Source organism: Vibrio sp. 10N.222.49.C12 (assembly GCF_041475025.1).
GTDB lineage: Bacteria > Pseudomonadota > Gammaproteobacteria > Enterobacterales > Vibrionaceae > Vibrio > Vibrio crassostreae_C.
Genome location: NZ_JBFRVF010000001.1, coordinates 12,974 through 70,644, shown reverse-complemented (window position 1 = coordinate 70,644; position 57,671 = coordinate 12,974). Strand labels below are relative to the sequence as shown.

Sequence of the window (57,671 nt, the reverse complement as noted above, 5' to 3'; positions counted from 1 at the left end):
TTTGTAAAAGTGCTGCTGAAAATGAGTCGGGGTAAGTGTGAACATCACTCGGCTGCGCAGCATCAAATAGTAGCCAGTTCCCAGAAGCGCAATACTGCAAAAAGCACCCACGATCAGTAACTTTGGATTGTCACTGTAGAGCGAAACGATCAAGCAAATGAAGCCTAAAATAATGGCGAGGATACGGTACGAGCGAGTGAATGAAGGCAAAGAGAAATTACTAAGGTGACGAGTGTCCATAGGTAACACCAAGTTTTCATATTTTTGTCTGGATGGATAACCAGTGTATATGACCCTGAATTGATAAGTCGATGTTTAAATAATAGACGCTAGTAGACAATATCGGTATTTTTCGTCGACTTTCGACGCTTCACTCTACAAATAGCTCCTGTTTTTTGGTATAAATCGCGCTTCAAATTTTCACCACTGCGAAAAGAGCAGTGAACTGGAGAAATATTCAATGAGACTTGCTCATAAGCGTAAGGTGCAGGCTAAACTGCAGAAACGCACTAAAGCGGCTGTAGTTAAAGCAGTGGCAACGCCGAAAAAAGCGAAGCCTGTCGCAGAGAAAGTTGTAGCAGAAAAAACTGTAGCAGCAAAACCAGCGGTAGAGAAAGCAGTAGCAGCAACTAAAGAAGTTGCAGTAGCACTGACTCCTAAGCAACAACAAGTTCTAGACATCGTTGTTAGCAATGCTGAAGGCATTAACCCTAAAGGTATCGGCCTAGAAGCTGGTCAAGAAGACGCGAAAGCAGCTTCATGGGCAACAGGCGCATTGAAAAAACTTCTTGAAGAAAACCTAGTAGCGAAAGAGCAGCTAGCAGGTAACAAGGTTATCTACAAAGCTATCTAATCCTGTGGGATTACATTCGCTTCGTTAAGTTTTTAAGCCTCGATTTTCGAGGCTTTTTTGTATCTGGCACATTATGCCAAGTCCGAGCCCAAATCCAAGCCTAAACCTAGGCTCTATAATCTCAATTCCAATTCGATATACGGCTTAACTGATTAGTGTTGTCTCGTGTCAGAGCTTCGAATCAGCAAGCACTAAATTAGGGCGTTAGCTAGGTAGATCAAGAGAGCAAAGCCTTGATTTTTTTCCCTAAAATACAGCAATGAATAGAGCTTCATCACGAAATGGCAATCAATTGTTAAGAGTATTTAATTATTAATACTTAGGTATTTATCAATACGCATTGCCTTGGTGAATATCCAAACTCCTTTGAAATCGACACTATTCAATCATCTCCTACGTAGTTCTACTTAATCCTTTGGTCTAATACGTAACTTTGTTAACGCCATGCGTGCGTGCTCTCCCTGATATCTTGTTGCCTCATCACGGTGCACTCTTATGTTGAATCATAAAAAATGCTCATAGAAAGAGTGTTAACCCAACAAAGGACGTGAACATGAGTCTCATTTCTAACTCCCTCACACGAGTTTTTAAAAACGTTGCAGTAACTGCTGCGGCTTGTTTAGCTTTGGTCGCTACTGGTGCTACAGCCGCTGATAAGGTTTACCGTTTAAAACTTGCGGAAACTTGGGGACCAAACTTCCCAGTTTTCGGTGATGCAACCAAAAACATGGCGGCGATGGCTGAGAAGATGTCGAATGGTCGACTGCAAATCAGAATCGATTCAGCAAACAAACACAAAGCACCTCTTGGCGTTTTTGACATGGTTAAGTCTGGTCAATACGACATGGGTCACTCAGGCTCTTACTACTGGAAAGGTAAAGTTCCAAACACTCTTTACTTCACTTCTATGCCTTTCGGTATGACGCCAGCAGAACAATACGCGTGGTTCTATCACGGTGGTGGTATGGAGTTAATGGAGCAGGTTTACTCTCCACATAACTTGATGTCTTTCCCTGGTGGTAACACGGATATCCAGATGGGGGGTTGGTTTCAAAAAGAGATCAACAGCGTTGAAGATCTACAAGGTCTGAAAATGCGAATCCCGGGCTTTGCAGGCGAGATTCTTGCTGAGCTAGGTGCTAAACCGACGAACATTGCCCCAGGTGAACTTTACACGTCTCTAGAGCGTCGCACGATTGATGCACTAGAGTGGGTAGGTCCATCGCTGGATTTACGAATGGGCTTCCACAAAATCGCGCCTTACTACTACACAGGTTGGCACGAGCCGGGTTCAGAGCTTCAATTCCTAGTGAACAAGCGTACATGGAACAAGCTGCCTGAAGACCTACAAGAAATCTTACGTGTTGCAATGCGTACTGCGGCTTACGACATGTACACACAAGCAACGCACGAAAGTGGTAAGAACTGGGTTTCAATGAAGACAGAATACCCAGATGTACAAGTGAAAGATTTCCCACCAGAGGTTATGTCTGCTCTGAAAGAAGCGAACGATCGCCTACTGGCTGCACATGCTGAGAAAGATGAGCTAGCAAAAGAGATTCAAGCTTCACAAGCAAGCTACCTAGAGCAAGTACGTTCATGGACGGATATTTCACATAGAGCTTATCTAAATAGCCAAGCGAAATAATCGACAGTTGTTGAACTGAATCTAAATGAACCCGAAGCTTTTCTTATTGAGTATTTAAGAGTGAATAAGCCGAGGGTTCATTTAAAACATAATAACTAAGCAGGATAAGTCCTGTATTACGCTCAAGAACCTTTTCTACGTCCTACAGCTCGTTACCTCAGCTGCGCGATGTCTTTTCAAATTCCATGGAGTCGGGAATGCGAAGTCTAATTTATATTGAACGCCTGTTTAATCGTATCGGTGACGCACTGGGATGGCTTTCCAGTATGTTGTTTATTCTACTTATCGCCAACGTTGTGTATGACGTTGTCATGAGATATGCCTTCAACGATGTCTCTATCGCTTTCCAAGAGATGGAGTGGCACCTCTTCTCAGCCGTTTTCCTATTAGGTGTTCCTTATGCCATCAAGGCTGGTGGTCATGTGCGAGTGGATGTGTTCTACGAGCAACTGAGCTTCAAGGCACAAGCGATTATTGACCTGCTCGGCACACTGATCTTTCTGATGCCTTTTTGTTTGCTGGTTGCTTGGTTTGGTATTGATGTGGCCAAAGAGAGCTATAACCTCGGTGAAACCTCAGGTGACCCGGGTGGCTTGCCATATCGCTGGATCATCAAAGCTATGATCCCGCTGTCATTCTTCTTAATGGCACTCAGTGGCGTAGGTTTAATCCTGCATTCGCTAAACAAGATTTTTAATCCGCACCTTATCCATGCAAACAATACTCATACAAAGAATAAGTAGAGGCTGAACATGATTGGAATAGTAATGTTTTTCGTAGCCTTGTTTGCACTTTTACTTGGCTTCCCAGTGGCGTTCACCTTTGGTGGTATCGCGTTAATCTTTGGTGTTTGGGCTGAGGGCATCGAAATGTTTGCCTTCATGCCATATCGAATTCAATCCATTATGGAAAACACGGTTCTGATGGCCGTTCCATTGTTTGTTTTTATGGGGCTCGTTCTACAAAAGACCAAGCTTGCTGAGCAGTTGCTTGAGTCTATGGGGCGACTGTTTGGCGGCGTTCGTGGTGGTATCGCGATTTCAACCGTATTAGTAGGTTCACTACTTGCGGCTTCTACTGGCGTGGTTGGTGCTTCTGTTGTTGCTATGGGACTTATCTCCCTACCTGTAATGCTCAAGTACAATTACGACAAAGGCTTAGCCTGCGGCACTATTTGTGCGTCTGGTACGCTAGGGCAGATCATTCCACCCTCCATCGTATTGATTCTATTGGGTGATGTTCTAGGTGTTCCTGTAGGCGACTTGTTCCAAGCGGCGATTTGGCCGGGCGTGATGCTGGTCGGCGCGTACATCGTTTATATCTTGATATACGCAAAGCTACACCCTGAAGCGGCTCAACCTATTGAACGTGATGACTCCATCAGCCGTAAGCAGGAAGTGTTTAATGCACTGAAAGCGATTCTTCCGCCTCTAGCGTTAATCATTGTTGTACTGGGCTCTATCTTCGCAGGTGTTGCTACGCCAACAGAGTCAGCCGCATTAGGTGGCGCGGGTGCGATGATACTTGCACTGCTTTACGGTCAATTTAGTTGGTCGATGGTGTACGAGGCGTCGAAAGAGACGGTGAAAGTAACGGCGATGGTATTTGCTATCTTGTTGGGTGCAACGGCATTCTCAATGGCGTTTACCTACACTGGTGGCGACTATCTGGTTGAAGAGTGGATGCTACAACTGCCAGGTGAAAAATGGGGCTTCCTGATCATTACCATGCTGGTGATTCTGATTCTGGGTTTCTTCATCGACTTCGTAGAGATCTGTTTCATCATCGTGCCGATCATTGCGCCAGTTGCTGAACTGATGGGCATCAACATGACATGGTTCGCTATCCTTATTGCGATGAACCTACAAACTTCCTTCTTAACGCCGCCATTTGGTTTTAGTTTGTTCTATTTAAAAGGCGTAGCACCTAAAGGCGTGACGACTAAGGACATCTACCGAGGTGTGATGCCGTTCATTCTGATTCAAATCCTCGTACTTGGATCACTTCTCGCTTTCCCATCTTTCTATGGAATGTGAGTGAAGCCAAGAATGTGAATGATATGTTTCAACGGCTATCTATAAATTGCTAAAGTAAAACGGCTTATTGATGTTCAGTAAGCCGTTTTTTGTGAGGGAAAGGAATGCCTCTAAAAGCCAAGCTGATTTTGCTGACGTTGCTCCCGTTGCTGCTGGTAACGGCGAGTATTAGTTGGATCTCGCTGCACCAGACTAAGACGTTAGGCGCTAAAGAAGTCGAGATCTTTAGAGACAGCCTAATCAAGTCGCGTGAAAACGCCCTCAAAGACACGGTTGATCTCGCGTTCGACGCCATAGAACACGTCTATAACGATCCAAATATCCAAGAAGCCCAAGCCAAAAAAAAAGTTCGAACCATATTGTCTAAACTTAGATATGGCTCTGACGGGTACTTCTTCGCATACGATCGCCTCGGGACCAACTTGGTTCATCCAATTCAGCCAGAATTGATAGGCCAAAACCTACTCCAACTGCAAGATGAAGATGGCGATTTTCTGATAGAGGCTCTGTTAAGAGAAGCGCAAACCGGAGGCGGGTTTCACCAGTATTTGTGGCAAAAGCCTTCGACGGGTGAGGTGGTGTCTAAGCTGAGCTACGCCGCTTGGTTAGAGCGTTGGGACTGGATGATTGGCACCGGCTTGTATATTGAAGACGTACACCAAGAAGTGGCTTCGATGCAGGCTGCGATTAACAACAATATTGAAACCACGTTCTTTTCGATTGTGGTGATTTTGAGCGTAACGGTCGCGGTCATCATCGTGCTGACCTTGGCTATTAACATGCATGAACATCGGATTGCTGATAACAACCTAAAGGAACTGGCGCATAAGACGGTGATGTTCCAAGAAGACGAGAAGAAGCATCTAGCGCGTGAGTTGCATGATGGTATTAACCAATTATTAGTGTCGAGTCGTTGCCATTTGGAACTGCTCGGTAATAAGCTACAAAATGAAGACCTTAAAGCACATTTGAATAAGTCGCAGCATTCACTGATGCGAGCGATCGAAGAAGTGAGGCACATCTCGCATCAACTTCGTCCAAGTTCATTGGATGACATAGGCTTAGAAGCGGCATTGTCTTCATTACTGTTAGATTTTCAGGCGCATTCGGGTATTGAAGTAGAAACCTTGTTTAGCACTCAACAGGGTAAGTTGAAATCTGAGGCTGCGACAACCTTGTATCGAGTGGTGCAAGAGTCGCTGAATAATATCGAGAAACACGCGCAAGCGACCAAAGTAACGGTTATCGCTCAGCAAATTGGTAATGTGTTGCAACTACTGATTCAAGATAACGGTGTCGGTTTCAACACCTATAAAGCGATGGAAAAACGAGGGATCGGGCTGCGTAACATGAGAGAGCGAGTGGAGTTCATCGGTGGTGACTTTGAATTGATGAGTGAGATTGGCCTCGGAACGGAAATTACAGTGTTACTGACACTAGAGGGATTAATGAATGAGTGAAGTTATTCGAGTTGTGATTGCTGATGATCACCAAGTGGTACTGGATGGCTTTATGGCGAGATTGGAACTCGAGCCAGATATTAGCGTGATAGGTACGGCCAGCAATGGACTAGAAGCGGTAGAGGTCGTTAAGTCTCTGCGCCCTGATGTGGTGTTGATGGATATCAGCATGCCTATCATGAATGGCATTGATGCCACCCATCTGATTAAAGAAGAAGACCCAGAAGCCAAGGTCCTGATGCTGACCATGCATAACAACCGTGAATACATCATGAAGGTGATGCAGTCGGGTGCTGTCGGTTACATGTTAAAAGAGATTTCGGCTGAAAAAATGGTACAGGCAATCAAAACGGTCAATCAAGGATCGACCTATTTCTGTGAAAAAGTCACGCAGAATTTGTTTACTCAGCCGATTACTCCCACGCCATCTGTCAAGAATCCATTGAGCAGACGTGAAGAGGCTGTGCTGAAATTAGTCGCAAAAGGGGAGAGCAGTAAAGAGGTCGCAAAGGCGCTGAATATCAGCTATCGAACGGTAGAAACCCATAGGCAAAATATTAAGCATAAGCTCGATATTCACTCTACGGCAGAGCTTGCTAAATATGCGGTCAGCTCCGGGCTTGTGGACTGATCTTACGCTAAATAACGTTAAATGTGTAATTTAATTACTAAATGTGTAATTTACGCCTCCTTTATGGAGGTTTTTTTAGTATTTTTGCGACAGGTTGATATTCTTCTTTTCGAAATTTAAGCGCCGAATGTAATGTTGCAAACTGTGCGCTGCAAATTAGAGAGGAAGCATGGAGCCTGTAAAAGATAGGTATAGTATTGAAAATACCGATTATACAGTAGGACAAGATAACGTTCAGAAATGGGGTTTTGATGTTCATAACCCAGTATTTGGAATCAGTGCAGGGGCGATCATTATCTTCCTGTTGGCACTTCTAGTCGCAGACCCTGAAACCGCAAAAGCGGCGCTTGATGGAATCAAATGGAAAGTCATTGGTAACTTCGATGGTTTCTTCATGTGGGCAGCAAACATCTTCGTAATTTTCTGTTTTGCCCTCATTGTCTCCCCGTATGGCAAGATACGTATTGGTGGCAATGATGCCAAAGCAGAGCACTCAAACCTATCTTGGATGTCGATGTTATTCGCCGCAGGAATGGGTATTGGCTTAATGTTCTGGGGTGTTGCTGAGCCAGTAGCTTATTTCACTGGCTGGTATGAAACACCACTAGGTGTTGAAGCTTACTCTCCTGAAGCGGCGAAGTTGGCTCTTGGTGCAACCATCTACAACTGGGGTCTGCACGGTTGGGCGATTTACGCGGTTGTTGCTCTAGCGCTTGCCTTCTTCACCTTCAATAAAGGTTTACCTCTATCAATCCGCTCTATTTTCTACCCTATCTTGGGTGATAGAACTTGGGGTTGGTTTGGTCATATTGTTGATATCGTCGCTGTGCTTGCAACGCTATTTGGCCTTGCAACTTCATTGGGCTTAGGTGCTCAACAAGCGACCAGTGGTATTAACCATGTATTTGGTACCGATGGCGGTATTGGCATGCAGCTGATTGTTATCGCAGTGGTTACTTTCTTAGCGACAATGTCCGTGGTTCGTGGCATCAACGGTGGTGTAAAGCTTCTGAGTAATGTGAACATGCTGGTTGCTTTGGGCTTACTTATCTTCGTTACCATCGCTGGTGGCATGGCGGGTATTAAAGCAATCCCAACCGCGCTAATGGGCTACATTGAAAACTTCATTCCCTTAAGCAATCCTCACGGTCGTGATGACGAAACGTGGATGCAAGGTTGGACGGTATTCTACTGGGCGTGGTGGATGTCTTGGTCACCATTCGTAGGCATGTTCATCGCTCGTATCTCTAAAGGTCGAACGATTCGTGAATTCATCGTTGCTGTATTGTTCATCCCAACGACAGTAATCATCATCTGGATGGCTATTTTCGGTGGCATCGCGATTGATCAAGTGGCGAACAAGGTGGGCGAGATTGGCATGAATGGTCTACAAGATATTACACTTTCGCTGTTCCACACTTATGATGCGCTGCCAATGAGCTCTGTTTTATCTGTGGTGTCGATTGGCTTGATTATGGTGTTCTTTATCACCTCTTCAGACTCGGGTTCACTAGTGATTGATAGTATTACTTCTGGCGGTAAAGTGGATTCACCTGTTCCTCAACGTGTTTTTTGGGCGTTGATGGGCGGTGCGATTGCTGCGGTTCTATTGTGGGTTGGTGGCACAGAATCTATCCAAGCATTGCAAGCCGGTACCGTTTCTATGGCACTTCCATTTGCGTTCATATTATTGCTTATGTGCCTAAGCTTATTGCTAGGTTTACGAACTGAAAATCAATTGGTTAAGCACCAAAATGCTTTGAGTTAAAAGTATTTTTGATAAAAAGGTCGACAGGGTCGACCTTTTTTTCGTCATAAACTTGAGTAATTACGTGAATATTGTTTGAAATTCCATCGAACCGATTCTAGTTTACTGAAAACAACAAGTTAACCTGCTAAACTTCAGACATCCAAGTATTTGAATTAATGTGACAACAGCTTGTGCTACTTGGATTGTAGGTTCGAGTTTGTGATTAGGTCACAGGTAAGTAAGGGATATTAGTAGTATTCCGTAGAGAGGGATAATGACTAAAGGTATAGATAAATACAGTATCGACAGTACCGATTACACTGTTGGTCAGGATAACGTCCAAAAATGGGGTTTCGACGTACATAACCCAGTATTTGGTATTAGTGCGGGACTTATCGCTTTGTTCCTGATCGGTGTTCTTATTACAGATACCGCTTCAGCAAAGGCTGCGCTAGATGGCGTTAAAGGCCAGATTATCAATTCGTTTGATTGGCTTTTCATCTGGTCGGGTAATATTTTCGTAATTTTCTGCTTAGGTTTGATTGTTTCTCCGTACGGCAAAATCCGCCTTGGTGGTGTTGATGCGACGGCAGATTACTCATTCTTCTCTTGGCTATCGATGCTGTTTGCCGCAGGTATGGGTATCGGCTTGATGTTCTGGAGTGTGGCAGAGCCAGCGGCTTACTTCACGGGTTGGTTTGAAACTCCGTTAGGTGTTGAACCAAACACACCAGAAGCTGCAAAACTGGCATTGGGCGCAACCATGTATCACTGGGGTCTACACCCTTGGGCGATTTATGGCGTAGTAGCACTGTCACTTGCGTTTTTCTCTTACAACAAGGGATTGCCTCTTTCTATCCGTTCTATCTTTTACCCAATTTTAGGTGATAGAGCTTGGGGCTGGGCAGGTCACATTGTTGATATTCTTGCTGTACTTGCAACGCTATTTGGTCTGGCGACATCGTTAGGTCTTGGTGCACAACAAGCGGCAAGTGGTATTCAGCATGTATTCGGCATTGAAGCGGGCTTAGGTCTGCAAGTTATTGTGATTACAGCGGTGACTTTATTGGCGGTAGTATCAGTACTTCGTGGTATTGATGGTGGCGTTAAAGTTATCAGTAACATCAACATGTTGGTGGCTTTCCTACTGCTTATCTTAGTGGCTCTAATCGGCTACGCGGTGACTTTAGGTTCTATCCCAACGACATTGATGGCATACATTGAAAACATCATTCCGTTGAGTAACCCTCACGGTCGTGAAGATGAAACGTGGATGCACGGTTGGACTGTATTCTACTGGGCTTGGTGGATCTCATGGTCTCCATTCGTAGGTATGTTTATCGCACGTGTTTCTAAAGGTCGTACCGTTCGTGAGTTCATCACAGCAGTACTGATTGTACCGACTACAGTGACTATCATTTGGATGTCAGTATTCGGTGGCATGGCGATTGACCAAATCGTGAATAACGTTGGTATTCTTGGTCAAGACGGCCTAACGGATGTATCACTAGCAATGTTCCAAATGTTTGATGCACTGCCGTTCGGTACTCTGCTTTCAATCATTGCGGTTGTATTGGTTCTAGTCTTCTTCATTACATCGTCTGACTCAGGCTCTCTAGTAATCGACAGCATCACCGCGGGTGGTAAAGTTGATACGCCTGTGCCTCAACGTGTGTTCTGGGCGTTCCTAGAAGGTGCGATTGCTGTTGCTCTATTGTGGGTTGGTGGTACTGAAGCAGTACAAGCTCTACAAGCGGGTGCAATCTCTACAGCATTGCCATTCACCATCATTCTATTACTGATGTGTGTGAGCTTGCTAATGGGTATGCGTACAGAAAAACGCTAGGCTTTTTAAGCTGAAATCTACTGCAATTTAAACGCAGTAGAACGGTAAATAATATGAAGGCAGAAGAGGAAACTCTTCTGCCTTTTTTGTTTCCTCTTTACCGTGTTTTCTTGTCTCTTTTAAGCATGTGAAGTGCGATAAAAATGTTAATAACCGTAGAGACAATACCGCCTTAAATTTGGCGATAAGCCAAGGATTTGACATTACTTAAGCTTATGGTTTGCTTAAAATTATATTCCAATATTAAATTGTGAAATCGCTCGAATTTAATACTAATATTGGGTAGTATGCGCGAGATTTCCCACCACTCGTGAAACTTTGACATGAAACTAACACTAAAGCAGAAGTTGATAGGCGCTAGCCTATCTGCTGTTGTCGTTATGGCTACAGCGTTGACTTGGTTGTCAGCAAACCAATTATTTGAACAGACTCGTAATGGCGTATACCTACGAGCTGAAAGCGTATCTGAAGCAGCATCTGAAGGTATTAAAAACTGGATTGATATCCGTACTGATATCGCATCAGCATTTAATGACTTTTCACGAGAGGATGATGTTGTTCCTTTCCTTAGACAAGCTCGTGTAGCGGGTGGCTTTGACGATATCTTTTTAGGTACTCCAGAAGGTGGAATGTACCGTTCACATCCTGAACGTAATCGTGCAGATTACGATCCTCGTCAACGTCCTTGGTACCAAGAAGCAAACGCTGCAGGTAAGCAAATCATTACTACGGCTTACCAAGATGCAATCACCAAAGCACTTCTAGTAACGATTGCAGAGCCAGTTCGCCACAACGGCCAACTTGTTGGTGTTGTTGGTGCAGACGTACTGATCGACCAGTTGGTTAACGATGTAATCAGCCTTGATGTTGGTGACAACGCTTACGCAATGCTAATTGATGCCTCTGACGGCACATTCCTAGCACACCCAGATTCAGCACTAAGCTTGAAGCCGGTAAGCCAGCTTTCAAACGATATCTCTATGCCTATCATCGAAAACGCAGTGCGTACGGGTAGCATCGAGATCATCAAAGAGCGCGGCGCAGACAAGCTGCTTTACTTCACGAAGGTGCCTAACACTAACTGGATCTTCGCGGTTCAGATGGACAAAGCAACAGAAGAAGCGAACCACTCAACGCTACTTACTCAGCTGATCATCACTGCTGTCGTTATTACGCTCATCGTAATCGTACTCGTGTCTTGGTTAGTAAGCTTCCTATTCCGCGACCTAAACCGCGTTTCAGCAGCACTTGAAGAAATTGCTTCAGGTGAGGGCGATCTTACTCAACGCCTTGAGCCTAAGAGCGACGACGAAATTGGTCAGCTTGCAGCAAACTTCAACCGCTTTGTGGGTAACATGCACACCATGGTGATCAAGCTAAGCGAAGTATCTGCTGCGCTAGGCAACCAAGCACGTCAAACGGCTTCTCAAGCTGAAGAACGTAGTGCTCGTATCCAAATGCAACAAGACGAGATCAACATGGTAGCAACAGCCGTTAACGAAATGGCTGCAGCAACACAAGAGATCGCAGGTAACGCAGACCACACTGCACAGAACTCATCTGAAGCGGTTGGCGCGTGTGAGCACGGTACTGGTCAAGTGACACAGACTCAAAGCTCTATCCAAAACCTTGCTCAAGAAGTTCAAATCGCAACTAACGTGATTCTCGAGCTTGAAGAGCACGGCAACAGCATCAACGCTATCTTGTCTAACATTCAAGGTATTGCAGAACAAACGAACCTACTTGCACTTAACGCCGCTATTGAAGCAGCACGTGCCGGTGAGCAAGGTCGTGGTTTCGCAGTAGTAGCGGATGAAGTTCGAGTTCTGAGCCAACGTACACACGGTTCAACGCAAGAAATTCAACAAACGATTGAGTTGCTGCAAGGTACAACAGGCAAAGCGGTTAACATCATGAACGATAGCCGTACACTTGCTGAAACCAGTGTTGATGACGCGAACTCAGCGGCTGCAAGCCTAACGCAAATCCATGCTGCTGTTGAACGCATCAGTGACATGGCAACACAGATTGCTTCTGCTGCAGAAGAGCAAGCGTCAGTAACGTCTGAGATTACTCGTAACACTGAAGGAATCCGTGACGTATCTAACGAGCTAGCAGACGAAGCACACCAAGCTGCAGAGCAAGCTGCGCAGCTTTCTGAACTGTCTCACGAGCTAGAAAGCGAAATCAGCCGCTTCAAGCTGTAATCGAAGCCAATATAACAAAGCCCCGACTTAGGTTGGGGCTTTGATGTATCTGTACAATCTAGACTAACGAGTTATTTAAACTCAAACTTGCCCTTCATGATTGCCCAGTGGCCCGGGAATGAACATAGGAAAGAGTAGTCGCCACCGGCTGTCATTTTCTCTGTGCTGAAAGTGATTGAGGTTGACTCGCCACCACCGATAACACGAGTGAAGGCGTAAACGCGGCTGTCGTCAGGTTTTACGTAGTTATTGTCGATACCTGCCGACATACCATCGATGCCTACTGCTTGTAGCGACGCAGTGTCTGTTATAACGACGTTGTGACCCATTGATTGGGCTGGCATAGAACCAGTATGGTTTAGCGTCAGCTTCACTTCTTTACAGCTCGCTGGAACGCTTAATGTGTCAGTTGAAAATTTCATTTGATCACTAGCATCAATCGATACTTCACATTCCGAGCTCGCTTGAGCGGTAAAGCTAGCACCTACAAGCGCTATCGTTGTTGCGATTAATCGTAAAGACATACACTGTTCTCCATTATTTTAGGGGGAGGTTATTCCATGAGGTTGATCGATACGTATTATCCTAGAAAGATGATCATAGTAATGTGCTACGACTTGAATTATGCGCAACTCGTTGCTTTATAAATGGTAATTTTTTGTAGGAAAGGGCAAAACTAATCAGCGCATGAACAACCGTTTAAGGGGGAATGGTTGCTCGATACTAGAATTACAGACAACAAAAAGCCCGAGTATGAACTCGGGCCTTGAATAGTTTTCTTTATAGCTTAAGGGGAAGCTAGATTGCCTGACGAAGTTGGAAATAACGTCCTTCTTCGTTTAACAGCTTCTCGTGAGAGCCGTTTTCAACAATCTCGCCTTGTTCAATCAGAACGATAGAATCCATCGATTCCAGACCAATCAAACGGTGTGTAATGAAGATAACCGTCTTGCCTTCGAAGTGCTTCTCGAACAGCGTCATGATGCTGTGTTCTGTTTGCTTATCTAAGCCTTCTGTTGGCTCATCGAGAAGCAGGATAGGGGCATCATGAAGAATCGCGCGTGCGATACCAATACGGCGCTTCTCACCACCAGACAGTTGACGACCACCGTCACCCAACCAGCTATCAAGCGCGTTATTCTCCAGCAGCTTTTCTAGACCAACATCTTTTAGGATATTCGCTAAGTGATCATCGGTCGCTTCTGGTCTTGCAATCAACAAGTTGTCACGCAAAGTACCATTTAGAATGTCGACACGTTGGCTTACCACACTGATTGATTCACGAAGCTGTGACTCGTTCCATTGTGTCAGCTCAATCCCCGCGATAGAGATATAACCCTTTTTCGGGTCCCAGTAGCGAGTTAGAAGCTGAATCAGTGTCGATTTACCAGAACCCGTTTGACCCACAATCGCAACCTTGTTGGTAGCAGGGATGGTTAGGTCGACAGCGTTCAGAACACTGCGCTCAGAGTCAGGGTAGTTGAACGTCACGTTTGAGAACGTAATATCCAGTGGCTTGTTGATGTCGAGCTTCTCTTCAGCAAACTGAACTTCAGGCTCAGACAGAATAACTTCGTTCAAGCGACGAGCTGAAGACAAAGTTTGACCTAAATGCTGGAATGCACCTGCAATTGGCATTAATAGCTCGAAGCTTGCCATGGTTGCGAATGCCATTAGCGCGATGAACGGGTCTGGTGCATTACCACCCACGCCGTCAGCCGCAAGCCAAAGCATAAGAACCAGCGTCAAACCGTTGAACAGCATTAGCGCTGCTGAAGCCATACCGGTTAGGTTAGCGTTCACAAACTGATTCGCCATCAGCTTGCGTTGCGTTTCTAGAATTGCATTGCGGTAACGCTCTTCAGCACCAAACAGAGTCAGTTCGCTGTAGCCTTCAATCCAATCTAGCGTGGTGACACGAAGATCCGCTTTGTTTTGTGTCAGCTCACCACCGTTACGTTTACCCAGCTTGTAGAACAAGATTGGCCAAACCAACAGCATGATAAGAAGGATAGAACCTAAGATTAAACCTAGTGAGCTATCGAACCACATTAAGAACAGAGTTAGGAAGAAGATCCCGAACACACCCACCGTCACAGGGCTTACTAAGCGCAAGTACACGTGGTCCATGGCGTCGACATCAGCAACCAAACGGTTGAGAAGGTCAGCGTCACGAAGGTTTGAAATACGACCTGGGATCAGCGGAGCCAGCTTCTTGAAGAAGAAGATACGTAAATCAGTTAACAGTTTGAATGTCGCATTGTGGCTCACAACACGTTCACCCCAACGACCCGCAGTACGGCTCATTGCCAAACCACGTACGCCACCACCCGGTAGCATGTAGTTGAAGGTTTCACGTGCAATCGTCAGGCCAGCAACCGCGGAAGCTGAAATAAACCAACCTGATAGCGTTAACAAGCCGATAGAAGCCGACAGAGTAGCAAAAGCCAATAGCATGCCTAGCGATAGGCCAAACCAATGCTTTTTATAGAGTTTCAGGTAAGGCAGTAAATCACGCATCTAAATTACCCTTATTATCTTGTTGAGCTAAGTTCGCGTTAAGCATCTCTTCGAATAAACCACCCGCAGTCGAAAGCTGAGAGTAATGACCTTGTTCAACCAGACCACCATCGCGCATAACCAGAATGTTATCGACCGATTGAAGTGGAGCGAGTTGGTGCGTCACAAGCAGGGCAGTGCGGCTTTCGATGTTGCTATTGATGCCTTTCATTACCAACTGTTCGCTACGAGTATCTAGGCTGGCAGTGGGTTCATCGAGCAACCAGAACTGACCGTCTTGGATCATTGCGCGAGCCAGAGCCAAACGCTGAGATTGACCCACAGACAGACCGCCAGAGCGATCAGAAATCATGTAATTCAAGCCGTGCTCATTTACGAATTCGTTAGCAAAAGACTGCTCAAGTGCGTTCTCGACAACTTGGTCAGTGATATCGTGCTTACCTAGAGTGACGTTGTCACGAATTGTGCCGTGCAGTAGCAACGGGTTTTGACCAACCCAGCTAATGGTTTTACGCCAAGAGGCTAAGTCTAGGTCACGCAGTTCAATGCCATTGATTTTCAAGCTTCCTTCATAAGGCATGAAACCAAGAATAGCGTTGATCAAACTTGTTTTACCTGCACCACTTGGGCCAACTAACGCAGTCGATTGGCGAGTGTTAAGCGCGAACGAGATAGGACCAACCAGTTGAACACCTTCAGGGCTCAATACTTTCAGATCTTGAGCTTCAATATTGATGCCTTGAGCTGAATCGAGTTGAGTGTTGCCTGATTTAACCTTAGTGATGTCTGTTTCTAGGAACTCGACAATACTTTCGGCTGCGCCAACCGCTTGTTGTTTTGCATGGTAGAAAGTACCTAAGTCACGCAGAGGTTGGTAAAACTCTGGCGCTAAGATAAGGATAAACAAACCTGCAAATAGCGTAATGCCTGCACCGTAGTGGCCGAAGTTCAGCTCACCGATGTAGGTGAAACCAAAGTAAACCGCCGTCATCGCGATAGAAATCGACGTGAAGAACTCAAGTACCGCAGAAGACAAGAAAGCGATTTTTAACACATCCATGGTGCGCGTTCTGAACACTTCAGATGCACCTTTCAATACTTCTGTTTCAGCGTTGGTGCGGTCAAATAGACGAATAGTCGTCATTGACTGCAAACGGTCGTAAAAGTGACCTGAAAGACGCTGCAGCGCTTTGAAGTTTTTACGGTTCGCATCGGCGGCTTTCATACCCACAAGTGCCATGAACATCGGTACCAGTGGAGCCGTAATCAAGAAGATCAGTCCTGCTGCCCAGTTGACTGGGAACACCACAACCAAAATAATGAATGGAATCATTACCGATAAAGACATCTGAGGTAAGTAACGAGAGAAGAAGTCTTGCATGTCTTCTACTTGTTCTAGCAACAGCGTTGCCCACGTACCGGCAGGTTTACCTTTAATGTAAGCAGGGCCTAACTCACGTAATTTATCTAGGATGAGTTGCCTTATGTAGACCCGGATCTGTTCACCACAGCGATAACCTGCGATTTCACGTCCCCATGTACAGCCAGCACGGCCAACGACCGATAATGCCAAGCCTGCGAAATGACCAACCAGTTCAGATTTATCGACATTCTCGATGATCAGCTGGTGAAGAATAGAGGCGAGAAGAGCTGCTTGAGCAATTAAGAACACGCTTGAAAGTACGCCAAGGCTAATCGCAATCATAAGCCAGCGTTTCGCTAACTTACTCTGTTGCTTAAGCCACTTGTTCAAGCTGCGTTGTGTTTTCTTATCCATTATGAAGGCTTAATGATAATTATTATTTGTTGAGGGCGGCTAGTATACAAAAGAAAGCCCAGTGGATATACCACTGGGCTCTAGGGATTTACAACAAAATGTGATGACGCCCTGCATCTACTGAGGTGAGGGCTTCGATATTTAAATCTGCAATCTCAGATTTACTTATCGTTAAGGCCATCTAGGAAGCGTTCAGCATCCAGTGCAGCCATACAACCTGTACCAGCAGAAGTGATTGCTTGGCGGTAGTTGTGGTCCATTACGTCACCCGCAGCGAATACGCCAGGGATGCTTGTCTGTGTCGCGTTACCTTCAAGACCAGACTGAACGATGATGTAGTCATCTTTCATATCAACTTGGCCTTTGAAGATTTCAGTGTTTGGTTGGTGACCGATAGCAATGAATGCGCCCATTACTTCGATGTCTTCCGTTTTATCAGACTGAGTATCTTTAATGCGAACGCCCGTTACGCCCATGTCGTCGCCTAGAACTTCGTCTAGCGTGCGATCAGTGTGAAGAACAATGTTGCCGTTCTCTACTTTGTCCATTAAACGTTTCACTAGGATCTTTTCAGCGCGGAAAGTGTCACGGCGGTGAACTAGGTGAACTTCAGACGCGATGTTAGACAGGTAAAGTGCTTCTTCAACAGCCGTGTTACCACCACCAACAACCGCCACTTTCTGGTTGCGATAGAAGAAACCATCACATGTAGCACAAGCAGAAACGCCACGGCCTTTGAATGCTTCTTCAGACTCTAAACCTAGGTACTTAGCCGATGCGCCCGTTGAGATGATCAACGCATCACAAGTGTACTCGCCAGAATCGCCTTTAAGACGGAAAGGGCGGTTTGAAAGGTCGACTTCGTTAATGTGGTCGAACAGGATCTCTGTTTCAAAGCGCTCTGCGTGCTCTTTCATGCGATCCATTAAAGCTGGACCCGTTAAACCTTCAGCATCACCTGGCCAGTTTTCCACTTCTGTTGTGGTTGTAAGCTGACCACCTTGCTGCATACCGGTAACAAGTACTGGGTTTAGGTTTGCACGAGCAGCGTAAACTGCAGCTGTATAGCCAGCAGGGCCAGAACCAAGAATCAATAAATTACAGTGCTTTACGTCGCTCATGAGGACTCCGAAATTGAATTTGTTTTAATTTATAATCGCTTAGGATTGTATGGAAAATATGGAGGCAATAAAAGGTTAAACAAGGGCAGAAGTGTAATTAATCGTTATACGTTAGAACATAACCGAACTAAATGATGGTCTTGTAATCCTGTGTCTTAGATCAATAGCGATAAGTCAAGGAAAGTGCTCTTGCAAACAGCTATGCATATTGCTCACTTTTAGGGCCTTCTTGATCATGGTGTTTCTATAGCAGTATTTACTTTTTTGCGTATACATTGCTGAGTAGAAAAACAAGAGAACCTGAATCCTATGTTTTATTTTAAAAAGTTTGCGTTAAAAGACGCTGCAAGAATTCATCAAAATTAGCGTGCAGATAAGCGACCACAAGACGCACTTTTAGTATGAACGGCATGGTTACAAACAGGTGTAATGTTGGTTAATACTTGAACTGTTGAGTGTTTCTCGGTTGTTATTTTTTTGTATGTGTTATTATTGATATTTATATATTGCGCGGAATCATTTGAACTCTATGCAGATTCTAATCCTTTTTATCAATGTGTTTATTGTGTGCCTGAATTCGGTTTTTGCTTCTCCGCTGCAGGTCAGCGGGGAACAATCTGTGTTAGCTAATGAAGCTGTAAGATGGTATGAAATGCCTTTGTTATCTGATCCAGTCGATTTTCCCATATTAAAAAAACACATTGAATCCTCTCCAAGGATTGAAACGATATTTGGTGGTGAAGGGGCGTTTGGGTTGAGAGTTGATTTGGCCAACTCCGATATCAAGTCGTCACAACAAATAGTTACACTCCGTGCAAACTATTTGGATCAAGGTTGGGGGTACTGGCAATCAACAAATGGTCAAGTAAGGCGAATACTTGATTTTGGCCAATTAAGTAACAAGAGTATCTTGCATCTGCATAGGCAAAGCTTCCCGTTAATATTGAATGCGGAGGAATCTGGAACACTTTGGCTCTACTTGGAAGCAAAGAAATTTCCAAAGGCAGTTAACTTCACTCTTCAACCTGAATATCCATTTTATATTCACGTTTTCCGCAACAATACGCTCACATTAGCTTCTATTACTGTCATGCTAACGTTGGGAGTTTTCGCTCTTTTTTGTTACTTTCAAACTAAACATCCAGTCACACTGGCTTGTGCTGGTTATGTTGGGCTACATGGCCTGGGATGGTTCGCCGCTTCAGGCGCTTGGGGGTACTTATTATCAAGCCAAAGCTGGAACCCAGTTTATTTTGGAATGGTATTGTTTCCGTTTGCGGTTGCTTTTTCTTGCTATTACACAAGATTATTGTTTGGATTTCCGCAGCATTTTATTCGTATTAATCTTACCTTTCAGGCCTTTAGTTGGCTGTGTGTCATTATCGGGTTTATTAATGTCTTTGCCCCGTTTTCGTTGACTTTTGTTATGTCCCATTTAATTGCGGCAATCTGGGTGCCGACAATGATAGTGACTGGCGTATTGATGGTTTATCAACGAAACTTTGTCGCTAAATATTATTTGATCGGTGGTCTTTGTTATGGCACGGCTTTGGTATATTACATTTTTGCGCATTTTGCACCATTGCCGACTCAGAGATCGACAGAAGTCATCGTTGTTATTGCATTAGCAATAGATTGTACCTGCATTTTATTGTCACTGACTGAATGGTTGCGGATTCAACAACATCAACATCAGAAAACCTATATCCAGTCGAGGGTGGATAGTTTAACGGGGCTTGGAAACCGGCTGGATTTTAATGATGCGAGTAAACAATTAGTACATCATTCCTATTGTATCGTCTTCATCGATTGTGATGGCCTTAAATCGATTAATGATACTTATGGTCATGATGAAGGGGATCGCTTTTTAGAATACACCAGCCGCATGATGCGAGAAAAATTTACAGACCTTGGAATGGTTTATCGAGCTGGTGGCGACGAATTTATCTGGTTGTTGAAAGTGGATAAAGAGAAACAAGTTGAGGTTCTCTATTCTCAGATTGAGCTTAGAGTGACTCAGGTGGAAGAGCAAATTCGCAGTGCTGATTGGCCTCAGTCTGGCCTCAGTTTTGGAAGCGCATCTAGTTTTGAATGTGTCAATTTTTCTGAGTGTTTGAGCTTAGCTGACCAGCGAATGTACCAGCAGAAGCGCTCGAAGAACGGTTTTAAAAATCAGTCCAGTGAAATTGAGTGTTAGCTAAATTCCCTATTTTCTAAGTGAATCGTTTTAAGTCTAGTTAACTTATTTTCGTTTTGTCTTTTGGTGTAAATGTCACCAAAGGTGGCTCTTTTAGCAACCAACCTTTCAAGCTTGCTTACCCTCTCATCTGTTTTGTGTAGAACATTCCCAATCTTTATAGTCGCCTATTTTTAACGAATTCTAAGTTAGGACATAAAGGCAGACCATCATATTCCAAATAAACGCATCATTTATAATTGTAGGTTTTATTAGAAAGCACTCTATTTGGGGCGGCCGAGTTCCCCCCGAACTCGACCTGTTCCAGACGCGCAAGCAAAGGCGTTTGGTTTCTGGCGTACTCATAAATTAACCAATTTCAGTTTGTTGTGTAAATAATCAATAGCTTGGCAATTGATAGGTAGGTCGTATTTTGCTGTGCAAAAGCATAGAAATGAATGATGGTGAGCGTGGTGCTTGAGTTCATGCAAGGAGGCTGGCGTATTGAAGCGAAAGGGCTGACACAATATGAAACCTGGCTTGCTAGTTAATAATATCGTTAAATTTAAATTTGCAGGGATTTATAACTAGCTAGTGGAGTGTGCTAGTTTTAAGAGTTGGTCATCTTTTATTCTGGTGTTATACACTGCTTTTGATTTTCAAGTTGGATTTAGTGTCTGAATTATTAAATCTGACGGGATAAATGATTGTTTAATGTTGATTTGGCAAGATCTTCAAGTATCCTCTATGTAAACAAAACGTTAAATGTCGAAAGTAAATTAACAATCATTAAGGAGTCGATGATGTTACATGCTCACGAAAATACCCTACATATTACCCACCTCAGTAACCACGCAGTTAAGGAGTTGTCACCTTCATTCTCTAAGCTACCAAGCACAGAGCATGCGGATGGCCAGTTTCGATTGAGAAGATACTCGGTGGTTCAATTCAGTAATGGACAAGTCGTTGAGCAAGACAAACATAACTTTGTTCAGTCTGAAAACATTAATCACTTTCAAGGTGACGTCGTTCGTCAGTTCGAGCCGATTGAAGCAAATATTCTAAGCAGTGAAGGCATGCAAGAGATGTGTGAGCTGTTTATTGAAACCAACGGGCTTGAAGACGGGCAAGAAATCGAAATCCATCAGATCCGCATTGCCGCTATTTTTGAAGAAACTCAGGTAGCTCCTGAAGGTGTTCACCAAGATGGTTTTGACCACATCGCTTTAATCGGCGTTAACCGACATAACATTGTGGGTGGTGAAATCATGCTGTATCAAGACTCACATGAAGCGCCATTCTTTAGAAAAGTGTTAGGCGATGGCGAGGTTGCGATGCTGGCAGACAGCAAGCTTTGGCACAACGCACAACCGATTCGTACCATAGACCACGATGAGATGGGCTACATGGATGTGTTTGTTCTAACGGCTAAGGATGCGCGCAATGTCCTTCACTCTTAATGATGTGCGCCAGCAGTTTAGCGCGCTAGGCCAATACCATAACGGTAAGCCGGTGACCTTTTTTGATGGGCCAGGTGGCTCTCAGGTTCCTGAAAATGTTTTAGCATCCATGACGGAATATCTTGGCCACTTTAATTCAAACCTAGGCGGTCATTACTTTTCTAGCCAGAAGACCACAGGTTTAATGCAGCAAGCGAGAGAAGCGGCACAAGCGCTACTCAATGCGGAATCTTCTGGCAACGTTGTGTTCGGTGCGAACATGACCTCGCTGACCTTCCAACTTAGCCGCGCGATCAGCCGAGATTGGAAAGAGGACGATGAAGTTATCGTTACTGCGTTAGACCATTACTCGAATGTATCGAGCTGGCAGCAAGCGGCAGACGACAAAGGCGCGATAGTTCGCCAGGTTCGTGTCGACGAGTCAGATTGCAGTTTGGATATGGCGCATTTTGAGTCACTGTTGAACGAGAAAACCAAGCTTGTTGCTGTGACGTTTGCTTCGAACACCACGGGCTCGATTGTCGACATGGCGAAAGTTATCGAGCTTGCACATCAGCACGGTGCTCAGGTTTATGTTGATGCGGTTCATTACGCGCCACATCACTTGATCGATGTTCAGCAGCTGAATTGTGATTTCTTAGCGTGTTCAGCGTATAAATTCTTCGGCCCGCATGTGGGCATTGCGTATGTTGCACCTCAATGGCTACACACGTTAAAGCCTTACAAGGTTGAGCCTGCAACCAATATTGGCCCAGGCCGTTTTGAAACAGGTACGCAAAGCTTTGAAGGCCTTGCAGGTGTGATTTCGGCGGTAGATTACTTGGCGCAATTCGGTGAGCCAACCGACTCATTGCGTTCTCGTTTAGAGCAAAGCTACGCGCTTTATAATAAGCATGAAAGCCAGCTCAGTGAGTACTTCCTTAAACGCTTGTCTGATCTTGAAGGGGCAAAGCTTTACGGGAAAACAGAGTTTGATTCGAACCTAAGAACGCCAACCTTTGCGGTTACCTTTGAAAACCATTCTCCAGAGTTCATCGCCAAGAAGCTGGGTGAACATAATATCTGTGTTTGGAACGGACACTTCTACGCATTAGGGTTGGTGAAGCAGTTGGGTATTGAAGAGCAGGGCGTGGTGCGTATTGGCTGTATGCATTACAACTCGATTGAAGAGATCGACTTGTTGTTCAATGTGCTTGAAGGGATCTTGCGAAGCCATTAGCAAGAAGTAATTAATAAGAAGTCACTTGCCTTTGCTGTTTGTGCCTTTAGATCGAAAAAAGAGCATGCTTCTCTCAAGAGTATTGAGTAGGAAGCATGCTCTTTTTATTTGATTGAGCTTATTTGATCAACGCCAGTTATTAGAATAAGAACTTGATTTAACTAAGAAAGGTGCTTAACCAGAGTTGCACCCACTGCGTGTGCGCTGGTTGGGTTCTGACCTGTAATGACTCGCTCATCAACAATCACAAGTTCTTGCCACGGTTGAACCTTGTTGAAACGCGCTGCGCCACGAGCAAGCGACTCTTCCAGTAGGAATGGAATGTCGTTGATCGTACCAAAGTCGATCTCTTCTTCACGTGTAAAGCCAGTCACCGATTTAGAGCTTAGTAGCTTCTCGCCGTTGCTCAGAACAATCGGAAGCAGCGCCGCAGGGCCGTGACATACTGCCGCGACAATACCACCATCTTCATAATGCTTTGCTGCGATGCTAGCGAACTGTTCATTGGTTGCTAAATCTGAAAGCAAACCGAATCCACCTGGGTAGAAGATAGCATCGTAGCTTTCAGTATTGATTTGGCTTACTGGAATCGTATTGTTGATGCGGTTCTGGAAGTCATCATCCGCCAAGATATCAGCGTTAACCACATCTCCTTCAATATCCGTTCCGTAGAGTGGGGCTTTGCCACCATTGATAGAAGCGATGTCGTACTCAAAACCCGCAGCAATGATCTCTTTGAGAGCATGAGTCAGTTCAGGCGCATAAGTACCATTCGCTTGATCTGTATCGCCTAGTGTTGCGTGGTTAGTTACAGGTATTAGTATTTTTTTCATGATTCGTCCCTTTGAGCTGCTGTTTTTTTTATTTAGGTGCTGACGCTTTTCGTTAAGCACTGAAGCTTTTCGTTAGGCGCTAGGTATCGCGTTGTTACTTAGCTATCGCCGCCTTGTTGTATCTAATACTAGTTCCAAACTGATTAGGTGATAATATACGAAACAGGCAAAACATTGTTGCTATATAGCAATAGTGGATGTGAATTAGTCAGATGTGAATTCGTTAGACGTTAACAGGTGAAGTATGGACAGCTTTGAAGGTATTAATGAGTTTGTTGCGGTAGCCGAGTGTCACGGCTTTTCAGCGGCCGCCAAGCAGTTAGGTTGCAGTACCAGCCATGTGAGTCGGCAGGTTTCAAGGTTGGAAGAGAGAGTAGGAGTGGCTCTGCTTGCCCGTTCAACACGTATGGTTAGCTTGACTGAGTCTGGCCACACTTACTACCAACAGTGCAAAGACTTAGTGATTGGTCTGCAACAGGCGAATGAACAAGTCACGTCTCAACAAACTCAACTTAGCGGTACTTTGCGTGTCAGTGCGGCGGGTGCATTTGCAGAGAACCATGTTGCCGCAGCACTGATGGAATTTGCCAAAGATCACCCTGATCTGACTATCGAAATGAACTTCAACACCAAGATGGTTAACTTCATCGAAGATGGTATCGACTTCGCCATTCGCTATGGTCGATTAGACGATTCAGGGCTGGTGGCAAGAAAGTTGGTTGATCGCCCAATGGCCGCGGCAGCAAGTAAAGATTACATTGCTGAGTTTGGTGCGCCGGCGAACCCAGAACAACTCAAGCTGCACAGCTGTATTATCGCCAACAGTGACCAGTGGTTATTCGAGAAAGATGGACAGCCGCTAACTGCGGTAAGAGTTCATGGCCGTTGGAGAAGCAACAATTCAAGCGCGGTACTGAAAGCGTGTGAAGAGGGGCTCGGCGTTGTGTACCTTCCTAGAAGCAGTTTTAATGGTGCCTTAAGTAATGGCAAACTGCTTCCGGTGCTAGAAGAGTATTGGGGCTCGGGTACAAGCAGTTGGATTGTGTATCAGAACCGTCGTTTTCTTCCACAGAGAGCACGGTTAGCTATCGACTTCTTAGTCTCATATTTCTCTGATTGGAACGAGTAGTACACGGGTTATTTCATCAGATTTAACCCAAAAATAGAAAAAGATAATGGTTGCATTGGTATAGATTATCTATTTCTGTTTTTTGACGCGAATAATGGGATTGAGATGCTTGTCTACTTTTACTAACTCGTGTTAGCGATTGAGTTGTAGAGAAGGCCGCAACAGTACGATATACTAGATGGCATATTAATGTCCCTAGCGCGTGATAGATTGTGTGGAAGCGTTGGCAGGATGTGTTGTTATGCTCCAGTTTATGAAGTGTAGCTAGAGTGCGGAGTTGGCAATGTCTTCAATAAATTTCGAATCCACGTACGGTGTAATAACTATTCAAGATATGAATGTAGTGAGTGTTGACTCTAACTATGCTCGCATCTATGGATACCAATCGCCCGAAGAACTACTTTCTAATATCGATAGCTTTCTAGATTTAATCTCAGAAGATTATCATGTTCTCGCCTATCAAAATTACCTTGAAACGGTCAGTGGTCAACGCGACCCGCAGGTTCACACCTATACCAATGTTGATCGTAATGGCAGAGAGTTCACCGTGTTTTCTATCGACCATGTGACGGAGTGGCAGGGAAGACCTGCACTGCAAGTCACGGTGATCGATCTTTCCCCTGCGATTCAGCTGCAAAATGCGGTGCGTGAGCAAGATAAGATGTATCACGACATGATCATGCAATCTGGGCAGGGCATCTTGGTTCACCGAGATTTCAAGCCGCTGATGGTTAATCAATCTTGGGTCAACATGCAAGGCGCGGCTTCCATCGAGCAAGTTCTAGAGCTGGACTCGATTCTTGAATTGGTGCCAAAACAGAATGCCGATGGCATCAGCAAGCACTATCAGGCGATCGTGTCGGGTGAGTTGTCTGGCACGAGTACCGTGGTTGAAAATATCGGCTTTGACGGCGTTCATCGGTTCTTCAATATTTACGACAATGCGATTACTTGGAAAGGTCAGCCAGCCGTTCAGGTTGTACTTGAAGATGTGACGCAAAAGGTGATGCTGGAAAAGCAGTTGGTTCACCAAGCGAACTTCGATGAAATGACCGACTTACTTAACCGCAGAGCGATTTATGAGTGGTTGAGAGAGCACATGTCCTCTAAAAACTACCTTGTTTGTATGCTGCTAGATATCGATGATTTTAAGTCGATTAATGACACTTACGGTCATATGGTCGGTGATGAGGTCATTTGTGCTTTGGCTAATATTACCAAGCGCAGTGCCGAGAAAGCCGGCGGAGTCGCAGGCCGTTGGGGTGGCGAAGAGTTCATTATATTTATCCCAAACACGTCTCTTGAAACAGCACACGAAGTGTCAGAAGAGATTCGCCAACAGTTCAATCAAGTTGAATTCAGAATCGATGAACAGTTACGATTTAATTCGAGTGTCAGTATCGGAATCAGTGATAGCCAAGCCTGTGAAGACGGTGTCACGATTGATGCACTCGTGAATTTAACCGATCAATCTCTCTATCGCGCGAAAGCCAACGGCAAGAATTGTGTAGACGGAGATGTGGTTGCGCTCTAACGCCTAAAATCGTCATCGAAAGCGAATAGGATCGACAACGAAAAATGCCCTCAAGTCATCACTTGAGGGCATTTTATTTTTTGGCTATTCACTAAGCGCTTCTAACTATAAGAAACGTTTAAGTTCTACAAGTTATGCCGACACTTCCACTTCGTAAGAACCAAATTTACGGATGTTAATCACACCAGTATCTAGGATTAGGTATTGGCCTTTAATACCTTGCAGCACACCAGATACTTCAGGGTTCTTATCAAAGTTATGCGACACAATCTTCACTGGGTGCTGCTCAACTGGGTAGCTCAGTGAAGTGATGTTTTCGCTCAGAATCTCGATAGCATCGTCGCCAAACTTCGCTCTGATCTCTTGGATTTTATCTTCAACCAATGGCAAGAGTTCTTTGGCTTTTTCTACCAACTCCATATCGTCACCGTCGCCTTTTAGCAACGTGCGCCAGTTGGTTTTGTCGGCAATGTGTTTTGCTAACTCAACTTCAATCAGGCCAGAAATCTGACGTGTTTTTACCTTCAAGATCGGTAGGCCTTGAGTGGCACCTTGGTCAATCCAGCGAGTAGGGATTTGAGTGTGACGAGTGATACCCACTTTTAGGCTTGATGTGTTCGATAGGTAAACGAAGTGATCAACCATACAGTTCGCTTCGCCCCATTCAGGCTCACGACAAGTACCTTCATCGTAGTGGCAAGTTTCTGGCTTCATGATGCACATGTCGCAGCTTGCTAGCTTTCTCATGCACACAAAGCAGTGGCCTTGAGAGTAGCTTTTCTTGGTTTTCTTGCCACACGAGCAGCAAAAAATATTACCGGTGTGAGTGAGGTTGATGGTTTTACCAATCAGAGGGTTTAGCTCTACAAACTCTTCACCGACAGGTAAACGGTAGGTAACCGCACCATCAAGCGAAGCACTCATTTTCTTGAGTGTTCCTTTTGCTAATAAAGACATGACATTACTCGTTGTATTTTGATTATTATTTCGTCGACTCGGACGCTCTGTAAGCAGGCGCTACGGTTAACGATGATTATGCGATGAGTATAACAAATAGAGTCCGTTTTAATACGCAATATTACTTGATTATTGCGATGGATAATTGATGAGTAAACGCTCGCTCAAAATTATGGTATGACATTTTGTTCAGGCGTGATATAACGTTTTTTAGTAAATTATTGGAATTAAGATCACTAATTTACCTAACTTATTTTTTATCGTGAAATCCCAACTATAGGGACCTTAAGCCGGAAGCTTAGACGTGAAGTGGATCCATAAAATAGTCATCTTTTTAGTTATCACGACACTGGCGATTGTCCAGTATTACCGTGTGAGCGGAAATCGTGTGATAACGGCAATTACGCCGGATAAATATGAGTTTATCGCGACCAGCGATCAAGTTGATAGGGGCGTCAGTACATCCCAATTATCCTACGAAAATGGGCAATATATTCTCGACTGTGAACTTAAAGAGTCGGAATACCCTTGGCCTTATTGCGGCCTATCGATTCGTATCAACCCAGATATTACCGAAGGTCTTGATCTCTCTCAGTATCACACCTTTAGAGTGAACATTGATTACCATGCGGAGGCTGACTCTAGTGGCCGTTTGAGAACCTATCTACGTAACTACAACCCTGCTTATTCAGTTCCTGATGACGAGTACACGCACAAGTACAATGGGATGGAGTTTTCTCCAGGAATCGATGGTGGTGTGATTGAAATCCCGATCAAAAATCTGCAAGTGATGACATGGTGGCTGGCTGACAACGACATTGCGTTAGAGCATTCGGCACCTGAATTTTCGAATGTGAATATGGTTGAGTTTGCTACTGCGTCTGGAGCGAAACTCGGTCACCACAGAATCGTCATCCGCAGTATTGAGTTCGAAGGTTCGTATATCACCGCAGAAAGCTTGTTCATGATCCTACTGTTTGTGTGGGTGGGGACGGGCACCGTATTCTTGCTGTCAGAGTTAAACCGTTCAAGAAAACGCATGGTGATCGCAGAGAAAAGACATCACCACTTAAAGAACGTCAATCGCGCACTGAGAGAACAGAATTTTGAATTTTCAGAGATGGCCCATCGTGATGAGTTAACCGGAATACTAAACCGCCACGCGATTCGTGATTGGTTGAAAATGCAGTCACAACATGTGAAGCAAGGACATGGCAAGCTGGGTATGTTGTATCTCGATATCGACTACTTCAAGAGTGTAAATGACAAGTACGGACATCAAATGGGTGACCATATTTTACGCGAGTTCAGCATGGTGGTGGGCAGTTCGATCAGCGCTACCGATAAGTTGGTGAGATGGGGTGGTGAAGAGTTCATTGTTTTTTGCCCTGAGACCGAAGCCGGAGAGGCGCAGATAAAAGCTGAACGCATTCGATTATTGGTTAGCCAGCACCTTTGGGTTCATGGCGATCCGCTGACATGCAGTATCGGTGTTGCCGAGATGAAGCAAGAGCGAGTGACAGAGACCATTGCTCGCGCTGATGAAGCTTTATATCAAGCAAAGCATTCAGGTCGAAACCAGGTGATCTTGAGTCACTAATCTGAAAATTGTTTTGATGAGTTTATAAGCCACACGTGCATATGTGACGTGTGGCGTTTTTATGGTTCTTCTCCCAAAAGCCAAAACAAAAAAGGTGGCGCGGGGCCACCAAAAGGGAAAGCGTTTCTTGTTTTTATATGCCCGTTCAATGCTTGCTTACGCTGAACGGGCATTTTTGTCTTGGTTGAACCGGGGGAAGTTCAACCAGTTTAGGGGAGCATTCCTGTAAGCATGCGCTTATAGAACGTTAGTGTTTACCAGAAGATCCAAGCGAACAGAGTCAGAACTAGGATACAAACTAGGTTCAACACCATACCGATTCGCATCATCTCTTTCTGCTTGATGTGACCCGAGCCAAACACGATTGCGTTTGGTGGTGTTGCAACAGGAAGCATGAAAGCACAAGACGCAGCAACAGCGATCAGTGCAGACAAAATAACTGGCGACATACCAAGTGCTTCAGCGATGGTTGCGAATACTGGCACCAGAAGTGCTGCACTCGCTGTGTTACTCGCAAATTCCGTTAGGAATACCACGAACGCTACCACGGCTAGAATCGTAAGCAGTACGCCAGCTGTTTCTAAAAATCCGCTTAGTGAGTGTGCTAAGAATACGCTGGTTCCTGTCGCTTTTAGAATGTTACTTAAGCAGATACCACCACCGAACAGGATAAGAACACCCCAGTCCGTTGTCTTCTCGACGTCTTTCCATTCCACCGCTCTAGAAGCGCCAAGCAGTACAATTGCGCCAATCGCTACCAAGCTATCAAATTTAGAGAATCCGCCAATCATTGCGTTGATTGGTTTACCGAATATCCAAAGCGTTACGGTTAGAAGGAAGATAGACAGTGTGATTTTCTTGCTGTTTGTCCACTCAACTGGGGCATGGTCTAGCTCGAATTTGTGGTCAAGCTTAGGTTTTGTCATCACGTAAAGAATGATCATCGCGATTGGCAGTAAGATCATTGAGATAGGTAGGCCAAGTGCCATCCATTCTGTGAAGCTCAAGCCAACTTCTGCCGCCGCAATTGCGTTTGGAGGGCTACCAACCAAGGTTGCGATACCACCAATTGAAGCACAGTAAGCGATACCCAGTAGCACGAACACGTAGGTGTTGCGGTCTTCACTTTGGTCAACCTTGTTCATGATGCCAAGAACAAGAGGAAGCATCATTGCTGTAGTGGCTGTGTTTGAGATCCACATAGATAGACCCGCACTCACACCGAACAACATGAACACAGCGACCGACATTCTGCCTTTTGCTATCAGCAGTACTTTGTCAGCTATCGCTTTATCTAGCTCTTGCTTGTTCAGTGCGGCTGCCAATGCGAAGCCACCCATGAATAAGAAGATGATTGGGTTTGAAAAGTTAGCCAGCGCTGCGGGCGTGTTGAATACACCAAACAAGACAGCCAATAGGGGAACGAGCAAAGCGGTGATGCTGACGTGAATAGCTTCTGTTAACCATAGAATGGCAACGAACACGAGAATACTCAAACCAGTATTGACTTGTGATTCGAAAGGAAGGGTGTTGAGCAAGAGTGCGAATAGCGTGAAATTACCAATTAATATCATGCTGTTGCGGGTGAACAACCAGTGTTTCAGTGTAGTAACAAGTGCCGTCATAAGACGCTCCTTTTGTTATCCTCGTTTTATTGGTGCACGACTTCATTGAGTCGTGCTTATTATTTTCGAGGTATATAGCTTGATGTAGGGTCAGACTTTGTTGGGAGAATGTTACTTAAGTTAATAAAGGCGTGTTGGTGTGTTTTTGTGTAACAGTGGGGAAATGTGAGGCAACAAATTCAAAATGTGTAGTTTTCTACACATCTGTCTCTGCTGGGTCTGCAATAGGGTTTGTTGTAGGATCTACAACAGGGTTTACAGAGGGGTCAGTCATAGGGTTTGGAATCGGAAATGATTCCGGTTTTGGACTCGATTGAATGGGCTCTTTAGGTCCAAGGAACTTTGGCGTTGTCCCCATAATATACAAATCTAAGAAGGCTTTGGTACGCGCAAAAACTTCACGCAAACGGATAGAGGTGCCTGAATGATGAGTAGGGCCTGAAACCGCTAAACATTGTGCATGAATATCGTAAGAATTAGCGATAAATAGTGCTCTTTCACAGTGGAATTTCTGAGTAATGATCAGGAAGTTGTCGGTGTCGAAGATCTTTTTAGCGCGAACAATCGAGTCTAAGGTTCTAAAGCCTGCGTAATCGAGGTTAATGCGTTCATCGGGTACACCCGCTTTCAGCAAGTCGCGTTTCATCGTCCACGGCTCATTGTAAGAGCGATGAGCGTTATCACCACTTAACAGAAACTGGTCGACTTTTTCACGGTCGAACAGCTCAATCGCGGCTTCGATTCGGTGCTTATAATAGTCGTTGAGTGTTCGACCCAAATATTTGCTCGTGCCAAGCACAACGGCGACCTCAAGCTCGGGCACTTCATCTATATCGTAGATGATGCGATCTTCCGCTTGCCATGAAACCCAATAATCGATCGCAATAACCGCAGCGCTGCCTACTAAGAACACGAGGAAAGCGCCAAACAGAAAACCTTGCAGTTTTTTGTAAGCTTTTTTTATGTAGCTACGGATAATGTGAGAATCAAATTTCACTCTCGGTATGGTCCTTTCACTGAGCATTAATTTTTGAGTGCTCGATAATACCAAATAAAAATGAGAAAAATCAGTTAAAAAGACAAGACAGTTTAAAGAAAAAAGCCCCTGCAATTGCAGAGGCTCATATAAGAGTCGTTAACGCTCTTTATTCCAAGCGCAGTACGCTTTATTAGAATGCCGTGCGCTTGTAGCGACGGTAAACTGGCTGCCAGAAGTGCTGGTCAATCGCTTGTTGCAGTGCTTCTTCAGTGATCTCTAGAGCAACGCCCTGTTCAATCGCCTTTTTACCTACCGCAAGAGCAATTTTCTTAGATACCGTGTGGATCTCTTCCAATGGTGGAAGTAGAGCACCTGTGCCATTGATTGCTAGTGGAGAACACGTAGCAAGTGCACGGCTTGATTCCATTAGCATTTCGTCAGTGATGCGTGAAGCATTCACAGCCAATACACCAAGGCCAATACCTGGGAAGATGTAGCTGTTGTTACACTGAGCGATTGGGTAAGTTGTGCCGTTGTGAACGACTGGCTCAAATGGGCTACCTGTCGCAACAAGTGCTTGGCCATCAGTCCAACGAATAATGTCGTTTGGCGTCGCTTCAACACGGCTTGTTGGGTTCGACAGTGGGAACACGATAGGGCGTTCACTGTGTAGGTTCATCTCTTTGATGACTTCTTTGCTGAATAGACCTGGAGCACCAGACACACCAACCAATACGGTTGGTTTCGCGTGGCGAACTACGTCTAGTAGAGAGAAACCAGTGCCATCGCTTTCCCAGTCTTTGGTGTTTTCGTTGGTTTGAACCAGACGCTGTTGGAAATCAAGCAGGTTTTGCATGCCTTCTTGTAGCAGACCCCAACGGTCAACCATGTAAACTTGAGAGCGAGCTTGTGCATCGCTGATACCTTCAGACACCATTTGGGCAATGATAGCTTCAGCAATACCACAACCTGCAGAACCCGCACCTAAGAAGGTGATGCGTTGATCTGAAAGTTTGCTGTTTGCTGCTTTACATGCTGCAAGTAGAGAACCAACCGTTACGGCTGCTGTGCCTTGGATATCATCGTTGAAACAACAGATGCGATCTTTGTAGCGCTCAAGCAGTGGCATTGCGTTCTTTTGTGCGAAATCTTCGAACTGAACTAATGCATCAGGCCAACGGCGTTGAACCGCTTGGATGAACTCTTCAACGAATGCATCGTAGTCAGCACCCGTAATACGAGGATGACGCCAGCCCATGTACATTGGGTCAGCAAGACGTTGAGGGTTGTTAGTACCCACATCGAGCACGATTGGTAGCATGTAAGCTGGGCTGATACCGCCACAAGCTGTATAAAGTGCTAGCTTACCAATTGGAATACCCATACCACCGATGCCTTGGTCTCCCAAACCAAGAATACGCTCACCATCCGTAACCACGATAACTTTAACGTTGTGGTTTGTCGCATTATTCAGTAGGTCATCGATACGATCGCGGTTCGGGTATGAGATAAACAGACCACGGCCACGACGGTAAATATTTGAGAAGTTCTCACATGCTGCGCCAACTGTTGGCGTATAAATGATAGGCATCATTTCAGAGATGTGGTTTTGAACTAAACGATAAAAAAGCGTTTCATTAGTGTCTTGGATGTTACGAAGGTAGATATGCTTATCCATATCACTTTCGAAGTTACAATATTGTTTGTATGCACGTCCTACTTGCTCTTGGATTGTTTCGGTTGTTTCCGGTAACAAACCTTCAAGGTTGAAAGAACTGCGCTCTTCAGCAGAGAATGCGCTGCCTTTGTTTAGAAGAGGTGTACTTAGTAGAGCAGGACCAGCATAAGGGATATATAGAGGGCGTTTATCGTTGTTCATTGGATGCCTAATATGGGAGAAAGGGTAACTAAAAAATGATAACGGTTTAGTTATTCAATTGTAAATAGTTTCTCCGCGATCTGAGCAAACAAAATGATATTCTTACCTCTGTCCCACACTTATCGAATTTCAACACGATAATTCGTTATACTTTGCTCACACTTTTTCGCTACTCGCCATTTTATGTCATTACTTCCCATCGATGCTTATCAAAACGTATTCCACGAACAAATCGCTAATTCTCACCTTGTCGTAGAGGCGGAAACCGGATCAGGTAAATCAACGCGCCTGCCACTTTGGGCCTCTCAACATGGACGAGTGTTAGTGGTGGAGCCAAGACGCATCGCGTGTACATCACTGGCTAAATATCTCGCGCAGCGATCAGGCGAGAAGTTGGGTAGCAAAGTGGGCTATGCGATTAAGCTTGAGTCGGAATACAACGAGCAAACTAACGTTGTTTTTGTGACGCCCGGTATCGCGCTGCGTTGGTTATCAGAAGATGGATTAGCTAGTTTTGATGTGATCGTGGTGGATGAGTTTCACGAGAGGCGCTGGGACATTGATCTGCTGGTGGCGATTCTGAAACAAAAAGCGAGCCATCGTTTGGTGATCACTTCAGCAACCATTGAGGGTGAACGCCTTGCTCATTATTTGGATGCGAATCGCATAAGCTGTGAAGGGCGAACCTATCAAGTTGAGATTGAGCACAGAGCGAATGAATCCAGAACACTGCCTGATATCCGACATCTAGAGCAGCGTATCGTGGAAGAAGTTAATCATCAGTTGATCGCTTCTTCTGGCGATATGTTGGTTTTTCTACCGGGTAAAAAAGAGATCGTGCAATGCGAACAAGCCTTAGCGAAAAATCCAGATATCCAAGTTGTTAAATTGCATGCGTCGGTCAGTGATAAAGAGCGAGATTCAGCGTTATCGGGTCGGAATATCCATACTGAAGGTAATGGTTTGAGAAAGGTCATCCTTGCGACCAACGTTGCAGAAACCTCATTAACCATTCCTGACATTGGCGTGGTGATAGATTCAGGATTAGAGAGACGCACCGTTCAGCGTAATGGCAGAACCACACTGATGCTTAAATCCATATCACGAGCGAGTGCCAAACAGCGAGCTGGCCGCGCGGGTAGGGTAATGGATGGCGTTTGCGTGCGTCTATATGGTGAACATGCGGCGTTAGAGTTAGTCACACCGCCTGAATTGCAGCGTGAAGAGCTGACTGAACCTATGTTGGCCGCAGCATGTTGTGGATCTCCGCTTGAGATCTTGTCCTTCCTTGACCCTATTCCAGAGAAATCACTCAACAGTGCAACTCAAACCTTGCTGACGATGGAAGCGATTAACGCCGACCATCAAGTTACCGAGCATGGTAAAAAGCTGTATCCGTTGCCGATTGATGCTTTGTATGCCGATATCGTTACTCGAATCAAAACCAAAGCATTAAAAGAGGCGATGGTTGATCTCACTGCGGCGCTGTCCGTTCCTGCTCGCTTGTATCAGTTACCAAACAATGCAGAACATCTTGAAGCGCTCGCGCAACAAGAGAAGGAAGGGTGTGATTTAAGCCTGTTGATTCAGATTGTGCGCGGTCGAGAATATCCGCATTTAGACATCGACCAACAGGCTCTGAATGAAGCTCAAGGATTGGCGAAGCAAATGCGGGAGGTATTTGAACTTCCTCAGCTAGAAGTCGCGTCACGTTTCCAACGCATTGAATTGCTCAAGACCATTGTGAATCTGCATCCTGAACTGGTGTTTGTGCGCCGACTGAAAAGGAAAGAAGCCTTTGCCAATGGTGTTTTAGAAGTGGTGCTCGGTCGTCAGAACCGTTTCCCTGATAATGCACAAGCGATGTTGGTGTTGGATACTCACAGCTTGCCGGGAAGAGGCGTTAAGCAAACACTGACCTTAGCGACGGTCACGACACCCATTCCTCTTGAGCTTCTCATTGATGCTGAACTAGGAGAGTGGGAGCAAGGCGAAACCGTTGTGAATGATGATGGTGTTTTTACCGAGATGGCATTGGTGTACGCAGGCCGCACGATTACAACCAAACTCGTCGCCGCTGAAGGGCAACTATCGTTAAAACCTATCGTCGACCTTGTGTTAAATGGAGAGCAGCTTCCCGGTTTTGCAAAGGCTCGCACTCAAGAAATCAAACACTGGCAGTTGTATGTGAAACTTGGTCTCGATGAACAAACTAAATACACACCAGAAATTGAGAACATTAACTTTGAGCTATGGTTTATAGAGCAGCTTGAAGTACTAGGTGTTACTGATGTCAGCGAATTGGAAATGTTCGATCATGCAGACATACCGTTCGATGGCATTCCAACTTGGCTCTACTCAGAATTTTCGGAAAAATACCCGTTTGCATTGAGCCTTGCCGACTTGCAACTCGATGTTGAATACTTGCCCGCAAGAAAGCTGATTTACGTCCATTATCAGTCGGGTAGCCGAAAGTTATCGCCAAAACGTTGGGAGCTACCGACATGGTCTGGTTGGCGTATTCAGTTCAAAAAAGCGAGTCGAATAATTGATATCAAATAGATGGATAAGTTTTATCTCTAAAATATTAATCAAATAGATGCATATATGATTTTTCAGTGCTTATTTTGTTACAAGTTTGATTTTTATATTCCTTTTTAACCAATCAAAAGGTCATAAAAGACTATTCTTCTATATCCTATTGCTATAAAGAAAGAGTTGATAGATATTGAGTATATTGTGTTGCCAAAGTGTCGGGGGACATCATGGATAAACAGGAAGAGACGCGTGTAGAGTTCGATTACACAACATTTCTTGGCGCCTCATGCAGTAAAAAATGGACTTTTCTGGAAGCACTCACCACAATTGCGCCAGTGTTCAGTACCGTCTGGCGAGATAGCATTAAAGAGTTGGGCACCCCAGAGGATCGTTTATGGCAGATGGCATTGAAATCAATGTCGACGCGTAAAAGTGATGAGTCGAACATTGTTACCTTACTCAAGCTCGCTAAGCTGGAAGGGATCAATGAGCTCAAAGTGGTGATGCCATATTCACTTGAAGAAGAGCAGATCGAGTATATTGAATCGCGCAGTCATTTACTGATTGCGGGTAATTCTGGAGAAGAGTTCACGATTAAGCTGTAACTTCAGCTCGCCTATAATCTCTCTCGAGGAATAGTCAAAACGTACACGTAAAAAGGGCCTCAAATATTGAGGCCCTTTTAGTATCTAAAACTTGAGTCTACGAGCTTATTCGCTTTCGAGCTTTTTATTTTGAGATTAAGCGATTAAGCGATTAAGCAATTAGCAATTAAGCGACTAGTCGATTAGACCATAGTCAGCGCGCAGTACATCGATGATCTCTTGCTTAGGATTTTCGCTCAGTACGATCTCCGCACCTGTGATTTTCGCTGCGATATCAAGGTAAGTGCGAGACAGAGACATTAGAGAATCCAGTGGAAGTTCATTGTCACGAGCCAATGCTTCACGTTCTGGCATACGCTCTTTATTCAAAAGAATGTCGGCATCAGGGAAGTAGTTAAGCAAGAACTGACGGAAGCCTTCTTTTGAATTCTCAACGATGTTGCCGTTGTTATATTCCTGAGTATCCCAAATGCGAGATGAATCTGGAGTACCGACTTCGTCCATGTAGATAAGCTTTTCTTTGCCTTGAGCATCGTTGACGTAGCCAAACTCAAATTTGGTATCAACAAAGGTTTGGTCTACTTTTGCTAGCGCTTGGCTGATTACGTTGAAGCCTTCTTTAAGAAGTTTTTCGTAATGCGCGATGTCGCTTGCTTGAGTAAAGTTGAATGCTGCGAAGTTATCTTCGATGTTGTTGCGTGTGATGTTCACATCGTCAGCTTCTGGAACGCCAGGAATACCTTTCAGAATCCCTTTTGTTGAAGGCGTGATCAGTAGCTCAGGCAACTTCTTGTCTTTCTCAAGGCCTTCAGGCATCTCGATACCACAGAATTCACGTTCGCCGTTTGCGTATGCACGCCACATTGAACCAGTGATGTATTGACGACAAATCGCTTCGATCATGACTGGGCGAGCTTTTTGTACAATCCATACGAACGGGTGAGGGATATCAAGAATATGACTGTCAGCAAGTCCGTTGTCTTTAAACAATTTGAACCAGTGGTTAGAGATAGCATTCAGAGCCGCCCCCTTACCTGGAACACCTTTAAGATTCCCTTCACCACGCCAGATACAATCAAATGCAGAGATACGGTCACTGATCACCATGATTGCTAAAGGCGCATCTGGTGCTACATCGTAGCCTTTCTCTTTAATTAGTCGTTGGCTATCTTCTTCAGTTAACCAGTAGACCGAACGAACCTTGCCACTGTGGACAGGTTTATCAGTACGGATTGGTAGGTCATCATTTACGGCAAGAACTTGATCAGCAAGGCTCATTTAGACATTCCTATCTTTTATCAAACGTCATACAGAGAAGTGCGGTGTGCACATGATTAGACGGGCATTATACCCAATCTACTATTTGCTTCCAGAGAAAAAGCAAACGATTGCTAAATCTGTTGTTTAAATAAAAACCCCCGCCTAACAATCCGCTAAAAAATGGGCGAATTGTAGGGCAGGGGAAGGCAGTATGTTTGGACTGTGTTTTGGCGAATTGTTTCTTAAGTTAAATTAAGTTTGTTAGCTAAAAGATTAAGCTATGTTTGTGGACCATGTTTTTGAGCCAAAATGTTATTAAGCCAACATGTTATTAAGCAAGGTGGCTTAGTGAATACGCTCTGAATTTGCATCCATAAAGAAGACTTCACATTGAAAGCGTAACCCTAATGTTCTTAGGTACTGTTGGCTGAACTGATCAATCGATGCACTTGCAACAATCGCGCTCGCATTCTTAGAGCGGATTGCTTTCTCGACAGTCTCTACCTCAGTCATTTGATGAGAGGCTTTCATATGAATAACGCGGTCGCAGCAAACATTATGTTGCTTAAGCTGCTTAGCCGATGGTCTTGGTGTTTGAGCCGTAAACAGTAACCACTGATGTTGATTGGACAGCAACGCCATTCTTGCAAACAACGCTCCCTCGTTTGAATTTTTGCTTTTACGAGAAACTGATGTAAATGCGCAGTGAACTAGCGGGCTAGAGTGTTGTGCTTTAACGTGTGCTTGAATCATTTTGCTGTCCTTATATACATGCTGTATGTGTATACAGTAGTTTTAGTTACTTATAAGATCAAGCGTTTTTTGCGGGATTATTGGACGATTTCGTCTGAGGTTATGGATGGTAAATGATTAAATCATTGAAAGTATTCGATAAATTAAATTTGAATGAATCTGCTGTTTTGTATCATAAGTTGAATAAATGTGAGCTTTATACAGGTGTATACACTGGTTTTTGCAGAAAAGTACTGTATATACCTGTATAGAAGAGAGAACAAAGAAGAAAGAAGAAAGAAGATCTAAAACCACAGGCACAAAAAAAGCGCCTTAGGCGCTTTCTTATATTTCACGGTGTTGCTTATCTCAATGTCGCTTGGGAGAGTTTTGCTCTCATTTCAATTTCACCAATATTGAACTGGCGAACATCAATGGTTGCAATATCATTGCACTCGTTACATGCATGATGACACTTACCATCTAGGTAGTCGTGCTTTTTAACTAGGCTTGGCTTTTTGCACCAATCACAAACGCCTTCTATTGTGAACATATTCTCTCCTCACCTGTTTAAGTCAGGTGTATTTTCGGCGCAAATTATGACACAAGTAAGACCCATTAGTTAATAGTTTGTTACCCGTTTTTGAGAGGGGGATCGATTGCAACACCAATAAAATCGATATCTTTGAGATCTAGGAAAATGAAGATGTGTGTTTGTTTACGGTTTTGTAACATTTTGTAAAATGGTTTTTAGCGCATTGTTCAAACGTTTCATTTCTTCGTCACATCCGTGACCATCTGGATGGTAGATCTTTGATAGCTGTTTGTATCGGATCTTGATGCTTTTCTGGTCGGGGATTGAGCTAGGTGTGTAGCCAAATAGCGCGCAGGCCACCTGCAAATTACTCAGACCTTTGCTGTTTTTCTGCTTCTTCAATTCGTGGAACATAGTGTTCAGCTGGCGTTTTTGCTGCTTAATCGTAAGGTCCTTCGAGCTAAGCTGCGCTTCAAGTGATTGTTGTTGCTGTCGCGAATCACCCGACTTTAGAGCTTGTCTTTTTCTTGAGATAACGAGCGTCGCAATAATGCTGATGATTGAAATCAACACGGCCAACGCAGCACCAATCATATAGTCAGAGCTAGTTAGGTTAGAACTGGAGAGGTTAGAGCGTGATGCTTGGTTAGATTGAACGTGCTTAGATACCCCCTGACTGGTGTCTATTTCAGAGTCGATGCTGTCATCGAGCTGTTCTATTGAAGAGATCTGTTTTGCACGTTGCTGGTTGAATTGTGCTTCCAAAATGCGGTTGTAGCCCTCTTCTGCTTGTGGATTATCTTTTAAGGCTGCTTCATACCATAGCTGCGCTTTATCTAATGGTTGAAGGAGGTCTTGTTCTATCGAGGATTCGTAGAGTTTTGCTACCTCGATAGGTGCGCGCTGGTTACCTTGCAACGCCGCTTTAATAAACCATTCCAAAGCAAGCTTGTTACTTTGTTCAACACCTGTACCTGCCAAGTACCATTCACCCAGTCTAAATTGCGCGTTTGGGTTGCCGTTTTCTGCTGACTGCGTGTACCAATACAATGCATCACTGGTGCTAACAGGAACGTCGACACCCGATTCATAAGCTTGAGCCAATTGGTATTGAGAAACTGGATCTTGAGGTTGTGATTCTAGTGAAAATTCATCACTGCTTGCTGCGTGCACGAAATGTGTGGTGGACAGTTGAATCGTGGAAAAGATGAGGGCTAGAAATAGAGCTCTAAGAAATGATGAGGGGGGAAAATTGGACACGATAAACAATGGGACCTCATAGTTAAGTCTAATACGATATGTGGTTGTCAATTAAGTCGTATCTTCTTCGGCGAGTGATACGACTAAAGTAATCACTATCAATACCCTAAGCCAATGTGCATCGGCTCTATGATTTAGTTATCTTTTTAGCTGCCTGGGTACCGCCAACTGGTCGATTAACAGACAATTTACGACCTTTCTTCAAACCAACTTCATAATCGGCGGTGAGGTTTTTCATCGCTTCTCTCAGTTGCTGCTTGAACGTTTCACGGTCGATATTTTTGAATTCTTTATCAATGTAGTTATTGATCTTGTTGTTTGATTCGTCGTCGGGAGTAATGGTTGGTAGCTTTTCAAGCGCACCTTCAACCCAGCCTGAAACAAACGAGTTCACGCGGCGTGTCACTTCTAAGGACCCTGTGCCAGAGCCAGCAAAGCTATTTCTGAATTGGCCGGTGTGTTCATTCAGTTCACGATAAATGATATCGAAAGCGAACGCTGCGAAGATCGCGCGGTCGGCTTCACCAATGAACTCAACACGCTTGAGGCCTTTATGATTCAGCAATACGGCTTCTACGCCAAATTTGGTGTTGATACCGCGAATAACACGCAGCAGTGTAGAACTGATATTTGCAGGTAACAGGTGACTGGACTGAGTTTTCCCCATCTTGATAAATTCAATATCGTCTTTTTCGAGACCATATTTCAGCATCAAGTTATGCGCCATTTTTATCGCATTGGCAGCTTCATTGACGTTCGCAGAATTTCCAAGCTCAAGACACTTGGCAATTTTCTTTAGGGCTTTTTTCTTATCCATCGACAATTTAATCAGTACCGCAAATTTTTAAAAGTCCAACATTTTACATGTTTTCGCGGGTAACAGAAAGGCAAAACTGGTTTGATGAACAAGGAAGGCGGTGAACATTGAACTGCATGAGCCCAGTTGGCGGTAAAAACAAAAACGCCATCAAGCGTATTGATGGCGTTAGTGACACGTTTTTTCAATATGTCTAGAGCATTCGTAAACTAGATACCCAGTTCATCGAGTAGATCTGCCGCAGAATCATTGCCAGAGCTTTGAGCTGGCTTGTTCGCTTCTTGCATTTTTTTCTGAGTCGCCTCAAGAATGCTATCTGGACATTCGTCTTCTGCGATTTCAAATTCTTCTAATTGAATGAACTCAGTCTTATCCATCGCAAGCTCAAGGTAGAAGATGTTGTTATTAGCGGTAGAGAAGGTCACACGACGAGCTTGTGGACGGTCGAGATTGGTATCAACAGAAAGGTTAACTTGCTTGTTCAGAGCCAGCATTTTCGGTTGGTTTTGTGTGATGTTGGTTTGCAGCTCTTTGCGGATTTTATTGGTGAAATCGCCAACTAATTGGTTCATCAACTCACCCAATACATCACCCACTTCGTCTGAAGTATGAAGCACAGCAAGCTCGTTTTCAGGCATGCCCATATTGCGCATGTAATTGGTGTAGATCTCTAGCGCTGCTTTGGACGTAAAATTAATAACAACGAGACCAGAAAAGCCGCCGTCAAACAGAACGAAGCAACCAAAATCTGGCTTTAGGCTTGTCTTGTTGATCTTTTGAACCATGGCTGAATAGGACACCTGAGAAGCCGTCGCTGAAGTCAGTACGCTTGAGACTGATTGGCATAGTTTAAGAAGGATATCTTCAGTTGTGACTGTTTTGTTTTTTTTCATTGTGATGTGCTCGTGGAGATGTCTTAAACAAAATGTTATTCAGTATATTGTTACTGAATTAAGACGAAAGTGACTATTTCTCCATTCTTGCACTGAGATTCTGATTTGATCACCTTTTTATATGATCTTAATAGTAGTAAAGTGACGAAATTCAAAGAAAATTATTATAAATCTCAGATAACCCAATGCTGATAGGATCAGCGAAGTAGGGGCAGGAAGCAAATGTTACCAAGACTTCAACTCAATGCTGATGTCGATCCAGTTGTCGTACGCTTTTTAGATGAACTAAAAACAGCGGGCTTTACTGGCGACATTGAATCTCAATATTCTAGCCGTTTGGCTGTGGCGACTGATAATAGTGTCTATCAGCAATTGCCGCAGGCGGTCATCCTTCCTAAAACAACGCAAGACGTTGTGCTTATCGGTAAAGTGGTTTCTAAATCCGCTTACGAACGCGTGACTTTTTCCCCTCGTGGCGGCGGTACCGGAACCAACGGACAATCTTTAACAAAAGGTGTCGTGGTTGACCTGTCGCGATACATGAATAAGGTTCTTGAGATTAACGAGAAAGAGGGCTGGGTAAGAGTTCAGTCTGGTGTCGTTAAAGATCAATTGAACGACGCTGTTCGCCCTTATGGTTACTTTTTCTCTCCAGACCTTTCTACCAGTAACCGAGCAACCTTGGGTGGCATGATCAATACCGATGCTTCGGGCCAAGGGTCATTGAAGTACGGCAAAACGTCTGACCATGTATTGTCGCTGCAAGCGGTGTTCGCAGATGGTTCATGTCTAGAATCTGATTTATCACACGGCTTACCTGTAGAGGGTGAATTCGCTCACCATGCACTTACGGTGACAGAGGCGGTTTGTCGAGACAAACGCGCTCAAATCTTAGATAAATTCCCTCCGCTGAATCGCTTCTTAACAGGCTATGACCTAAAGAATGCAATCAACGAACAAGATGACAGCTTTGACCTAACTCGCGTTCTATGTGGCGCTGAAGGTTCTTTAGCATTCATCACGGAAGCAAAGTTAAACCTAACCAAGATTCCAAAAGCGCGCACACTGGTTAACGTGAAATACAACACGTTTGATTCTGCGCTGCGTAATGCGCCGTTCATGGTGGAAGCGAAAGCACTGTCTGTTGAAACGGTAGATTCAAGAGTATTGAACCTAGCGAAGCAAGACATCGTTTGGCACACCGTGAGCGATTTGCTGACTGATGTTCCGAACAAAGAGATGCTTGGCATCAACATGGTTGAGTTTGCAGGCCAAGATGAAGCGGAAGTTGAACAGCAAGTTCAAGCGCTGACTGCACGCCTTGAAACCATGGTTGAAAGCGAAGAAGCCGGCGTGATTGGTTTTCAAGTTTGTAGCGATTTGGCGAGCATTGGCCGAATCTACAACATGCGTAAGAAAGCAGTGGGTCTGTTAGGTGCGGCGAAAGGCCGAGCTAAGCCAGTCGCTTTTGCTGAAGATACTTGTGTACCACCAGAAAACCTCGCGGATTTCATCTCTGAATTTAGAGTGTTACTCGATTCAAAAGAGTTGAATTACGGCATGTTTGGTCACGTTGACGCGGGCGTATTACACGTTCGTCCAGCATTGGATCTGTGTGACCCGATGCAAGAAGCATTGATGCATGAAGTCTCTGATGAAGTGGTTAAGCTGGTGGCGAAATACGGCGGTTTAATGTGGGGCGAGCACGGTAAAGGTTTCCGTTCTGAGTATGGCCCAGACTTCTTTGGTGAAGAGCTGTTTACCGAATTAAGACGTATTAAAGCAGCATTCGACCCGCACAACAAGATGAACCCAGGCAAGATCTGTACGCCTTTAGAAAGTGACGCTGAATTGGTGAAAGTCACCGATACCAAGCGTGGTTTCTACGACCGTCAGATCGACGTACAAGTTCGTGACAGCTTCAAGCAAGCAATGGAATGTAACGGTAACGGCTTGTGTTTCAACTACGATACTAGCTCGCCAATGTGTCCTTCAATGAAAGTTACGGCTGACCGACGTCACTCACCCAAAGGCCGCGCAGGCTTGGTAAGAGAGTGGTTGCGTCAACTGACTGAACAAGGCGTTGATATTCTCGACCTTGAGCAAGAAGCGTTGAAAGACAACACACCCGTTAAGACTATGATTGAGCGTGTTCGCAATACGATGAACAAACGTCATGAGTACGATTTCTCGCATGAAGTTCATGAGGCGATGAACGGTTGTTTGGCGTGTAAAGCGTGTGCGAGTCAATGTCCGATCAAAGTCGATGTACCAAGTTTCCGTTCTCGATTCTTGAACATCTACTACTCGCGTTACCAGCGCCCTGCAAAAGATTATCTAGTTGCCAACATTGAAACCATGCTGCCGCTGATGGCGAAAGCGCCAAAAGTAGTCAACGCTGCATTGGGTCAAAAGTGGATCCAAACGGCAACAGCTAAAACGGTCGGTTATGTTGATGCACCATTGATGTCGGTGCCTACGCTCAAAAATCGTCTAGCGAGTAAAGAGCTGCAACTCTTCGATTTACAGTATTTAGAAGGCTTGTCTTCTGAACAGAAGAAACAGCATGTGCTGATCGTTCAAGACCCGTTTACCAGCTTCTATGATGCCGAGGTGATTGAAGACTTCGTCACTCTGGCTCAAAAACTTGGCAAAACTCCGGTACTGCTGCCGTTCAAACCGAATGGTAAAGCGTTGCACATCAAGGGCTTCTTAAATCGTTTTGCACGTGAGGCGAAATCGACTTCGGGTTTCTTGTCGATGGTGGCGGATATCGGAATTCCTTTGGTCGGTGTTGATCCTGCTCTTGTGCTTTGTTACCGCGATGAATATGTCGAGATCTTAGGTGACAAGCGCGGCGACTTTGATGTACTTACTGTGCATGAATGGTTAATGCCATCGCTAGGTGAGTTCGAAGCACGCTCAGCAAGTGAAGATATGTGGTACTTGTTTGCTCACTGTGCTGAGAAAACCAAAATGCCGAACGCTGAAAAAGAGTGGGGTACTATCTTCAAACACTTTGGGGCGGCGTTAACCAGCGTTCCTGTCGGCTGTTGTGGTATGGCGGGAACTTTCGGCCACGAAGTCGATAAGCTACAAATGTCGAAAGACATATATGGTTTAAGCTGGAAGCCTCAAATGCAGGACTTACCAAAAGATCGTTGCTTGGTGACGGGCTATTCTTGCCGCAGCCAAGTGAAGCGTTTTGAAGGTGAGAAGCTTGCTCACCCATTACAGGCGCTAGCAAAAATTCTCTAATACATTTAGCCCAGCAATTGCTGGGCTTTTTTCTAAACTAACAAAGGAATGTTAATAAGGAAAAGTATGAAATTTCTAGAATTAAAAGTACCACCAGTTGCACTGTTCATTATTGTATTCGTAGCATCATACTTCTGCGCTCAACAGTTGAGCCAAGGGACACTGGCATTGCCTTATGGGATGATTGTGTTAGGAATCGGAGTCACATTGAGTGGTGTGATCGGAATATCCGGCATATTGGAATTTCGAAAACAGAAAACCACCGTTAACCCGATCAAAGTAGAAACCGCTTCAGCCGTCGTGGACAGTGGAATTTTTGGCTATACGCGAAACCCAATGTACTTAGGGTTGTTCATCCTGCTATTTTGCTTTGGCTACTTCTTCCAGAATATCTTCAGTGTACTACTTAGCTTTGGCTTCGTAATCTACATGAATTACTTCCAAATCAAACCCGAAGAGCGAGCACTAGAACAATTATTCGGCGCAGAATATGTTGATTACAAACAAAAGGTTAGACGCTGGATTTAGTGATGATTTGAGTGCTGGCTTAGTAATCGAAATAAAAAAGCCCAGCTTGAGATTATCAAGCTGGGCTTTATTGATCTTGTTCTAGAGCTGATTAAGCAGCGGCTGTGAACTGAGCTAGAAACATCTCTTTGCGTTCGTTGAAGCGGTTTACTAGGTCGTCTACAGAAGCTTGGTCGTATGGCTTAAGGCCACTTGCTACCATACGCTTCACGCCTTTACCTACTACTTCGCCGTCTTCTTTGAAATCGAAGTTCAGGGTCACGATGCCACGTTTTCCTTCAACATCAAAAGTCGCGCCAGAGAATTCAACTTCTGGGTGAGACAGGTCTAGGCGAGTAAATTCAACTTCCATGCTCTCGTAAATCACTAGAGGACGTTGGCAGTTGATCATCATTTGTTGTTCTTCCATAAGAGGAACCATGATGTGTGGGAAGTTCATGCCAGAGAACTTAACGTAGTTTGTTACTACGTGCTCGATGAATGCTTGATCATGGCTCTTCTCACCTTCACAAGACATGTGTAGGTACTCTTTACCATTTGCATCGATAAGTGAGCTCTCTTTTTCACACTTGTTGTCAACGCTTAACGCAATACCGTTACCAACCATACCTGAAAAATCAAAACGCATTTTTTGGCTGATGCCTTCTTTTTGCAGAAGTACTGCAAATAAAAGATCGCCAGGTACACAGAAGCGCTTGTTGTCTTCATCGTGAATCGGGTTGAAATCGCCAGCTACTTTTTTAGCAAAGTGGCTTGCTTGTTCACGAGTGAATTGAAATTGATTGTCTTCAGTAGAAAAGTAAGGTGTCAGAAACATAGTATCGCTATTAGTCATCAAATCTGGGGTGGATTATAGCTAACTAACTTCGTTCTAATGGTCTATCCAGTTAACTTTGCTTATATATCAGTCGATTAGATAAATACGTTGGATGGTATGTGACGATTTTGAGGGGAATAGGGGCTTGGATTCAATGCAACAAGGGCTAATCAATAGCCCCTGTTTATATGACGTGCTATTTCGCCAAACCTTAGAAGCTACACAGTAGGCCTTCTGGCATTAGATGGTTATGCACTGATAATTTGAGCAGTAGATTTGCTTGCTCGATATCCGGTGAGAAGTAACGGTCTTTGTCGTAGAAGCTGACTTTCTCGCGCAGTATCTGTTTTGCTTCTTCTACTCGAGGAGAAGAGAGATTTGGTGCTCGGAAGTCTAGCCCTTGTGCGGCTGCTAAGTACTCAACGGCCAAGATGCCACGGGTGTTTTCTGCCATGTCACGCAGTCGACGACCCGCAAAGGTTGCCATAGATACATGATCTTCTTGGTTTGCCGATGTTGGAAGGCTGTCTACTGAAGCTGGGTGTGCCAGTGTTTTATTCTCGCTTGCCAGAGCAGCAGACGTTACTTGAGCAATCATAAAGCCTGAGTTAACGCCGCCGTTATCGACTAAGAAAGGTGGAAGTTTGCTTAGTGCGCTATCAATCAGCAGTGCCATTCTTCGTTCAGAAAGGCTACCAATTTCTGCAATCGCAAGTGCTAGGTTATCCGCTGCCATTGCCACAGGTTCTGCGTGGAAGTTACCACCTGAAATAATGTCGCCGTCTTCAGCAAATACCAGTGGGTTATCCGATACCGAGTTCGCTTCAACGTTTAACGTTTCTGCTGAATTACGAATTTGCTGTAAACAGGCACCCATCACTTGAGGCTGACAGCGCAACGAGTAAGGGTCTTGAACCTTTTCACAGCAAGTGTGTGATTCACCAATCTCACTCTTTTGATCAAGCATATGGCGATAAGCAAGCGCGGCATCCATTTGACCACGATGACCACGAACGCGATGAATTCGAGGGTCAAACGGACGACGACTACCCAGCGCAGCTTCAACAGACATTGCACCACATACGGTTGCAGACGCAAACAAGTCTTCCGCTGCGAACAGACCTTCTAATGCAAAGGCAGTCGATGCTTGTGTGCCGTTTAACAGCGCTAAGCCTTCTTTCGGCGCAAGTGTGATTGGTTCAAGACCTGCGATCTGCATTGCTTCTAAGCCAGTGATGATCTTGCCGTTGTGGCGTGCTTGGCCTTCACCTAGCAGAACGGTACTCATGTGGGCGAGGGGAGCAAGATCTCCAGATGCGCCTACTGATCCTTTTTGTGGAACACACGGGTAAACCTGCGCGTTCACAAGATCGATAAGAGCGTTAATCACTTTGAGGCGGATACCAGAGTAACCGCGAGACAAGCTGTTAATCTTCAATACCATCATCAAGCGTACGGTTTCATCAGACATGAACTTGCCAATGCCCGCAGCGTGAGAAAGTACGATACTTTTCTGTAGAACTTCGAGATCTTCAGGCGCAATTTTGGTGTTTGCTAATAAGCCAAAACCCGTATTGATGCCATACACAGTGCGATCTTCAGCAATCACTTGTTCTACAACGTGCATGCTCGCTTCAATATCAGGAATCGCTGCTGGATCGAGTGATAAGTTTACAGGGCTACGGCTGATTTTTCGAAGTTCAGGCAGGCCTAGAAGTCCTGGTTTAAGTAATAAATTCAACATGTTCTCTCCAGAAGTTAAAGGCGACGAAGTTCTTCGTTTAGCATAGGTAAATCAAGCTTCTGCTCTTTGGCACATTGCTTGGCAATATCGTAACCTGCATCAGCATGACGCATAACGCCGGTTGCTGGGTCATTGTGAAGTACGCGAGCAATACGCTGTGATGCATCTTCACTGCCGTCACAACAAATCACCATGCCTGAGTGTTGCGAGAAGCCCATACCAACGCCACCACCGTGGTGCAAAGAAACCCAAGTTGCGCCGCCCGCTGTGTTCAGAAGGGCATTCAATAGAGGCCAATCTGATACGGCATCTGATCCATCCATCATGCCTTCTGTTTCGCGGTTCGGGCTTGCTACTGAACCTGAATCTAGGTGGTCACGACCGATAACAACTGGTGCTTTCAGTTCGCCATTTTTCACCATTTCATTGAATGCTTGGCCTAAGCGTTCACGATCTTTCAAGCCAACCCAACAAATACGCGCTGGCAGGCCTTGGAACTGAATGCGTTCACGCGCCATATCTAGCCAGTTATGTAGATGTGGGTTGTCTGGAATCAGTTCTTTTACTTTTTGGTCTGTTTTGTAGATGTCTTCTGGGTCACCAGATAGTGCCGCCCAACGGAAAGGACCAATACCTTCGCAGAATAAAGGTCGAATATAAGCCGGAACGAAACCTGGGAAATCAAACGCGTTTTCTACGCCTTCTTCCAGTGCCATTTGGCGAATGTTATTACCGTAATCCACGGTCGCTGCGCCGCGGTATTGCAGGTCTAACATCGCTTGTACTTGAATCGCCATGGACTGCTTAGCGGCTTTCACCACTTTTGCTTCATCAATGGAGCGCTCTTGTGCGGCTTTCTCCATCGTCCAACCTTGCGGCAAGTAGCCGTTAAGAGGATCGTGGGCAGAGGTTTGGTCAGTCACCACATCAGGTGTGATATTGCGTTCAACTAACTCTGGGAAGACGTCTGCGGCGTTACCTAATAAGCCAACAGAGATTGGCGTGTCTGACTCTTTAATCATTGCCATCGCTTCATCTAAGCTGGTGGCTTTTTTGTCTACATAGCCAGTACGCAAGCGGTAGTCGATTCGTGATTCATCACACTCCACTGCGATCATTGAGAAGCCAGCCATCGTTGCAGCAAGAGGTTGAGCGCCGCCCATTCCACCAAGACCGCCCGTTAGAACCCACTTGCCGTTTGCTTCACCTTGGAAGTGCTTCTTCGCGATAGCGACAAAGGTTTCGTAAGTACCTTGAACGATGCCTTGTGAACCGATGTAGATCCAGCTGCCCGCGGTCATTTGGCCGTACATCATCAAGCCTTCTTTATCGAGCTCGTTGAAGTGTTCCCAGTTCGCCCAGTGTGGAACAAGGTTCGAGTTAGCGATCAGTACGCGAGGTGCGTTTTTATGAGTCGGGAACACGCCCACAGGTTTACCGGATTGAACAAGTAACGTTTGGTCGTCCTCTAAACGCTCTAATACTTCAACAATTTTGTCATAACATTTCCAATCACGTGCCGCGCGACCAATACCGCCATACACAACCAGTGCATGTGGGTGTTCTGCCACATCAGGGTCTAGGTTGTTCATCAGCATACGCAGTGGTGCTTCTGTTAACCAAGATTTAGCGCGCAAAGTGGTGCCGTGAGGTGCGCGAATTTCGCGAGTCGTGTCGAGACGAGGGTCACTGTTGTGGTGTTCCGTCATTTTGGAATTCCTTCTGTTTCACGTTATATCGTTGTAGTTGTATTTATCTATATAGCTGGCTTATTCACTGGCCATTGCACTGGCAATATCCCAATACAAACGAGCCGCCAATCGAGCCGTTTGGCCGTCGACGTCGTAGTCTGGGTTATATTCCGCAATGTCCGCGATAATGAGTTTCTCACTGTGTTTAAAAATCTGTTCTAGGAAAGGCGCGAGCGCTTCATAGCTAACGCCTCTTGCTGCTGGGGCACTAACACCCGGCGCAGTCGCCGCTGGGAAGACATCGAGATCAATAGTGAGATAGAGGTAATCACACTCAGCGATGAATTTTTGCAACTTAACCAGTTGAGCAATTTGGTTTACTTGGGTGATATCGCGATCATGTTCGTACCACACACCAAGTTGGTCGGCTTTGTTGAAAAGCGCTTTGGTATTGCTGGCGGCACTTACACCGAGACACGCGTAATGAAATGGCCACTGATGTGTGTGGCAGTATTCGCTAATCTGATTAAAGGGTGTGCCTGAGCTTGGTTTGACGTCAGCGATGTCGCTTTCAAATTCACGAAGGTCAAAGTGAGCATCAAAGTTAACGATGCCTATCTTAGGTTTGTGATCTGATTGAGTTCTGTGAAGATGCTCAGCTAGGCCTTGGAAAGAAGCCCAAGCGACTTCGTGACCACCGCCAAGGGTAATAACTTTGCCGGTGGATAGCGCATTGGCAATCACAGTAGCGCACTGCTTCTGGCTCACTTCTAATTGATCATCGTTACATTCGATATCGCCAAGATCAGCAATGCGTGTATCACAGTGCCAAGCCATATTAGCTAACGCTTGGCGAATCAAATTAGGTGCTTGTTTTGCGCCAACACGTCCTTTATTTCTTGCCACTCCGGCATCGCTAGCAAAGCCAACCAAGGCAACAGCGTTGTCAGTAAGCCCTTCATTTAAAACATTACTTTGTACTTGCGTGGTAATGTGATGAACACGAGTACCGAGCTCGCCATCTTCAAGGTCATTACGCCCCGTCCACACAAAGTTGTGAGTGGTGGATACTGTATTAGTGCAGCTGGATTTAGATTGAGTCATGACAGACCTCGCCATTAACAATGCGCTTATGCAGGTGAGGAACACCAACTTGATAGCTTAAGTCGGCAGGGTGCTCGATATTCCAGATAGCCAAATCAGCAGAGTAACCCACTTCAATTTTGCCTCTGTTTTGCGATTCGCCAATGGCAGCGGCTGCATGGCAAGTTACCCCACGTAATGCTTCCTCTGGGGTTGTGCCAAATAGGGTGCAGCTCATGTTCATCATCAGTGTTAAATTAGCAAAAGGAGAAGTGCCGGGGTTTAAGTCGGTCGCGATTGCCATTGGAATGTTGTGCTCCCGAAGTAGGGCAATAGGTGGCTGCTGTGTCTCTTTCAAAAAGTAGAAAGCGCCCGGTAATAAGGTGGCGACTGTTCCTGATTTAGCCAGTGCTTTTACTCCGGTTTCATCTAGGTACTCAACATGATCAACAGACAGAGCACCGTATTTCGCGGCAAGCGCACTGCCGCCCATGTTAGAAAGCTGCTCTGTGTGGCCTTTGATCGCTAGCCCATGTTCTTTAGCAGCCGCAAATACACGATCGGTTTGTTCTAGGTTGAAGCCGATCGATTCGCAGAATACGTCGACCGCGTCAGCTAGTCCTTGCTCTGCGGCTTTAGGGATGATCTCTTGGCATACCAGATCAACGTAACGATCTGGCTGTTCTTTATATTCTGGTGGTACAGCATGTGCTGCAAGGAGTGTGGTGGTGATTTTAATACGACGGTGGTTTTCTAAGGCTTTAGCAGCACGTAACATCTTAAGCTCGTCATTAAGCGTTAAACCATAGCCAGACTTTACTTCAACGCTGGTGACACCACTTCTTAGCAGGCCGTCTAATCTAGGCAGCGCCTTCTCAACCAGTTCGGCTTCTTGTGCGGCTCGTGTCGCCGTTACCGTCGCTAAAATACCACCGCCTTGCTTTGCGATGTCGGTGTAGGAGACACCATTTAACCGTTGTTCAAATTCATTGGCACGATTACCTGCAAACACCAGATGAGTGTGGCAATCAATCAGCCCAGGTGTGACGAGCTTGTTTTTGCAGTCGTAGGTGATGTGATCAACAGAGCGGCTAGCACTCGCCGTTTCACAATGAAGTGACTCATCGCTTGAGTGTGACAGGGATACGATCTTACCGTTCTCGATAACGATATCTTGCGGGAAAGAAGGTTGATAACCGTCTGCTCCCGAGCTCATGGAGACCACTCGTGCGTTTTTGAGGATCAAATTCATAATCACCTAGATCTTTTCTAAATATTAAATGTATATACAAATAAATAGGCTAAACGCTGACCCGAATCAAGTTGATGTTGCAAAAATGTGATCGGCGATCAGGATGATGTTCTTTATTCTAGAAGTATCTTGGAGCTTAATTTGTACTTAGAGCCAGGATGGTAGAGCAATGCAAAGCTGATGAGGCGTTCTTTGCTCCATGTTCTTCTATTCAAAAGAAGGCAAGGTTCTGATTCAGATAGCTTTAGTGACGTTCTGATTTGAGAATCTGGAATAATGGCTTCAACCGTGTGCTCGATAGCACTTAACGGGCAGCTTTTTGAAAGGTATTCGTTGGGCGTAGAGGTTGAAAAGTCTTGCTCTAGGTATTTTGGAGCGGCTTGAGAGTTCACCCAGCGCGCTTCCAATTGAATCGGTGCGTTGTCCGCAAAGTGTATGATTTCACTATAGAACACTTCTGCGTTAATCATCACACCTAACCGTGTAGCCGTGCTTTCATCAGCCTTGATGCTATCGTGCTTGATAACTTGACTAGTATACGTTTGGCCGCGGTCTTTGATCTCTTGCGCGATGTTGTTGATATCAAGCAGCGGAGATTGCGCTTTTTCGTCGGGTTCACAAACAAAAGTACCCAGTCTTGGCTTCCTGATGAGCTTACCTTCAGACACAAGATCTCGAATGGCTTTATTGACCGTCATTCTACTTACATTGAACTGCTCGGTGAGTTCGAGTTCGGTGGTAATTTGATAACCCACCGGCCAATGACCACTGCTGATCTTGTCATCTATGAACTGTTTTATCTGAAGGTAGAGCGGTGCTTTCGACATAATGAAACCTTATTTGACTATACAAATAGAGTAACGGAATTTTTCACGATTTCAACATTTCCTCGGGCAATGTGACCTTATTCAACATAGATGGGGCAAATTGCTTGATTCTGTGAGGCAAGTGTCGCAAATTGTCACGCAATAACTATTCGTAAATCAGATAATTAGAAAGGGAAATAATATGTTTAAGAAATTAAAGGCCTCGTTGGGCATCGGTGCAGCAAAGGTTGATACTGTCTTAGATAATATTGAAGTTTTCCAAGGTGGAGAGTTGTCTGGCAATGTTCACATTGTTGGTGGTGACGTTGAGCAACAAATCGACCTGATCAACTTGGTTCTCAACACAGAAGTTAAAGTGGAAACAGAAGATAGCACCAGTTACGAAACCTTTTCACTCGGTCGTATTCAAGCCGTAGAGCCGTTTGTGATTCAACCCGGCGAAACTAAGTTGGTGCCATTCCGTCTTAAGCTTAATGATGAAACGCCAGTGACTGCGTTGAACGCAAAAATGAACCAGTGCCATGTTTGGGTAGAAACCAACTTAGATATCGGTTTCGCGATTGACCCTAAAGACCGTGATTTTATCTCTGTTCACCCATTACCAACAGTCGCGAAAATCATTCAAGGTGTTGAAGCTTCAGGTATGGCAATGGTGAAAGCAGACGTAGAGAAGGGCTACTTGAAAGGTAACACCTTCGCATCACGTTCGGGTTGTTACCAAGAGATTGAATTTCGCAGCGGCGGTTTCATGAATAACAAAGAAATCGAGCTGTCATTCATCGTAGATGGTTCTATGGTTCACTGCTTAGCTGAAATTGACCGCTCACTGAGTTTCCGCGGTGACCAATACATCTCGTTCACTCTGCCTGCGAACGCGGCTGACTCTGACATTCGCAACACCGTCTCAAGAATCATGAGTGCGTAGTTGCTCTCTCTGTTAGTAGTAACTCTTTCTATTAATAGAGACAAGACAGTACGATTTCTATAGCCGAACTTAACCGTTCGGCTTTTTTGTTTGTAAATAAAGACAAAGAACCAATCATTGAACGTTAGCTTAGGGTGTTAGAAGGTCCTATATAGAAGAGACATTTAAGTTATGTAGTTTTTGTGGCGCTGTGGGACTAACATTGTCATTTCATATAATTTCGTTACAATGTTCGGCTACTCACAGATGTGGCATCTGTATTTGCTTCTATGTGGGTATATTTATTATGCATATATCCCCAATCAGCGTACTCGTTGATTGAAAGACATATATTAAACATTTTCATGTGTTGCTTGGTGTGCAACACCACTGTAAAGGACAAATAATGCCAATTATTACTCTTCCTGACGGTAGTCAGCGTCAATTTGACAACCCTGTATCAACTCTAGATGTTGCCCTATCAATCGGTCCTGGTCTTGCGAAAGCTACCATTGCTGGTCGTGTAGACGGCGAGCGTGTTGATGCTTGTGATCTTATCGAAAACGATGCAAGCCTAGAAATCATCACAGCTAAAGATGAAGTTGATGGCCTTGAAATCGTTCGTCACTCTTGTGCTCACCTTTTAGGCCACGCGGTTAAGCAGCTTTTTCCAGAAGCGAAAATGGCGATCGGTCCTACTATCGATAACGGTTTCTACTACGATATCGATCTTGAGCACTCTCTAACGCAAGACGATCTAGAAAAGATCGAAAAGCGCATGAAAGATCTAGCGAAGACCAAATACCAGGTTGTTAAGAAGAAAGTTAGCTGGCAGGAAGCGCGCGACGCATTCGAAGCTCGCGGCGAGACTTACAAGATTGAAATCTTGGACGAGAACGTCTCTAAAGACGATCGTCCAGGCCTGTACCATCACGAAGAATACATCGATATGTGTCGTGGTCCACACGTGCCTAACATGAGCTTCTGCCAGCACTTCACTCTACTTAACGTAGCGGGTGCATACTGGCGTGGTAACAGTGACAACAAGATGCTTCAACGTATCTACGGCACTGCATTCCACGACAAGAAGGCACTTAAAGCTCACCTTGTGCGCCTAGAAGAAGCGGCTAAACGTGACCACCGTAAAATCGGTAAAGCGCTTGACCTATTCCACATGCAGCAAGAAGCACCAGGCATGGTGTTCTGGCACCACAACGGTTGGACTGTCTTCCGTGAGCTAGAAGTATTTATTCGTCAAAAACTGACTGAGTACGATTACCAAGAAGTTAAAGGCCCATTAATGATGGACCGTGTTCTTTGGGAACGCTCTGGTCACTGGGATAAGTACGCTGAAGCGATGTTCACTACTTCTTCAGAGAACCGTGAATACGCTATCAAGCCAATGAACTGTCCTGGTCACGTTCAAATCTTCAACCAAGGTTTGAAATCTTACCGTGATCTACCGCTACGTATGGCTGAGTTCGGCTCATGTCACCGTAACGAGCCGTCTGGCGCACTTCACGGCATTATGCGTGTTCGTGGCTTCACTCAAGATGATGCTCACGTATTCTGTACTGAAGACCAAGTTCAACAAGAAGTTAAAGCTTGTATTGAAATGGTTTACGATACTTACACAACTTTCGGCTTCGAAAGCATCGTTGTTAAGCTATCTACTCGTCCAGAACAGCGTGTAGGTTCAGACGAAATGTGGGACCGTGCAGAGGCTGACCTTAAGCAAGCGCTAGAGGCAATGGACATTGCATACGAGATTCAAGAAGGCGAGGGTGCGTTCTACGGACCTAAGATTGAATTTACTTTGCATGATTGTTTGGACCGCGCTTGGCAATGTGGTACAGTGCAGCTCGATTTTGCATTACCAGAACGTTTAGGTGCTACTTACGTAGGTGAAGATAACGAGCGTCACACGCCAGTTATGATCCACCGCGCGATTTTAGGTTCACTAGAACGCTTCATTGGTATTCTTATTGAAGAATACGCTGGCTTCTTCCCAACGTGGTTGGCGCCAGAACAAGCAGTTGTAATGGGCATTACAGACAAACAGTCTGAATATGTACAAGAAATTACGAAAAAACTGCAAAAAAGTGGATTTAGAGTCAAAGCAGACTTGAGAAATGAGAAGATTGGCTTTAAAATCCGCGAACATACTTTGAAACGTGTACCGTTCATGCTTGTGTGTGGTGACCAAGAAATGGAAGCCGGCGAAATTGCAGTACGTACACGTAAAGGTAAGGACCTTGGCAAATTTAAAGTGGATGACTTTATTTCATACATCCAAGCCGAGGTTTCAAGCCGTAAGCTCAATCTGGAGGAATAGCTATTAAAGGCGGAAGACGTGGCCAACAACCGGCCAAACAAAACCAGCACCGTTTAAACGGTGACATTCGTGGCGTTCGTGAAGTGCGTCTAACTGGCGCAGACGGCGAAGCTGTTGGTGTAGTATCAATCGCTGAAGCGATGGAAGCTGCAAATGAAGCTGGTATGGATCTTGTAGAGATCAGCCCTAACGCCGAGCCGCCAGTTTGTCGTGTGATGGACTACGGTAAGTTCCTCTTCGAGAAGAGCAAAGCTGCGAAAGAGCAGAAGAAGAAGCAAAAGCAGGTTCAGATCAAGGAAATTAAATTCCGACCTGGAACTGATATTGGAGACTATCAGGTAAAACTACGCAACCTGACTGGTTTCCTAGAAGACGGCAACAAAGTGAAGGTAACAATTCGCTTCCGTGGCCGCGAAATGGCTCACCAAGAAATCGGTGTTGACGTTCTTAATCGTTTGAAAGCGGATACTGAAGAATTTGCAGTAGTCGAATCTTTCCCAACGAGAATTGAAGGTCGCCAGATGATCATGGTGTTGGCCCCTAAAAAGAAGTAATTAACGGCTTTGCAAGTAATTGAACCCTGCAGCCTCAGGTTGCGGGGTTTTATTCGCCCTAATTACTATGTTATTAACAACTCAACAATGCGGAGTTATTCATCATGCCTAAGATGAAAACCAACAAAGGTGCTGCTAAGCGTTTCCAGAAAACTGCTGGTGGTATTAAGTTTAAGCACGCTGGTAAACGTCACATCCTGACTAAGCGTACTACTAAGAACAAGCGTCAGCTACGTCCGAACTCGATCCTTCCTAAATGTGAAGTTGCTCAAGTTCTACGTATGATGCCATACGCTTAATTCTTTTTAGTTTATAAATTCGTTTAGTTTAGGAGAAGCATAATGCCTCGCGTAAAACGTGGTGTACAAGCTCGTGCACGTCATAAGAAAGTTCTAAAACAAGCTAAAGGTTACTACGGAGCACGTTCACGTGTTTACCGCGTAGCTTTCCAAGCAGTTACCAAAGCTGGTCAATACGCTTACCGTGACCGTCGCAACAAGAAACGTCAATTCCGTCAACTTTGGATTGCACGTATCAACGCGGCATCTCGTCAAAATGGTCTATCTTACAGCCGTTTCATCAATGGCCTAAAGAAAGCATCTATCGAGATCGACCGTAAGATTCTTGCTGACATCGCAGTATTCGACAAAGCAGCATTTGCTGTTCTAGTTGAAAAAGCGAAAGCATCTCTATAATTTAGAGTTAGCTTAAAGGTTTAAGAAAAGGAGAACTTCGGTTCTCCTTTTTTATTGCCTGTAATTTGGCTTTGCCATACTCTCTCGCATCTCGCATCTCGCA

At 44.9% G+C, this 57,671-nt stretch carries 45 protein-coding genes and 2 pseudogenes (1 of these 47 cut by a window edge); 24 read left to right on the top strand and 23 right to left on the bottom strand.

The features are described 5' to 3' along the window. Nucleotides 1-240, bottom strand: the start of a protein-coding gene (locus AB4583_RS00275) for a DUF2982 domain-containing protein (protein ID WP_017060955.1). The gene continues 561 nt to the left of window position 1, outside the view; only the first 240 of its 801 coding nucleotides appear in the window; it begins with the start codon at nt 238-240; its stop codon lies beyond the left edge, outside the window. A 220-nt stretch (nt 241-460) separates the two neighbouring features. Here AB4583_RS00275 and AB4583_RS00270 point away from each other — a divergent pair, with 220 nt between their 5' ends. The 9 genes from AB4583_RS00270 (at nt 461) to AB4583_RS00230 (ending at nt 12,431) form a co-directional block, all read left to right on the top strand. After that, on the top strand, nt 461-853 hold the full coding sequence (locus AB4583_RS00270; RefSeq protein WP_017060956.1) for a hypothetical protein: 393 nt from the start codon (nt 461-463) through the stop codon (nt 851-853). A gap of 553 nt (nt 854-1,406) precedes the next feature. Beyond that, nucleotides 1,407-2,501 carry a TRAP transporter substrate-binding protein gene (locus AB4583_RS00265; protein WP_017060957.1) on the top strand — a complete coding sequence of 365 codons (1,095 nt, stop codon included), beginning with the start codon at nt 1,407-1,409 and terminating at the stop codon, nt 2,499-2,501. Nucleotides 2,502-2,698: 197 nt separating this feature from the next. Continuing rightward, on the top strand, nt 2,699-3,244 hold the full coding sequence (locus AB4583_RS00260; RefSeq protein WP_052879091.1) for a TRAP transporter small permease subunit: 546 nt from the start codon (nt 2,699-2,701) through the stop codon (nt 3,242-3,244). Nucleotides 3,245-3,253: 9 nt separating this feature from the next. Continuing rightward, nucleotides 3,254-4,537 (top strand): TRAP transporter large permease subunit, encoded by a 1,284-nt coding sequence (locus AB4583_RS00255; protein ID WP_029235146.1) that lies wholly within the window; start codon nt 3,254-3,256, stop codon nt 4,535-4,537. Between the two features lie 104 nt (nt 4,538-4,641). Then, entirely contained in the window at nt 4,642-5,997 is a 1,356-nt protein-coding gene (locus AB4583_RS00250) for a cache domain-containing protein (RefSeq protein WP_371724622.1), read from the top strand. Beyond that, the gene (locus AB4583_RS00245; protein WP_017060961.1) at nt 5,990-6,628 is read left to right on the top strand and encodes a response regulator transcription factor; all 639 of its coding nucleotides are present in this window, start codon (nt 5,990-5,992) and stop codon (nt 6,626-6,628) included. Before AB4583_RS00250 ends, AB4583_RS00245 begins: the two co-directional genes overlap by 8 nt. A gap of 169 nt (nt 6,629-6,797) precedes the next feature. Further along, nucleotides 6,798-8,396, top strand: coding sequence for a BCCT family transporter (locus AB4583_RS00240; RefSeq protein WP_372116008.1), 1,599 nt, complete (start codon nt 6,798-6,800; stop codon nt 8,394-8,396). 256 nt (nt 8,397-8,652) lie between these two features. Next, on the top strand, nt 8,653-10,224 hold the full coding sequence (locus tag AB4583_RS00235; RefSeq protein WP_017060963.1) for a BCCT family transporter: 1,572 nt from the start codon (nt 8,653-8,655) through the stop codon (nt 10,222-10,224). A 323-nt stretch (nt 10,225-10,547) separates the two neighbouring features. Then, complete coding sequence (locus tag AB4583_RS00230) at nt 10,548-12,431, top strand: methyl-accepting chemotaxis protein (RefSeq protein WP_017070254.1); 1,884 nt, start codon at nt 10,548-10,550, stop codon at nt 12,429-12,431. Nucleotides 12,432-12,502: 71 nt separating this feature from the next. On the opposite strand, the gene azu is transcribed toward AB4583_RS00230, so the two are convergent. From azu to trxB, 4 genes are all read right to left on the bottom strand, one after another. Next, nucleotides 12,503-12,955, bottom strand: a complete 453-nt coding sequence (gene azu / locus AB4583_RS00225; RefSeq protein WP_017063577.1) for an azurin — start codon at nt 12,953-12,955, stop codon at nt 12,503-12,505. 274 nt (nt 12,956-13,229) lie between these two features. Continuing rightward, nucleotides 13,230-14,951 (bottom strand): heme ABC transporter ATP-binding protein/permease CydC, encoded by a 1,722-nt coding sequence (gene cydC / locus AB4583_RS00220; protein WP_372110795.1) that lies wholly within the window; start codon nt 14,949-14,951, stop codon nt 13,230-13,232. Beyond that, nucleotides 14,944-16,728, bottom strand: coding sequence for a heme ABC transporter permease/ATP-binding protein CydD (gene cydD / locus AB4583_RS00215; protein ID WP_372116007.1), 1,785 nt, complete (start codon nt 16,726-16,728; stop codon nt 14,944-14,946). The genes cydC and cydD overlap by 8 nt, the downstream gene beginning before the upstream one ends. Before the next feature lie 161 nt (nt 16,729-16,889). Continuing rightward, a complete protein-coding gene (trxB, locus tag AB4583_RS00210; RefSeq protein WP_050052961.1) occupies nt 16,890-17,849 on the bottom strand; it encodes a thioredoxin-disulfide reductase in 960 nt (319 codons plus the stop codon). A 529-nt stretch (nt 17,850-18,378) separates the two neighbouring features. On the opposite strand from trxB, the gene AB4583_RS00205 reads away from it, so the two are divergent. The 3 genes from AB4583_RS00205 to AB4583_RS00195 all read left to right on the top strand — a co-directional run bounded on the left by AB4583_RS00205 (nt 18,379) and on the right by AB4583_RS00195 (nt 22,704). Next, entirely contained in the window at nt 18,379-20,046 is a 1,668-nt protein-coding gene (locus AB4583_RS00205; protein ID WP_372116006.1) for a GGDEF domain-containing protein, read from the top strand. A gap of 782 nt (nt 20,047-20,828) precedes the next feature. Then, nucleotides 20,829-21,485, top strand: coding sequence for a 2OG-Fe dioxygenase family protein (locus AB4583_RS00200; protein WP_086049182.1), 657 nt, complete (start codon nt 20,829-20,831; stop codon nt 21,483-21,485). Beyond that, entirely contained in the window at nt 21,469-22,704 is a 1,236-nt protein-coding gene (locus AB4583_RS00195) for a cysteine desulfurase-like protein (RefSeq protein WP_372116005.1), read from the top strand. The genes AB4583_RS00200 and AB4583_RS00195 overlap by 17 nt, the downstream gene beginning before the upstream one ends. 161 nt (nt 22,705-22,865) lie before the next feature. Here the strand turns inward: AB4583_RS00195 and AB4583_RS00190 are convergent, their stop codons facing one another. Beyond that, a complete protein-coding gene (locus tag AB4583_RS00190; RefSeq protein ID WP_372116004.1) occupies nt 22,866-23,537 on the bottom strand; it encodes a type 1 glutamine amidotransferase domain-containing protein in 672 nt (223 codons plus the stop codon). 244 nt (nt 23,538-23,781) lie between these two features. On the opposite strand from AB4583_RS00190, the gene AB4583_RS00185 reads away from it, so the two are divergent. Then, nucleotides 23,782-24,666: a LysR family transcriptional regulator gene (locus tag AB4583_RS00185; protein ID WP_372116003.1), complete on the top strand. Its 885-nt coding sequence runs from the start codon at nt 23,782-23,784 to the stop codon at nt 24,664-24,666. A gap of 283 nt (nt 24,667-24,949) precedes the next feature. Continuing rightward, nucleotides 24,950-26,200 carry a diguanylate cyclase gene (locus AB4583_RS00180; RefSeq protein ID WP_372116002.1) on the top strand — a complete coding sequence of 417 codons (1,251 nt, stop codon included), beginning with the start codon at nt 24,950-24,952 and terminating at the stop codon, nt 26,198-26,200. Between the two features lie 132 nt (nt 26,201-26,332). On the opposite strand, the gene AB4583_RS00175 is transcribed toward AB4583_RS00180, so the two are convergent. Continuing rightward, nucleotides 26,333-27,157: a DUF2797 domain-containing protein gene (locus AB4583_RS00175; protein WP_017070245.1), complete on the bottom strand. Its 825-nt coding sequence runs from the start codon at nt 27,155-27,157 to the stop codon at nt 26,333-26,335. Nucleotides 27,158-27,461: 304 nt separating this feature from the next. On the opposite strand from AB4583_RS00175, the gene AB4583_RS00170 reads away from it, so the two are divergent. Continuing rightward, nucleotides 27,462-28,757 (top strand): GGDEF domain-containing protein, encoded by a 1,296-nt coding sequence (locus AB4583_RS00170; protein ID WP_372116001.1) that lies wholly within the window; start codon nt 27,462-27,464, stop codon nt 28,755-28,757. Nucleotides 28,758-29,011: 254 nt separating this feature from the next. On the opposite strand, the gene AB4583_RS00165 is transcribed toward AB4583_RS00170, so the two are convergent. The 3 genes from AB4583_RS00165 to AB4583_RS00155 form a co-directional block, all read right to left on the bottom strand. Then, complete coding sequence (locus tag AB4583_RS00165; RefSeq protein WP_372116000.1) at nt 29,012-30,382, bottom strand: SLC13 family permease; 1,371 nt, start codon at nt 30,380-30,382, stop codon at nt 29,012-29,014. 196 nt (nt 30,383-30,578) lie between these two features. Next, entirely contained in the window at nt 30,579-31,379 is an 801-nt protein-coding gene (locus AB4583_RS00160; protein WP_017063589.1) for a vancomycin high temperature exclusion protein, read from the bottom strand. A 172-nt stretch (nt 31,380-31,551) separates the two neighbouring features. Continuing rightward, nucleotides 31,552-33,240: an NAD-dependent malic enzyme gene (locus AB4583_RS00155; protein ID WP_017059764.1), complete on the bottom strand. Its 1,689-nt coding sequence runs from the start codon at nt 33,238-33,240 to the stop codon at nt 31,552-31,554. Between the two features lie 183 nt (nt 33,241-33,423). Here AB4583_RS00155 and AB4583_RS00150 point away from each other — a divergent pair, with 183 nt between their 5' ends. Together AB4583_RS00150 and AB4583_RS00145 are read left to right on the top strand one after the other, a co-directional pair. Continuing rightward, a complete protein-coding gene (locus tag AB4583_RS00150) occupies nt 33,424-35,802 on the top strand; it encodes a helicase-related protein (RefSeq protein WP_372115999.1) in 2,379 nt (792 codons plus the stop codon). Nucleotides 35,803-36,005: 203 nt separating this feature from the next. Beyond that, nucleotides 36,006-36,383, top strand: coding sequence for a transporter (locus AB4583_RS00145; protein WP_372050978.1), 378 nt, complete (start codon nt 36,006-36,008; stop codon nt 36,381-36,383). 174 nt (nt 36,384-36,557) lie between these two features. Here the strand turns inward: AB4583_RS00145 and AB4583_RS00140 are convergent, their stop codons facing one another. From AB4583_RS00140 to AB4583_RS00110, 7 genes and pseudogenes are all read right to left on the bottom strand, one after another. Beyond that, complete coding sequence (locus AB4583_RS00140) at nt 36,558-37,661, bottom strand: phosphoribosylaminoimidazolesuccinocarboxamide synthase (RefSeq protein ID WP_017055177.1); 1,104 nt, start codon at nt 37,659-37,661, stop codon at nt 36,558-36,560. Nucleotides 37,662-37,988: 327 nt separating this feature from the next. Next, nucleotides 37,989-38,396 carry a SulA-like leucine-rich domain-containing protein gene (locus AB4583_RS00135; protein ID WP_372050977.1) on the bottom strand — a complete coding sequence of 136 codons (408 nt, stop codon included), beginning with the start codon at nt 38,394-38,396 and terminating at the stop codon, nt 37,989-37,991. A 343-nt stretch (nt 38,397-38,739) separates the two neighbouring features. Continuing rightward, nucleotides 38,740-38,928 (bottom strand): hypothetical protein, encoded by a 189-nt coding sequence (locus AB4583_RS00130; protein WP_017070242.1) that lies wholly within the window; start codon nt 38,926-38,928, stop codon nt 38,740-38,742. Nucleotides 38,929-39,093: 165 nt separating this feature from the next. Next, nucleotides 39,094-39,531 (bottom strand): annotated as a pseudogene (locus AB4583_RS00125) (hypothetical protein); the annotation flags it as partial. Between the two features lie 80 nt (nt 39,532-39,611). After that, nucleotides 39,612-40,179, bottom strand: a pseudogene (locus AB4583_RS00120) (tetratricopeptide repeat protein); the annotation flags it as partial. A gap of 118 nt (nt 40,180-40,297) precedes the next feature. Further along, the gene (locus tag AB4583_RS00115) at nt 40,298-40,987 is read right to left on the bottom strand and encodes a DUF2786 domain-containing protein (protein ID WP_017059769.1); all 690 of its coding nucleotides are present in this window, start codon (nt 40,985-40,987) and stop codon (nt 40,298-40,300) included. Between the two features lie 209 nt (nt 40,988-41,196). Continuing rightward, the gene (locus tag AB4583_RS00110; protein ID WP_017059770.1) at nt 41,197-41,880 is read right to left on the bottom strand and encodes a DUF3334 family protein; all 684 of its coding nucleotides are present in this window, start codon (nt 41,878-41,880) and stop codon (nt 41,197-41,199) included. A gap of 222 nt (nt 41,881-42,102) precedes the next feature. On the opposite strand from AB4583_RS00110, the gene AB4583_RS00105 reads away from it, so the two are divergent. Together AB4583_RS00105 and AB4583_RS00100 are read left to right on the top strand one after the other, a co-directional pair. Continuing rightward, entirely contained in the window at nt 42,103-45,138 is a 3,036-nt protein-coding gene (locus AB4583_RS00105; protein WP_372115998.1) for an FAD-binding and (Fe-S)-binding domain-containing protein, read from the top strand. A gap of 66 nt (nt 45,139-45,204) precedes the next feature. Then, entirely contained in the window at nt 45,205-45,666 is a 462-nt protein-coding gene (locus AB4583_RS00100) for an isoprenylcysteine carboxylmethyltransferase family protein (protein WP_017066183.1), read from the top strand. Nucleotides 45,667-45,757: 91 nt separating this feature from the next. Here the strand turns inward: AB4583_RS00100 and AB4583_RS00095 are convergent, their stop codons facing one another. From AB4583_RS00095 to hutC, 6 genes are all read right to left on the bottom strand, one after another. Then, entirely contained in the window at nt 45,758-46,483 is a 726-nt protein-coding gene (locus AB4583_RS00095) for a DUF3581 domain-containing protein (protein WP_017067089.1), read from the bottom strand. 211 nt (nt 46,484-46,694) lie between these two features. Further along, complete coding sequence (gene hutH, locus AB4583_RS00090) at nt 46,695-48,227, bottom strand: histidine ammonia-lyase (RefSeq protein WP_102320505.1); 1,533 nt, start codon at nt 48,225-48,227, stop codon at nt 46,695-46,697. Between the two features lie 14 nt (nt 48,228-48,241). Beyond that, nucleotides 48,242-49,936 carry a urocanate hydratase gene (hutU, locus tag AB4583_RS00085; protein WP_017063597.1) on the bottom strand — a complete coding sequence of 565 codons (1,695 nt, stop codon included), beginning with the start codon at nt 49,934-49,936 and terminating at the stop codon, nt 48,242-48,244. 60 nt (nt 49,937-49,996) lie between these two features. Next, entirely contained in the window at nt 49,997-51,022 is a 1,026-nt protein-coding gene (hutG, locus tag AB4583_RS00080; RefSeq protein ID WP_372115997.1) for a formimidoylglutamase, read from the bottom strand. After that, the gene (hutI, locus tag AB4583_RS00075; RefSeq protein ID WP_372115996.1) at nt 51,009-52,253 is read right to left on the bottom strand and encodes an imidazolonepropionase; all 1,245 of its coding nucleotides are present in this window, start codon (nt 52,251-52,253) and stop codon (nt 51,009-51,011) included. The genes hutG and hutI overlap by 14 nt, the downstream gene beginning before the upstream one ends. A gap of 113 nt (nt 52,254-52,366) precedes the next feature. Next, nucleotides 52,367-53,080 carry a histidine utilization repressor gene (hutC, locus tag AB4583_RS00070; RefSeq protein ID WP_372050972.1) on the bottom strand — a complete coding sequence of 238 codons (714 nt, stop codon included), beginning with the start codon at nt 53,078-53,080 and terminating at the stop codon, nt 52,367-52,369. Nucleotides 53,081-53,261: 181 nt separating this feature from the next. Here hutC and AB4583_RS00065 point away from each other — a divergent pair, with 181 nt between their 5' ends. The 5 genes from AB4583_RS00065 to rplT all read left to right on the top strand — a co-directional run bounded on the left by AB4583_RS00065 (nt 53,262) and on the right by rplT (nt 57,568). Next, on the top strand, nt 53,262-54,005 hold the full coding sequence (locus tag AB4583_RS00065; protein ID WP_372050971.1) for a sporulation protein: 744 nt from the start codon (nt 53,262-53,264) through the stop codon (nt 54,003-54,005). 385 nt (nt 54,006-54,390) lie between these two features. Continuing rightward, a complete protein-coding gene (gene thrS / locus AB4583_RS00060; protein ID WP_372050970.1) occupies nt 54,391-56,319 on the top strand; it encodes a threonine--tRNA ligase in 1,929 nt (642 codons plus the stop codon). A 2-nt stretch (nt 56,320-56,321) separates the two neighbouring features. Next, on the top strand, nt 56,322-56,873 hold the full coding sequence (infC, locus tag AB4583_RS00055; RefSeq protein ID WP_076654893.1) for a translation initiation factor IF-3: 552 nt from the start codon (nt 56,322-56,324) through the stop codon (nt 56,871-56,873). 104 nt (nt 56,874-56,977) lie between these two features. Further along, nucleotides 56,978-57,172, top strand: coding sequence for a 50S ribosomal protein L35 (gene rpmI / locus AB4583_RS00050; RefSeq protein WP_004738430.1), 195 nt, complete (start codon nt 56,978-56,980; stop codon nt 57,170-57,172). 42 nt (nt 57,173-57,214) lie between these two features. Continuing rightward, nucleotides 57,215-57,568: a 50S ribosomal protein L20 gene (rplT, locus tag AB4583_RS00045; RefSeq protein ID WP_004733517.1), complete on the top strand. Its 354-nt coding sequence runs from the start codon at nt 57,215-57,217 to the stop codon at nt 57,566-57,568. Nucleotides 57,569-57,671: the final 103 nt, after the last annotated feature.

What these genes read in the sequence shown, in the direction of transcription:
- AB4583_RS00105 (WP_372115998.1), top strand. Translation starts at nt 42,103, where the DNA reads ATGTTACCAAGACTTCAACTCAATGCTGATGTCGATCCAGTTGTCGTA.
- AB4583_RS00065 (WP_372050971.1), top strand. Translation starts at nt 53,262, where the DNA reads ATGTTTAAGAAATTAAAGGCCTCGTTGGGCATCGGTGCAGCAAAGGTT.
- AB4583_RS00270 (WP_017060956.1), top strand. Translation starts at nt 461, where the DNA reads ATGAGACTTGCTCATAAGCGTAAGGTGCAGGCTAAACTGCAGAAACGC.
- AB4583_RS00100 (WP_017066183.1), top strand. Translation starts at nt 45,205, where the DNA reads ATGAAATTTCTAGAATTAAAAGTACCACCAGTTGCACTGTTCATTATT.
- thrS (WP_372050970.1), top strand. Translation starts at nt 54,391, where the DNA reads ATGCCAATTATTACTCTTCCTGACGGTAGTCAGCGTCAATTTGACAAC.
- hutH (WP_102320505.1), bottom strand. Translation starts at nt 48,227, where the DNA reads ATGTTGAATTTATTACTTAAACCAGGACTTCTAGGCCTGCCTGAACTT.
- AB4583_RS00130 (WP_017070242.1), bottom strand. Translation starts at nt 38,928, where the DNA reads ATGTTCACAATAGAAGGCGTTTGTGATTGGTGCAAAAAGCCAAGCCTA.
- AB4583_RS00245 (WP_017060961.1), top strand. Translation starts at nt 5,990, where the DNA reads ATGAGTGAAGTTATTCGAGTTGTGATTGCTGATGATCACCAAGTGGTA.
- cydD (WP_372116007.1), bottom strand. Translation starts at nt 16,728, where the DNA reads ATGGATAAGAAAACACAACGCAGCTTGAACAAGTGGCTTAAGCAACAG.
- AB4583_RS00180 (WP_372116002.1), top strand. Translation starts at nt 24,950, where the DNA reads ATGTCTTCAATAAATTTCGAATCCACGTACGGTGTAATAACTATTCAA.
- AB4583_RS00095 (WP_017067089.1), bottom strand. Translation starts at nt 46,483, where the DNA reads ATGTTTCTGACACCTTACTTTTCTACTGAAGACAATCAATTTCAATTC.
- AB4583_RS00190 (WP_372116004.1), bottom strand. Translation starts at nt 23,537, where the DNA reads ATGAAAAAAATACTAATACCTGTAACTAACCACGCAACACTAGGCGAT.
- azu (WP_017063577.1), bottom strand. Translation starts at nt 12,955, where the DNA reads ATGTCTTTACGATTAATCGCAACAACGATAGCGCTTGTAGGTGCTAGC.
- cydC (WP_372110795.1), bottom strand. Translation starts at nt 14,951, where the DNA reads ATGCGTGATTTACTGCCTTACCTGAAACTCTATAAAAAGCATTGGTTT.
- AB4583_RS00235 (WP_017060963.1), top strand. Translation starts at nt 8,653, where the DNA reads ATGACTAAAGGTATAGATAAATACAGTATCGACAGTACCGATTACACT.
- AB4583_RS00165 (WP_372116000.1), bottom strand. Translation starts at nt 30,382, where the DNA reads ATGACGGCACTTGTTACTACACTGAAACACTGGTTGTTCACCCGCAAC.
- trxB (WP_050052961.1), bottom strand. Translation starts at nt 17,849, where the DNA reads ATGAGCGACGTAAAGCACTGTAATTTATTGATTCTTGGTTCTGGCCCT.
- AB4583_RS00150 (WP_372115999.1), top strand. Translation starts at nt 33,424, where the DNA reads ATGTCATTACTTCCCATCGATGCTTATCAAAACGTATTCCACGAACAA.
- AB4583_RS00185 (WP_372116003.1), top strand. Translation starts at nt 23,782, where the DNA reads ATGGACAGCTTTGAAGGTATTAATGAGTTTGTTGCGGTAGCCGAGTGT.
- AB4583_RS00265 (WP_017060957.1), top strand. Translation starts at nt 1,407, where the DNA reads ATGAGTCTCATTTCTAACTCCCTCACACGAGTTTTTAAAAACGTTGCA.
- AB4583_RS00195 (WP_372116005.1), top strand. Translation starts at nt 21,469, where the DNA reads ATGTCCTTCACTCTTAATGATGTGCGCCAGCAGTTTAGCGCGCTAGGC.
- AB4583_RS00230 (WP_017070254.1), top strand. Translation starts at nt 10,548, where the DNA reads ATGAAACTAACACTAAAGCAGAAGTTGATAGGCGCTAGCCTATCTGCT.
- AB4583_RS00255 (WP_029235146.1), top strand. Translation starts at nt 3,254, where the DNA reads ATGATTGGAATAGTAATGTTTTTCGTAGCCTTGTTTGCACTTTTACTT.
- hutU (WP_017063597.1), bottom strand. Translation starts at nt 49,936, where the DNA reads ATGACGGAACACCACAACAGTGACCCTCGTCTCGACACGACTCGCGAA.
- AB4583_RS00175 (WP_017070245.1), bottom strand. Translation starts at nt 27,157, where the DNA reads ATGTCTTTATTAGCAAAAGGAACACTCAAGAAAATGAGTGCTTCGCTT.
- AB4583_RS00115 (WP_017059769.1), bottom strand. Translation starts at nt 40,987, where the DNA reads ATGGATAAGAAAAAAGCCCTAAAGAAAATTGCCAAGTGTCTTGAGCTT.
- AB4583_RS00200 (WP_086049182.1), top strand. Translation starts at nt 20,829, where the DNA reads ATGTTACATGCTCACGAAAATACCCTACATATTACCCACCTCAGTAAC.
- AB4583_RS00145 (WP_372050978.1), top strand. Translation starts at nt 36,006, where the DNA reads ATGGATAAACAGGAAGAGACGCGTGTAGAGTTCGATTACACAACATTT.
- hutG (WP_372115997.1), bottom strand. Translation starts at nt 51,022, where the DNA reads ATGACTCAATCTAAATCCAGCTGCACTAATACAGTATCCACCACTCAC.
- AB4583_RS00205 (WP_372116006.1), top strand. Translation starts at nt 18,379, where the DNA reads ATGCAGATTCTAATCCTTTTTATCAATGTGTTTATTGTGTGCCTGAAT.
- AB4583_RS00250 (WP_371724622.1), top strand. Translation starts at nt 4,642, where the DNA reads ATGCCTCTAAAAGCCAAGCTGATTTTGCTGACGTTGCTCCCGTTGCTG.
- AB4583_RS00260 (WP_052879091.1), top strand. Translation starts at nt 2,699, where the DNA reads ATGCGAAGTCTAATTTATATTGAACGCCTGTTTAATCGTATCGGTGAC.
- AB4583_RS00140 (WP_017055177.1), bottom strand. Translation starts at nt 37,661, where the DNA reads ATGAGCCTTGCTGATCAAGTTCTTGCCGTAAATGATGACCTACCAATC.
- AB4583_RS00110 (WP_017059770.1), bottom strand. Translation starts at nt 41,880, where the DNA reads ATGAAAAAAAACAAAACAGTCACAACTGAAGATATCCTTCTTAAACTA.
- AB4583_RS00240 (WP_372116008.1), top strand. Translation starts at nt 6,798, where the DNA reads ATGGAGCCTGTAAAAGATAGGTATAGTATTGAAAATACCGATTATACA.
- AB4583_RS00155 (WP_017059764.1), bottom strand. Translation starts at nt 33,240, where the DNA reads ATGAACAACGATAAACGCCCTCTATATATCCCTTATGCTGGTCCTGCT.
- rpmI (WP_004738430.1), top strand. Translation starts at nt 56,978, where the DNA reads ATGCCTAAGATGAAAACCAACAAAGGTGCTGCTAAGCGTTTCCAGAAA.
- hutI (WP_372115996.1), bottom strand. Translation starts at nt 52,253, where the DNA reads ATGAATTTGATCCTCAAAAACGCACGAGTGGTCTCCATGAGCTCGGGA.
- hutC (WP_372050972.1), bottom strand. Translation starts at nt 53,080, where the DNA reads ATGTCGAAAGCACCGCTCTACCTTCAGATAAAACAGTTCATAGATGAC.
- AB4583_RS00135 (WP_372050977.1), bottom strand. Translation starts at nt 38,396, where the DNA reads ATGATTCAAGCACACGTTAAAGCACAACACTCTAGCCCGCTAGTTCAC.
- rplT (WP_004733517.1), top strand. Translation starts at nt 57,215, where the DNA reads ATGCCTCGCGTAAAACGTGGTGTACAAGCTCGTGCACGTCATAAGAAA.